The 52,953-nt window shown below is 62.1% G+C and carries 52 protein-coding genes and 1 pseudogene (1 of these 53 only partly in view); 30 read left to right on the top strand and 23 right to left on the bottom strand.

Going from position 1 to position 52,953, the window contains the following annotated elements; all coding sequences use genetic code 11:
• Positions 1–327: 327 nt before the first annotated feature.
• The 3 genes from HMI59_RS24995 (at position 328) to HMI59_RS24985 (ending at position 3,293) form a co-directional block, all read left to right on the top strand.
• Complete coding sequence (locus tag HMI59_RS24995; RefSeq protein WP_193594547.1) at positions 328–1,533, top strand: IS110 family transposase; 1,206 nt, start codon at positions 328–330, stop codon at positions 1,531–1,533.
• A 175-nt stretch (positions 1,534–1,708) separates the two neighbouring features.
• Positions 1,709–2,959, top strand: a complete 1,251-nt coding sequence (locus tag HMI59_RS24990) for a glycoside hydrolase family 26 protein (protein ID WP_227471747.1) — start codon at positions 1,709–1,711, stop codon at positions 2,957–2,959.
• A 151-nt stretch (positions 2,960–3,110) separates the two neighbouring features.
• Positions 3,111–3,293 carry a hypothetical protein gene (locus HMI59_RS24985; protein ID WP_071416931.1) on the top strand — a complete coding sequence of 61 codons (183 nt, stop codon included), beginning with the start codon at positions 3,111–3,113 and terminating at the stop codon, positions 3,291–3,293.
• A 55-nt stretch (positions 3,294–3,348) separates the two neighbouring features.
• On the opposite strand, the pseudogene HMI59_RS26175 reads toward HMI59_RS24985, so the two are convergent.
• Positions 3,349–3,528: pseudogene (locus tag HMI59_RS26175) on the bottom strand (hypothetical protein); the annotation flags it as partial.
• A 132-nt stretch (positions 3,529–3,660) separates the two neighbouring features.
• On the opposite strand from HMI59_RS26175, the gene HMI59_RS24980 reads away from it, so the two are divergent.
• The gene (locus tag HMI59_RS24980) at positions 3,661–4,107 is read left to right on the top strand and encodes an SRPBCC domain-containing protein (protein ID WP_071416932.1); all 447 of its coding nucleotides are present in this window, start codon (positions 3,661–3,663) and stop codon (positions 4,105–4,107) included.
• Between the two features lie 45 nt (positions 4,108–4,152).
• On the opposite strand, the gene HMI59_RS24975 is transcribed toward HMI59_RS24980, so the two are convergent.
• Complete coding sequence (locus HMI59_RS24975) at positions 4,153–4,770, bottom strand: recombinase family protein (RefSeq protein ID WP_071416933.1); 618 nt, start codon at positions 4,768–4,770, stop codon at positions 4,153–4,155.
• A 498-nt stretch (positions 4,771–5,268) separates the two neighbouring features.
• Between HMI59_RS24975 and dprA the strand changes: the two genes are divergently transcribed.
• From dprA to HMI59_RS24940, 7 genes are all read left to right on the top strand, one after another.
• Complete coding sequence (gene dprA / locus HMI59_RS24970; RefSeq protein ID WP_071416934.1) at positions 5,269–6,177, top strand: DNA-processing protein DprA; 909 nt, start codon at positions 5,269–5,271, stop codon at positions 6,175–6,177.
• 250 nt (positions 6,178–6,427) lie between these two features.
• Positions 6,428–6,550, top strand: coding sequence for a hypothetical protein (locus tag HMI59_RS26020; protein ID WP_255527696.1), 123 nt, complete (start codon positions 6,428–6,430; stop codon positions 6,548–6,550).
• 556 nt (positions 6,551–7,106) lie between these two features.
• A complete protein-coding gene (locus tag HMI59_RS24960; protein WP_071416935.1) occupies positions 7,107–8,123 on the top strand; it encodes a DUF4192 domain-containing protein in 1,017 nt (338 codons plus the stop codon).
• A 187-nt stretch (positions 8,124–8,310) separates the two neighbouring features.
• Entirely contained in the window at positions 8,311–8,457 is a 147-nt protein-coding gene (locus HMI59_RS24955; RefSeq protein WP_156784062.1) for a hypothetical protein, read from the top strand.
• Between the two features lie 1,020 nt (positions 8,458–9,477).
• The gene (locus tag HMI59_RS24950; RefSeq protein WP_193594546.1) at positions 9,478–10,758 is read left to right on the top strand and encodes a ParB/RepB/Spo0J family partition protein; all 1,281 of its coding nucleotides are present in this window, start codon (positions 9,478–9,480) and stop codon (positions 10,756–10,758) included.
• 153 nt (positions 10,759–10,911) lie between these two features.
• On the top strand, positions 10,912–12,009 hold the full coding sequence (locus tag HMI59_RS24945) for a site-specific integrase (protein ID WP_166842607.1): 1,098 nt from the start codon (positions 10,912–10,914) through the stop codon (positions 12,007–12,009).
• Positions 12,000–14,327: a site-specific integrase gene (locus HMI59_RS24940; RefSeq protein ID WP_069695253.1), complete on the top strand. Its 2,328-nt coding sequence runs from the start codon at positions 12,000–12,002 to the stop codon at positions 14,325–14,327. The genes HMI59_RS24945 and HMI59_RS24940 overlap by 10 nt, the downstream gene beginning before the upstream one ends.
• Positions 14,328–14,337: 10 nt before the next feature.
• On the opposite strand, the gene HMI59_RS24935 is transcribed toward HMI59_RS24940, so the two are convergent.
• The 7 genes from HMI59_RS24935 to HMI59_RS24905 form a co-directional block, all read right to left on the bottom strand.
• Entirely contained in the window at positions 14,338–14,844 is a 507-nt protein-coding gene (locus HMI59_RS24935) for a GNAT family N-acetyltransferase (RefSeq protein ID WP_139126783.1), read from the bottom strand.
• A 423-nt stretch (positions 14,845–15,267) separates the two neighbouring features.
• Positions 15,268–15,723 (bottom strand): hypothetical protein, encoded by a 456-nt coding sequence (locus HMI59_RS24930; RefSeq protein ID WP_139126782.1) that lies wholly within the window; start codon positions 15,721–15,723, stop codon positions 15,268–15,270.
• A 106-nt stretch (positions 15,724–15,829) separates the two neighbouring features.
• Positions 15,830–16,213, bottom strand: a complete 384-nt coding sequence (locus HMI59_RS24925) for a hypothetical protein (RefSeq protein WP_139128007.1) — start codon at positions 16,211–16,213, stop codon at positions 15,830–15,832.
• A 65-nt stretch (positions 16,214–16,278) separates the two neighbouring features.
• Entirely contained in the window at positions 16,279–16,767 is a 489-nt protein-coding gene (locus tag HMI59_RS24920; RefSeq protein WP_069695250.1) for a hypothetical protein, read from the bottom strand.
• Positions 16,768–17,083: 316 nt separating this feature from the next.
• On the bottom strand, positions 17,084–17,908 hold the full coding sequence (gene istB, locus HMI59_RS24915; protein ID WP_069695248.1) for an IS21-like element helper ATPase IstB: 825 nt from the start codon (positions 17,906–17,908) through the stop codon (positions 17,084–17,086).
• A complete protein-coding gene (istA, locus tag HMI59_RS24910; RefSeq protein ID WP_069695247.1) occupies positions 17,905–19,587 on the bottom strand; it encodes an IS21 family transposase in 1,683 nt (560 codons plus the stop codon). Before istA ends, istB begins: the two co-directional genes overlap by 4 nt.
• Before the next feature lie 167 nt (positions 19,588–19,754).
• Positions 19,755–20,063 (bottom strand): hypothetical protein, encoded by a 309-nt coding sequence (locus tag HMI59_RS24905; RefSeq protein ID WP_166842604.1) that lies wholly within the window; start codon positions 20,061–20,063, stop codon positions 19,755–19,757.
• Between the two features lie 181 nt (positions 20,064–20,244).
• Here HMI59_RS24905 and HMI59_RS26170 point away from each other — a divergent pair, with 181 nt between their 5' ends.
• From HMI59_RS26170 to HMI59_RS24870, 7 genes are all read left to right on the top strand, one after another.
• Positions 20,245–21,354, top strand: a complete 1,110-nt coding sequence (locus HMI59_RS26170) for a site-specific integrase (RefSeq protein ID WP_166842617.1) — start codon at positions 20,245–20,247, stop codon at positions 21,352–21,354.
• A complete protein-coding gene (locus HMI59_RS24895) occupies positions 21,275–21,466 on the top strand; it encodes a hypothetical protein (RefSeq protein WP_193594562.1) in 192 nt (63 codons plus the stop codon). Before HMI59_RS26170 ends, HMI59_RS24895 begins: the two co-directional genes overlap by 80 nt.
• A gap of 669 nt (positions 21,467–22,135) precedes the next feature.
• Entirely contained in the window at positions 22,136–22,402 is a 267-nt protein-coding gene (locus tag HMI59_RS24890; RefSeq protein WP_193594545.1) for a glutaredoxin family protein, read from the top strand.
• Positions 22,403–22,407: 5 nt separating this feature from the next.
• On the top strand, positions 22,408–23,289 hold the full coding sequence (locus tag HMI59_RS24885) for a single-stranded DNA-binding protein (protein WP_193594544.1): 882 nt from the start codon (positions 22,408–22,410) through the stop codon (positions 23,287–23,289).
• Between the two features lie 152 nt (positions 23,290–23,441).
• Positions 23,442–23,711 (top strand): hypothetical protein, encoded by a 270-nt coding sequence (locus tag HMI59_RS24880; protein WP_227471746.1) that lies wholly within the window; start codon positions 23,442–23,444, stop codon positions 23,709–23,711.
• Between the two features lie 373 nt (positions 23,712–24,084).
• Positions 24,085–24,279, top strand: coding sequence for an AsnC family protein (locus tag HMI59_RS25880; RefSeq protein WP_227471745.1), 195 nt, complete (start codon positions 24,085–24,087; stop codon positions 24,277–24,279).
• Positions 24,280–24,416: 137 nt separating this feature from the next.
• On the top strand, positions 24,417–25,100 hold the full coding sequence (locus HMI59_RS24870) for a nuclease-related domain-containing protein (protein WP_227471744.1): 684 nt from the start codon (positions 24,417–24,419) through the stop codon (positions 25,098–25,100).
• A gap of 279 nt (positions 25,101–25,379) precedes the next feature.
• On the opposite strand, the gene HMI59_RS24865 is transcribed toward HMI59_RS24870, so the two are convergent.
• A complete protein-coding gene (locus HMI59_RS24865) occupies positions 25,380–25,676 on the bottom strand; it encodes a hypothetical protein (RefSeq protein WP_193594543.1) in 297 nt (98 codons plus the stop codon).
• 10 nt (positions 25,677–25,686) lie between these two features.
• The gene (locus tag HMI59_RS24860; RefSeq protein ID WP_193594542.1) at positions 25,687–25,947 is read right to left on the bottom strand and encodes a hypothetical protein; all 261 of its coding nucleotides are present in this window, start codon (positions 25,945–25,947) and stop codon (positions 25,687–25,689) included.
• A gap of 420 nt (positions 25,948–26,367) precedes the next feature.
• On the opposite strand from HMI59_RS24860, the gene mobC reads away from it, so the two are divergent.
• The 4 genes from mobC to HMI59_RS24840 all read left to right on the top strand — a co-directional run bounded on the left by mobC (position 26,368) and on the right by HMI59_RS24840 (position 31,020).
• The gene (gene mobC / locus HMI59_RS24855; RefSeq protein WP_227471743.1) at positions 26,368–26,763 is read left to right on the top strand and encodes a plasmid mobilization relaxosome protein MobC; all 396 of its coding nucleotides are present in this window, start codon (positions 26,368–26,370) and stop codon (positions 26,761–26,763) included.
• Positions 26,760–28,319 carry a relaxase/mobilization nuclease domain-containing protein gene (locus HMI59_RS24850; protein ID WP_193594541.1) on the top strand — a complete coding sequence of 520 codons (1,560 nt, stop codon included), beginning with the start codon at positions 26,760–26,762 and terminating at the stop codon, positions 28,317–28,319. Before mobC ends, HMI59_RS24850 begins: the two co-directional genes overlap by 4 nt.
• Positions 28,320–28,341: 22 nt before the next feature.
• Positions 28,342–29,277 carry a hypothetical protein gene (locus tag HMI59_RS24845; RefSeq protein WP_193594540.1) on the top strand — a complete coding sequence of 312 codons (936 nt, stop codon included), beginning with the start codon at positions 28,342–28,344 and terminating at the stop codon, positions 29,275–29,277.
• A gap of 576 nt (positions 29,278–29,853) precedes the next feature.
• Positions 29,854–31,020: an ATP-binding protein gene (locus HMI59_RS24840; protein ID WP_193594539.1), complete on the top strand. Its 1,167-nt coding sequence runs from the start codon at positions 29,854–29,856 to the stop codon at positions 31,018–31,020.
• Positions 31,021–31,545: 525 nt separating this feature from the next.
• On the opposite strand, the gene HMI59_RS24835 is transcribed toward HMI59_RS24840, so the two are convergent.
• Positions 31,546–31,974: a RidA family protein gene (locus tag HMI59_RS24835; protein ID WP_193594538.1), complete on the bottom strand. Its 429-nt coding sequence runs from the start codon at positions 31,972–31,974 to the stop codon at positions 31,546–31,548.
• Positions 31,975–32,377: 403 nt separating this feature from the next.
• On the opposite strand from HMI59_RS24835, the gene HMI59_RS24830 reads away from it, so the two are divergent.
• The 6 genes from HMI59_RS24830 (at position 32,378) to HMI59_RS24805 (ending at position 38,046) form a co-directional block, all read left to right on the top strand.
• The gene (locus HMI59_RS24830) at positions 32,378–33,448 is read left to right on the top strand and encodes an IS110 family transposase (RefSeq protein WP_166184854.1); all 1,071 of its coding nucleotides are present in this window, start codon (positions 32,378–32,380) and stop codon (positions 33,446–33,448) included.
• A gap of 51 nt (positions 33,449–33,499) precedes the next feature.
• The gene (locus HMI59_RS24825; RefSeq protein ID WP_193594537.1) at positions 33,500–34,345 is read left to right on the top strand and encodes an ABC transporter substrate-binding protein; all 846 of its coding nucleotides are present in this window, start codon (positions 33,500–33,502) and stop codon (positions 34,343–34,345) included.
• The gene (locus HMI59_RS24820; RefSeq protein WP_227471742.1) at positions 34,342–35,292 is read left to right on the top strand and encodes an amino acid ABC transporter permease; all 951 of its coding nucleotides are present in this window, start codon (positions 34,342–34,344) and stop codon (positions 35,290–35,292) included. Before HMI59_RS24825 ends, HMI59_RS24820 begins: the two co-directional genes overlap by 4 nt.
• Before the next feature lie 29 nt (positions 35,293–35,321).
• Entirely contained in the window at positions 35,322–36,074 is a 753-nt protein-coding gene (locus HMI59_RS24815; protein WP_193594557.1) for an amino acid ABC transporter ATP-binding protein, read from the top strand.
• A gap of 21 nt (positions 36,075–36,095) precedes the next feature.
• Positions 36,096–37,253 carry an FAD-binding oxidoreductase gene (locus HMI59_RS24810; RefSeq protein WP_193594536.1) on the top strand — a complete coding sequence of 386 codons (1,158 nt, stop codon included), beginning with the start codon at positions 36,096–36,098 and terminating at the stop codon, positions 37,251–37,253.
• A 109-nt stretch (positions 37,254–37,362) separates the two neighbouring features.
• Positions 37,363–38,046: a GntR family transcriptional regulator gene (locus HMI59_RS24805; RefSeq protein ID WP_193594535.1), complete on the top strand. Its 684-nt coding sequence runs from the start codon at positions 37,363–37,365 to the stop codon at positions 38,044–38,046.
• 832 nt (positions 38,047–38,878) lie between these two features.
• On the opposite strand, the gene HMI59_RS24800 is transcribed toward HMI59_RS24805, so the two are convergent.
• The 4 genes from HMI59_RS24800 to HMI59_RS24785 are packed head-to-tail and all read right to left on the bottom strand — an operon-like array spanning position 38,879 to position 42,681.
• On the bottom strand, positions 38,879–39,799 hold the full coding sequence (locus HMI59_RS24800; RefSeq protein WP_255527695.1) for a LysR substrate-binding domain-containing protein: 921 nt from the start codon (positions 39,797–39,799) through the stop codon (positions 38,879–38,881).
• A gap of 51 nt (positions 39,800–39,850) precedes the next feature.
• Positions 39,851–40,348, bottom strand: coding sequence for a RidA family protein (locus tag HMI59_RS24795; protein WP_193594533.1), 498 nt, complete (start codon positions 40,346–40,348; stop codon positions 39,851–39,853).
• Between the two features lie 8 nt (positions 40,349–40,356).
• Positions 40,357–41,532 (bottom strand): ArgE/DapE family deacylase, encoded by a 1,176-nt coding sequence (locus tag HMI59_RS24790; RefSeq protein WP_193594532.1) that lies wholly within the window; start codon positions 41,530–41,532, stop codon positions 40,357–40,359.
• Between the two features lie 12 nt (positions 41,533–41,544).
• Positions 41,545–42,681, bottom strand: coding sequence for a diaminopropionate ammonia-lyase (locus HMI59_RS24785; protein ID WP_193594531.1), 1,137 nt, complete (start codon positions 42,679–42,681; stop codon positions 41,545–41,547).
• A gap of 264 nt (positions 42,682–42,945) precedes the next feature.
• Between HMI59_RS24785 and HMI59_RS24780 the strand changes: the two genes are divergently transcribed.
• Positions 42,946–44,439 (top strand): amino acid permease, encoded by a 1,494-nt coding sequence (locus HMI59_RS24780; RefSeq protein WP_193594530.1) that lies wholly within the window; start codon positions 42,946–42,948, stop codon positions 44,437–44,439.
• Between the two features lie 14 nt (positions 44,440–44,453).
• On the opposite strand, the gene HMI59_RS24775 is transcribed toward HMI59_RS24780, so the two are convergent.
• Positions 44,454–45,368 (bottom strand): LysR family transcriptional regulator, encoded by a 915-nt coding sequence (locus tag HMI59_RS24775; RefSeq protein ID WP_193594529.1) that lies wholly within the window; start codon positions 45,366–45,368, stop codon positions 44,454–44,456.
• Positions 45,369–45,485: 117 nt separating this feature from the next.
• Between HMI59_RS24775 and HMI59_RS24770 the strand changes: the two genes are divergently transcribed.
• Positions 45,486–46,757 (top strand): M20 family metallo-hydrolase, encoded by a 1,272-nt coding sequence (locus HMI59_RS24770; RefSeq protein ID WP_193594528.1) that lies wholly within the window; start codon positions 45,486–45,488, stop codon positions 46,755–46,757.
• Between the two features lie 508 nt (positions 46,758–47,265).
• Here HMI59_RS24770 and HMI59_RS24765 read toward each other — a convergent pair.
• From HMI59_RS24765 to gcvT, 6 genes are all read right to left on the bottom strand, one after another.
• On the bottom strand, positions 47,266–48,225 hold the full coding sequence (locus HMI59_RS24765; RefSeq protein ID WP_193594527.1) for a D-glycerate dehydrogenase: 960 nt from the start codon (positions 48,223–48,225) through the stop codon (positions 47,266–47,268).
• Positions 48,222–49,421, bottom strand: a complete 1,200-nt coding sequence (locus HMI59_RS24760; protein WP_193594526.1) for a pyridoxal phosphate-dependent aminotransferase — start codon at positions 49,419–49,421, stop codon at positions 48,222–48,224. Before HMI59_RS24760 ends, HMI59_RS24765 begins: the two co-directional genes overlap by 4 nt.
• A gap of 339 nt (positions 49,422–49,760) precedes the next feature.
• On the bottom strand, positions 49,761–50,666 hold the full coding sequence (gene pdxS / locus HMI59_RS24755; protein ID WP_193594525.1) for a pyridoxal 5'-phosphate synthase lyase subunit PdxS: 906 nt from the start codon (positions 50,664–50,666) through the stop codon (positions 49,761–49,763).
• Positions 50,667–51,156: 490 nt separating this feature from the next.
• Positions 51,157–52,488 carry a serine hydroxymethyltransferase gene (gene glyA / locus HMI59_RS24750; RefSeq protein WP_305082398.1) on the bottom strand — a complete coding sequence of 444 codons (1,332 nt, stop codon included), beginning with the start codon at positions 52,486–52,488 and terminating at the stop codon, positions 51,157–51,159.
• A complete protein-coding gene (gcvH, locus tag HMI59_RS24745; protein WP_193594524.1) occupies positions 52,485–52,868 on the bottom strand; it encodes a glycine cleavage system protein GcvH in 384 nt (127 codons plus the stop codon). The genes glyA and gcvH overlap by 4 nt, the downstream gene beginning before the upstream one ends.
• Before the next feature lie 21 nt (positions 52,869–52,889).
• On the bottom strand, positions 52,890–52,953 hold the 3' end of the coding sequence (gene gcvT, locus HMI59_RS24740) for a glycine cleavage system aminomethyltransferase GcvT (RefSeq protein WP_193594523.1). Its footprint extends 1,070 nt past the window's final position; only the last 64 of its 1,134 coding nucleotides appear in the window; the start codon falls outside the window, past its right edge; the stop codon is at positions 52,890–52,892.

Genomic DNA, 52,953 nt, shown 5'->3' with positions numbered 1-52,953 from the left:
TAAGACAGTGCCGGAAGGCACGTCAGTTTTTTGCTGAGTCACGCCGGCTCAAGACCTTTTCCAGTATTACCGTTTTTTGGCTGCTGTCCTTATGTTGTTACCGGGCTTAGTTCCGCGGTCATTGTAGGGTCGTGGCTACCCAGGGGAGGCGGGTATGGCTTTGTTGCTGTGGCTGGACGCTAAGCGTGACGGCTCCGTAGGATTGGCCGCCCGCCACCCCGCGATGACCCGACCGCTGATTGAGAGACGCGACATGATCGCCGGATAAGGACACGACGGCGCGGTTATCTGCTGGGCTCTTCCCATCCAACAGACTGGAGGCTGTTCTTGGCGAAACTATGGGCTGGCATCGATGCCGGCAAAGGGCACCACTATTGCGTCGTGATCGATGCCGAGGGGAACCGGCTGCTCTCACAGAAGGTTCGCAACGACGAAGCAGAGCTGCTCCAACTCTTGGGCGCCGTACTGGACCTGGCGGATAGCGGCCAGGTCGTGTGGGCAACAGATTTGAACCATGGCGGTCCGGCCCTGTTAATCGCCTTGCTCGTGGGCCACGGCCAGGAACTTCTCTATATTCCTGGGCGCACGGTGCATCACGCGTCGAAGATCTACCGGGGCGACGGCAAGACGGACGCGAAAGATGCCGCTGTCATAGCTGACCAAGCACGCATGCGGACCGACTTGCAGCCCCTGCGGGCAGGAGATGAGATCAGCGTCGGGCTGCGACTGTTGACGGCCCGACGGGCTGACAAGTCAGCGGACCGGGTGAGGGCTATCAACCGCATGAAGGCTCTGCTCCTCGAATACTTCCCTGCGCTGGAACGGGCCTTCGACTACACCCGTTCCAAGGGTGCCCTGTTGCTGTTGACCAAGTATCGGACGCCGGACGGGATCCGCCGCGCCGGGCAGGCGAGAATCCACGCCTGGCTGAAGAAACACGGCACCCGGTCCTCAGCAGCACTCGCCAAAGACGCGGTTGAAGCCGCAAAATCCCAGCACACGATCGTTCCTGCCCAACACGTGGCGGAGGGCATCGTTGCTGCCCTCGCCCGTGAGATAGCCGGTTTGAACCAAGAACTGGCAGAAATCGATGCGCTGATCGCCGAGAAGGTCGCGGAGCACCGTCACACGGAGGTGCTGCTGAGCATGCCCGGCTTCGGACCGGTCCTTGCTGCCGAGTTCCTCGGGGCCACGGGCGGGGATCTCACGGTTTTCCAGACGGCCGACCGGTTCGCGGGTGTTGTTGGGCTGGCCCCGGCACCGCGGGACTCCGGCCGGGTCAGCGGAAACAATCACAGACCCAAGCGATACGACCGAAGGCTGCTGCGCGTCTTCTATCTCTCCGGGCTCTCGGCGCTCAAGTCATGCCCGGCATCGCGGACGTACTATGACCGAAAACGGGTAGAGGGGAAAACTCACATCCAGGCAATGCTTTCTCTTGCCCGGCGACGACTCAACGTCATATGGGCCATGCTCCGGGACGGGACAACGTATACCCCGGCTCCGAAGATGCCACAGTTGTTGGCTGCTTAGACTCAACGGGCTTACCCTTTGCGCCGGTTGGGCACTTGCAGATTCGCGTGGTGTCGTCGGGGCTGAGACCCCTTGCGCAAGCTTGGGGTGGGTATCACACCAAGGTCGATATTCGGCTTGCCTAGGATTGGACCATAAGCGCAGGTCAGGTCAGGTGGGGAGGGGTTTGGTGTTTGTGGGGGAACAATCCGTGGATGAGCGTGAGGACCGGAGGCAGAACCGGGCGGAGCTGCGCAGGGCCTTTGTCCTTCCGGTGGTGATCGGGTTGGTGGTGCTGGGCATCGCCGGGGTGAATTTCGCCAACGGCCTTGCCCAAAAACAATCCCAGGAAACCGCCTTGACCCTGCCGGCGTGTCAGGTGACACCACGGCCCGGTTTGGTCCCCGCGGACGGGGCGTTGTTCGGGGTCAACCTGGACTGGCACGCCAAACCCGTGGCCGCGTTCGCGCAGGACCTCGGCCACAAGCCGGCTGTCAGTGTCTCGTTCACCGGGTTTCCGTTGACGGCCAAGGACGAGGACGATCTGGCCCGGGCGGTGGAGCAGATCCGCACGGACGGGCACATGATGCTCCTGACCCTTGAGCCGCATGAGGGCCTGGACACGATCACCGAGGACACCGCCGCCGCGTTGGCGGAGGACCTGAACGGGTTCAATGCAGACGGCGTCCCGGTGATTGTTCGGTTCGCCCACGAAATGAACGGCTCCTGGTACGCCTGGTCCCAGCAGCCACAAAAGTACATTGCCGCGTTCAGGACCATCGCCGAGGCCGTGCACACCCACGCGCCGGGGTCGGCGATGATGTGGGCGCCGAACTACGGCGGCGGGTACCCGTTCGCCGGCGGCCGGTACGAGGCCAAGCCCGGCACAGCCGAGTTCCTGGCCCTGGACACCAGCGGTGACAGCACCCTGACCATGGACGATGACGCCTACGCCCCCTACTACCCCGGAGACGACGCCGTGGACTGGGTGGGGATGTCCCTGTACCACTGGGGCGCGGCCTACCCGTGGGGTGAGAATGAACTGCCCGAGCCGAACAAATTCGCCGAACAACTCACCGGCACCTACAACGGGGCCAACGGCGACGACAGCCTCCTGGCGGACTTTTACACCGTCTACGGCGTCGACCACGGCAAACCCGTCGCCATCCCCGAAACCGCCGGCCTGTACGCGCCAGGGACCGGCGGCGAGCAGGAACCGGCCATCAAACAAGCCTGGTGGAAGCAGCTCTTCAGCCCGGAAACCCACGGGAAGTTTCCCCAACTGAAAATGATCAACTGGTTCGAATGGGACAAGACCGAACCCGAAGTCAAAGGCCGCGTGGACTGGACCATCACCAACACCCCCGCCATCCGCGAAGCATTCACCACAGCCCTTCCCGACTGGTTCCGGTACGGACCCGACCAGGCCTGCCAACCACGCCACTAAGGGGACGCGGCAAGCCCCTGCGTGGCCGAACCGCAGCTGCCCGGCCCACGATGTCGGGCCCAGCTGCGCGGAAGGCCTGCCATGAGCGCCGCTGGACTGTTGCCGGTACGGGCCGGCCCACCGGTAGCCTTAACCCGGAACGGAGGTCGGAGTGCAACTGACAGTAAGAATCAGGCTGGCGACCGATGGTTGGCTGGATCTCCACGTCCTGGAATTCCCGGACCTGAAGGTATACGTGAAGCGCGTGGGTGAAATACCCGCAGCCGTCAGCGAAGCAGCCGCGGCCCGGACCGGACGCCCGGCAGAAGACTTCGTCGTCAACGTCGGCTACTAGCACCCCGTTTGCGCAGCAGGTAACGCCGAGGCGCTCATGAAGGGGCGGACCTTCGTGGCCGATCCCAAGGGGTGCCCGTGAAACCAGTCCGCGACACCCCGTAGCCTACGGACAACAATGGGGCTTTACTGGTAACAGCGGCCGCACCAACGCCTGTCTGGCTGGGATGCCTCGGGCAGGCGTGTAGCAGGGGGATCCGCAGGAGAGGCCGGGAGCGAACAGCGCCCGGCCTCCTTCACGCCCCCTCACAACACAGAAACACGCCGCCCGCCACCTCCAAGGGCCCCACGGTCTTCCCAGCCCGCCGCAGCTGTGCCACTATTCAGCCAGCACGAAACCCGGCCCACCATGAACGGAGACACCAGTAATGGCACAGGATGGCAAGGCTGTTACCGACAAGCGAACCTTCAGCCGCACGACGTCCGTTGCCGTAACGATCGCCGCCCCGCCCGTGACCGTGTGGGGGTTGCTGACCGACGCGGGCAGCTACCCGGAATGGAACTCCACCGTCCTCTCCCTGAAAGGCGACATCCGCCCCGGCGGCAACCTCGAGCTGGTCTCCAAACTGGACCCGTCCCGGACCTTCAAACTCAAAGTCAAAGACTTTGACCCGCCCAGGCGGCTGGCGTGGGGCGATGCCCTCGGAACCCGGACCTACACCCTTACCAATACCAACGGGGGCACCAGGTTCGAGATGACCGAGAAGATCGGCGGCCCGGTCTTTCCGCTCTTCGCCTCGAAGATCCCGTCCTTTGACGCCAGCTTCGAACAGTTCGCCGCCGACCTGAAAACCGCCGCCGAAAAAACGGGCTAATCGGGTTCGGCCTGATCCAGCCACGGACTTCCAGGCCCACTATGGCTATTTCGAAGCCTTCAGGAGCTTCTCCCCGTGAGGTCGCAGTTCACCGGTGGGGGAGACGTGCCGGTACAGGGTTTGGCGGGTGATTCCGAGTTCTTTGCAGAGCTCGTTGACCTTGGTACCGGGCTGGCCCATGGACGCCACCGCCAGGCGAAGCTTGGCCGGAGTCATCTTGAACGGCCGGCCACCGATCCGGCCGCGCGCCCGGGCCGAAGCCAGGCCTGCAACCGTGCGTTCGGAAATCAGCTCGCGTTCGTATTCGGCGAGGGCAGCGAAGATACCGAACACAAGTTTCCCGGACGCTGTCGTGGTGTCGATCGCAGCACCCTGGCCGGTGAGGACTTTCAAGCCAATGCCCCGTCCAGTGAGGTCGTGGACAATGTTGACCAGATGGCGAAGGTCGCGACCGAGCCGGTCGAGTTTCCAGACCATAAGGGTGTCCCCGTGCCGCAAGGCTTTCAGGCAGGCTGCTAGTTCCGGGCGGTCGTCTTTCGTCCCCGAGGCTTTGTCCTCGTAGAGGGCTTCATCCTGAATCCCGGCCGCCAAGAGGGCGTCGCGTTGCAGGTCCGTGGTCTGGGAGCCGTCGGCCTTTGAAACGCGCATGTATCCGACCAGCATTGGAACCTCCAGTCATTTATACGACCGTTTAAGTGACAAGACCTCCGGACTCCTTCGGGGCCGCTAAGCCGGTCACTTTACCCGTTACTTAATCTAAGTCCTGCAAAGGCTCCGGCTCGTGGGTACGTGAAGCCACGGCCGCCACCGGAGCGACCGGCGCGGCGGACCGCACCGGGAAATGGTCCTCGCTTCGCTCGGGCTGGAGAAGCATTTTTCTTGTCTTTGGCTGCTGTCCCAAGGGATTGTACGTTCCCGCGCCAGCCCGTCTAGCCCCCTCCAAAGTCGGGGGCCTGCGTGCCGAAAATTCTTTAGCCAGGATCCTCGCCAGCTCGGATCCTTCCAAGATTTTCCGGCCCTTGCCACAAGGGTAGACAGGCTTCCGTCGGGAACAGCTCCGCAAGCTTCGCCAGCAGCCAAAAGCAACGGGGGGAGAGGGGAAGCTGGCCACTCACCACGAGTAACCCCACCCACCGAAATCCTCAGCAAAGGACGCACACTATGAATGACCGTATTGCACGCGCTGCCCTGACCCGCCTGTTCGACCCGCAGGACGCTACGGGACGCGCCCTCGTCGGCACCCTCGGTGCCTACGCCGCCCTGCGCATCGCCACGAGGGACCAGCCCGTCCACACGTTCAAGCGCATCACCGACGCCGACCTGGCCGAAGCGCTGCGGCGCTGGGCACCCCGCGTGCCCGATCTCGACCCCGAGAAGGACCTCGCCACCATCGAACGGCTCGGTGGCGGCTTCCTCATCCCCGGGGACGAGCACTGGCCCACCGGGCTGGACGATCTGCCGGATGCCCCGTACGGACTCTGGTACCGCGGAAACATCACCGGCGGCATCCCGGCTCCGGAACGGGCCGTCGCGTTGACCGGTTCCCGGGATTCAACCAGCTACGGCGCGGCCGTGACCGCAGACATCGCCCACGAACTGGGCCGACGCGGTATCTGCATCGTCTCCGGTCTCGGGTACGGGATTGATGCGCACGCCCACCGGGGCGCCCTCTCCGCCTTTACAGGTGAGGGACCGGCGACGATCGCCGTCGTCGCCGGTGGCCTTGACCGCGACTACCCGGCCGGGAACGCCGACCTCGCAGCGGCAATACGTGCGAACGGGTTGGTGGTGTCCGAGCAGCCGCCGAACACCGCCCCAACCCGCTACAGGTTCCTCCAGCGCGGCCGCCTGATTGCGGGATTGGCTGGGGTGACCTGTGTTGTGGAGGCACGGTGGCGTTCCGGTGCCCTGCACACTGCCCATCAGGCCGAGACGATCGCCCGTCATGTCGCAGCAATTCCCGGGTCCGTTCACAGTGCCAACTCCGCGGGCTGCCACAGACTGATCCGCGACGGCGGGGCGGTGCTGGTGACAGAGGCCCAGGAAGTGGCCGAGTTGCTCGCCAGCTAACCGCCGAACGGCGGCCGGGACCCGAAAGGTCCCGGCCGCCCCCAGCCACCTAAAGGAGGAACTCTGTGACGAACTTTTGGGACGACGACGGCAATTTCAACTACGAAGCCCATTTCGAAGCGGGCGAACGGGAGAAGGCCGCCGCGACGGCCGAGCGTATCGGCTACCCCGGCATGACAGATGCGTTCTACCGCTTCGGCTTGTACGGCGACATCGACGACGCGGTGTCACTCCACAATTGCTGGCAGCCATGGACAAATGGCAGGTCCTGCTCGAAAAGGCCGAACTCACCGACGACGACATGGACCACAAGACGCTGGAGCGCGAGCACGAAACCACCGACCGCACCATCCACCACATGATCGGCGACTAGAAACCCTGGCTGGGCCGTTCGCCTTTGGTGGGTGGGCGGTCCGCCGCGGGTGGTCGGCTGGCGTGGGTGGTTACCGGCGGCGGACCGCCATACCGCAGGAGCTGCTGTTTCGGTCATCTGGTGCGCGCGGCAAGCCCCAGTCAGTCCAGGCCGAGGGTGTCCCGTGGGAACCGGGGAGGGTGCTCGCCGGGCGAGCACAAACGGGCGTCCACTGCGTGGCCGGCTGTTTCGGTGCTGCCGGTCCGTCGCAGAGCTCCTGCCCGTCATCACCTGTTTTTCACGTGCATTTGGCTGCTGTCCCAAGGGATTGTACGTTCCCGCTCCAGCCCGTCTAGCCCCCTCCAAAGTCGGGGGCCTGCGTGCCGAAAATTCTTCAGCCCGGATCCTCGCCAGCTCGGATCCTTCCAAGATTTTCCGGCCCTTGCCCAAGGGTAGACAGGCTTCCGTCGGGAACAGCTCCGCAAGCTTCGCCAGCAGCCAAAACAACGGGGGAGAGGGGAGCTGGCCACTCACCACGAGTAACCCCACCCCCCGAATCCTCAGCAAAGGACAAAACATGACCAACGAACTGCGCATCACCAGCCCCGCCGACATTCTCAGCTTCATCCCGCACACCCTCGGTTTCGCACCCCGGGAATCCTTTGTGTTCATCACCATGCGCGGGAACGCGCTCGGCGCGACCCTGCGCGTTGACGCCCCGAGGGATACGAACACGGTTGGGTTCGCCCGTGCCATGGCCGACTACCTCGCACTGGACACCGTAGCCAACGGCGCCGTGCTGGCCGTCTACACCGACCAGCCCGCTGAGGGCACGGCCCGCCCGTTCCATCAGCACCTCGAGGCGATCATCGAAACCCTCGATGCCGCCGGGGTGCCGCTGAAAGATGCATGGCTGGTAACCTCCGAGTACTGGAAGAACCTGCTCTGCGATGACCCCCAGTGCTGCCCCGTCGAGTCGCTGCAGTCCATCAAGGACGGGCAGCTGAACGCCGAACTGATCTTCCGCGGCAGCAGCTACAAGAACGCCCCGGGCACCACCTACCCACCATTCAACGGCCCCGCCGACACGATCGAACGGATCGAACACGCCGGGCACGTGCTGCAGTACAGCGAAGAGATCAACGCCCGCGAACTCTGGTCCGAGGCCATCGCCTGCAGCGGACGGATCAGCCCGGAATCGGCTGTGCAGCTGCTGGCCTGCTTCCAGTTCCCAACCCTGCGGGACGTGCTCATGTGCACCGTCATCGAACCCGAACGCACCACCGCCGAGGGCAGCGGATACCTGCTGGTCGGTGAAGGAATCCGTCCGGACTGGACCCGGGTGGACGGCGCCCAGGACGCCGCCCGGGAACTGATCACCGCAGCCCCGGAGACTTACCGGGCACCGTTGCTGACCGTGATCGGCTGGCTCTCCTACCTCAAGGGCCAATCCTCGGTAGCGGCCGAGCACTTCACCGCCGCACTGGAGGATGTGCCCGGGTACAGGTTCGCTGAACTGATGGAAGAACTCATCAGCCACGGCAAGATCGCCCCCGTCGCCGCCGACGAAACCACGGGGTACAAGAAGGGCTAACCCAAGCAGGGGCCGGAACCGGCAACGGTTCCGGCCCCACCGGCGCGTCGGCGGCCTCCCCCGCTGGCGCTCCGCCGGCCGCCGATAACGCTGACGCGGGCGAAGCCCCACACCGAACACAGACATGACTGCCGTCGGGCTACAGTGGAAGAACCACCGGTTCCACGAACGCCAGGGAGCAGCACCCATGAGTCACGACTTCCTCCTCACCGAAGACGACGCACCCTCGGGTAACACCCACGCCGAAGACTTCCTCGAACTGAGCAAGCTCACCCAAGACCAGCGCGCAACCGTCGTGGACATCTCCTGGGAGAAAACCCCGCAAGACTTCTAAACCCCGGCAGCGACGACGCTGCACCCGAAGTTTCCTTTTGCTGAGGGAAAACAGGAAGAGCCGGCACCCCCCCACTGGGCGCCGGCTCTTCCGCCATATAGAAGGGCTGTTCGCCTTTTTGGTGGGCGGGCGGTCCGCCGCGGGTGGCCGGGGGCCGTGGGTGGTTGCTGGCGGCGGACCGCCGTTCCCGCGTCCAGGGCCGACTGGGTTATTTGGTGCGCGCGGCAGGCCAGGGCAGTCCAGGCCGTGGGTGATTTTCGTGGGTTCCGGGGGAGGGGTGCTCGCTGGGCGAGCACTATCGGGCGTCCACTGCGTGGCCGGCTGTTTCGGTGCTGCCGGTCCGTCGCAGAGCTCCTGCCCGTCATCACCTGTTTTTCACGTGCATTTGGCTGCTGTCCCAAGGGATTGTACGTTCCCGCTCCAGCCCGTCTAGCCCCCTCCAAAGTCGGGGGCCTGCGTGCCGAAAATTCTTCAGCCCGGATCCTCGCCAGCTCGGATCCTTCCAAGATTTTCCGGCCCTTGCCCAAGGGTAGACAGGCTTCCGTCGGGAACAGCTCCGCAAGCTTCGCCAGCAGCCAAAACAACGGGGGAGAGGGGAGCTGGCCACTCACCACGAGTAACCCCACCCACCAAGAGCGGGAGTAACCATGAACGACAAAGCGCCCACAGAACCATGGCTTAGCATCCCCACGGGGAGAGGACCCCCACACGAGTAACCCGCTGGAATCGCGTTGACAACATCATTGAGATTCCTTCGGATTCTATGTGTCCGCTCCACCCCGTCTAGCCCCTCCGCGAGCTCCGGGGCCTGCGGTGCAGGAAATGTCCCTCCGGCGCTCCTGCGTCGCTTATTTCCTTTCGGGAATTTCCCACCCCTTGCCCAAGGGTAGACGGGCCTCCGTCGGCCACAGCTCCGCAAGCTTCGCCAGCAGCCAAAAAACAACGGGGGAGGAAAGACAGTAGCTGGCTCAGGTCACACACCTCCCTCACCAACCATTCCTCTGCAAAGGACACAAAACCATGAACGCAACACCTACGCTCGAAATGCTCGACCCCAACACCCTGACCGTGGACACCAACGTCCGCAAGGAAACCGGACTCACCAAGGAGTTCGTGGCCAGCATCAAAGAACACGGCGTGCTGGTGCCCGTCGTCGCGCACCGGACCGAGGACGGAACCGTGCACGTGCTGATGGGTCAGCGCCGCACCTTTGGAGCCATAGAAGCAGGAGCCGCGACCATTCCCGTGCTCGTCGGAGCCACCCCCGAGGAAGCGGAACGACTCGCCACGCAGGTTGTCGAAAACGACCATCGCAGCGGACTCACCGACGGCGACCGTGCCGAAGCGTTTCACCAAATGGCACTGCTGGGAGTCAGTGCCAGTGTCATCGCCCGGAAGATGGGAGCGAAGAAAGCAGTTGTGGAAACCGCGTTGAAGGTCAAGGCGAACGCCACCGCTGCCCAGGCGTTGGACCAAGGCCTGACGCTGGAACAGTCCGCCGTGATCGAGGAATTCGCAGACGATGCCGAGGCCGTGGCAGTCCTCGAACGTCTCGCCACCGAGAACCCCGGCAACTTCGCCCACCGGGCGCAGCGGCTCCGCGACGAGCGTAAGAACAACGCCATGCTCGCCGAGGCCTGCGCCGAGGCCGCCGCTAAAGGTCTGATCGTGCTGGAAGAAGACCCCGGCTACTACGACTACAAGGGAGCCGCCGCCACGATCTCCGCACTGACAACCGCCGAGGGCGAACGTCTCAGCGAGGCGGACGCCGACGCGGTTTACATCGGCGTCGGATACAGCGGCGTGGTGACGAGGTTCGCTGTCGCAGACTGGAAGGCCCGTGGACTTCGGAAGGACGGCAAGGCCCCGGCAGGAGGGATGACCGATGAGGAAAAGGCCGCACGCCGGGAGGTCATTGAAAACAACAAAGCGATGGATTCGGCCGAGGTGGTACGCAGGGACTTCGTCAAAACCCTGCTGGCCCGCAAGGCCCTGCCGAAGAACGCCCAGAAGTTCATCGCACACACGATTGCCCATTCCAGCTACATCCTGACCAAGGCCTTGAATAAGACCGAACTCACGGCCGACCTGTTGGGCACCGGCACCGGGTACGGCGAGTTCACGTCATACGTCGATAAGCCCACCACCAAGCCCGAAACGGTCACCCTCGCCACGATGATCACCGCCTACGAGGCAAACATCGATCGCACGAGCTGGCGGAATCGCTCCAGCGACACCCGCTACTACCTCACGCAGCTCACGGCATGGGGGTATGTTGACCGGACTAAGCGGGTTGGTTAATCTCGGACCACCAACGGACACTTGGAGTCGCCCGGTATGGCCACTAAGACGCAAGACGGATCCGACGAGGCACGTCCTAAAGGGGCTGTAAAAGCGATCCCTGCCGCGCCGTACTGGCAAGTCGTGGGGCCCGACGGTGCCCCAATACGGAGCGTGGAACATTACCTGAAGGACTTCTGGGCCAGGGGAATGAGTTCTGCCAGTGTTGAGTCCTATGCGCGGGATCTTCTGCGGTGGTTCCGTTTTCTTTGGGCTACGGGCAAGGTCTGGAATCCTGTTAGCCGTGATGATGTCCGTGATTTCGTGGCTTCCTTACGTGAAGCATCGAAGGACGTGGGCAGGCGGCGGCCAGTGCCGGCCTTCAACGAAGTCTCCGGCAAGCCGTATTTAACAGACCGGTATTCGCCGCGGACTATCAATCACAATCTGTCCGTGCTCAGCGCGTTCTATGACTTCCACTTGCGAGCCCTAACGGGCCCTCTGGTGAATCCGGTGCCAGAACGAATGGGACCGCATGGGCGTTTCGGAGCTCACCACAATCCTGAAAATGCCTTCCAACAAGGGCCGCGGGCTCATTACCGGCAAAAGGTCCCCGTGCAGGCACCTCGGTCTATTCCCGATGAAGCTTTTGAAAACCTTTTTCACGCGTTGGGATCCGACAGAGACAGGGCCTTGGTTGCTTTCTATGTCTCCAGTGCCGCCCGGCCATCCGAACTGGTCGGTCTAACGAACGGAATGGTCGATGTTGGACAACAATGCATTTCGGTAGTACGTAAAGGAAGCGGAGCAATCCAACGCATCCCCGCTTCGCAGGAAGCTTTCACATGGTTCCGGCTATACCAAGAGTCCCTGCCCCCCGATCTCACCAAATCTGCAGCTTCTGCGTGGTGGACCCTTCGAAAGCCCTTCCGGCCACTGAACTATGAAGCAGCGCGGGGCATCATTCGCAGAATAAATACGATGCTGGGCGCCAACTGGACTCTCCACGACTTTCGACATACCGCTGCCATCCGCATGGCACGCGATCCCAATCTTTCACTCACGGACGTCCAGTCCGTCTTGGGGCACGTCCACATCACTTCCACCGAAACGTATCTGCGGCTCCGGGACGATGAAGTGATCGAACGAGTCAACAAGCACTTAGTCGCAAGAACCACAGCAGACGATAGCCCTGACGTCGGGGTGGAACAGCACTCCTCGTATTCAGCAGAGGACATGACTGAACTCTTCGGAGGAACCACATGGCAATAGTCCGAGACTACGTCCGCCCGCTGCCTGCACCGCCGACAACGGAACCAGCCCACGAACCACACGACCCTGTTCCGCGCCGGTCGCTACTCTCGCAGGCAGAGCTGCTGCAACAGGCTGAGAGGCTGGCTGGCGCCGACGAAGTATCGCTCCGCGGAGTCCGCACTATCTTGACCGCCTTGACCGAATTCGAAGGACAGACGTGGCAGCAACGGTGGGAAAACGCTGACTGCCAGGACCCAGGAAATGACTGGAAGGACCAGCTTGGGAGCCCTTGGAAGGGCATCCGTCTGAACAGGGCCAGGTTTGAATCGGCCAACGGAATCGCGGATCTCATCGCGTTGGACGTGATCCGGCCGAGCTACACATGGCTTCGGAACGCCAGACCCAGGTTCCACCGCATCCGAGAAAACAGGAACCCGGAATTCTTCGCTCGAATGAAAGAGCACGGGTCCGGATTGGATGTCCGACAGTCCAACGTCGGTAACGGCCTCACCGTTATGACAAAGGTCTTGGCGCACACCGGGCTCTCTGTGAATGATCTCCGGCCCGAACACTTGCTTGACTACAGGGAATACCAGCTCGAACGTAAGCAAAAGCCCGATGGTCTGACGTATGTCTGGTCGATGCTCAAGGACCTTGGAGTCTTTGATTCCTCGATCCCTGGACTGTTGCAACTGGTCGCAGTGAAGCGTCCAGGTGTTGAGGAGATGGTTGACTCCTACGGGATCCAAAGCCAGCCGGTTCGAGACATGCTGGTGCGATACCTCAAGACCAGAGAGATTTCGGTGGACTACTCCACCCTTCGCTGGATGGTCTACGAGCTGGTGAAGAATTTCTGGCTCGATGTCGAAGCCCACAACCCGGGAGCGAACAGCCTCCGGTTGAGTTTCGAAGAGGGACGCGCCTGGCTTAGCCGCTTTATGCAGGGCTCGATCACGACCAAACACCGCACCCTTTTCATGGTCAGGGGTCTTTACCTGGATATTGCGGCCTGGGCCACGGACGATGCCTACTGGGCTGAATGGGCGGCGCCTCCTTTCCTGACCCGGGAGGATACGGCCGGTGCCAACAAGAACAAGCGACGAACCCAGGCCCGTATCCACCAACGGATCCGCGATCTGAGCCCGATACTGCCAAGACTCCTCGAGAGCACTGACAAGGAGCTCAAAGATGCTCAGGCAATCCTGGCCGCCGCCATGGCGGTGGAGCAAGGGCAGGAGTTCGAGCACCAAGGGGTGACCTATCGCCGCCGGGAGATGAGTCGAAGCAGAAAAAGCTGGCCTCGCGGCTCCGGGCGGGTATGGGTAACAGGTGGAGAGTTCGAACGTCGGGTCGACCTCACCCAGCGGGAAGAGAGCTGTTTCTGGAGTTGGGCCCTGACCAACACGCTCAATGAGACCGGCGTGCGAATCGAAGAGCTCGTGGAGATCACTACGCATGCTTTTTCCATTTATAGGCTCCCGGACACCGGCGAGGCACTGCCTCTGCTGCAGATCGTTCCCTCGAAGACGGACAGGGAACGAATACTGCTGATCTCTCCGGAACTCGCTCACGTCTTTGCCCAGGTTAAGAGGCGCGTCTCGACACCTGACGGACGCGTCCCTCTTGCGGTGCGCTACGACTCAGCCGAGCGCACGTACAGCCAGCCTCTCCCACACCTGTTTCAGCTCAGGTGCGGCAGTGAACGCCGAACCATGTCACCGGAGTGGGCCAGAATCGCCATCAAGGACGCAATCAACAGATCCGGTCTCAGGGACGAGAACGGTGATGAGTACAAGTTCACACCCCACGATTTCCGCAGACTTTTCGCCACATCAGCCCTCGCCGCCGGCCTTCCGATCCATATCCTGGCCAAGCTCATGGGGCATCAAAACATCTCCACAACGCAGGGTTATGCCGCCGTTCACGACGAGGACACCCACCGGCATTTCAGAGGCTTCCTCGATAGGCGGCGCGCCCTCCGTCCTGCCGAGGATTACCTCGAACCCACCGAGGCCGAAATCAACGAATTCCACGAGCATTTCAAGAAGCGAAAGGTCGAGCTCGGTAGCTGCGGACGTGCCTACAACACACCCTGCATCCACGAACACGCCTGCATCCGATGCCCGGTACTCCGACCCGACCCCGCACAACGCCCACGACTCAAGGAACTCATCGAAGCCCTAGAAGACCGGAAGATGGAAGCCGAACAACGAGGGTGGCTAGGCGAACTCGAAGGTATCGACATCAGCCTAAACGCTGCACGGGAGAAGCTGGCCCGCATGGCCAGGCAGGTCTCCCTGGGTGTTCCGTCATTTCCATCGGGCCCCAAGGACTAGAACGGCCTGCTCAGAACACCATGCTGAACCAGGACCCTTTGCCCGCCAGCGGAATATTCACCTGCGCCCGGCCAATCATCAGCTGAATCTCTGCGCCAGGCGGAAGCACGCTGAAGCCGCACGCCCGGTAAAACGAGGCCGACTCCGGCTCGGTCACGCCATAGAGACGCTTGAATCCCTGAAGTTGGGTGAGCAGCTCCTTGACCAGAGTACGGGCGACCCCCTTCCGTCGACAGTCTTCGCGGACCGCCAGGCTATAGATCATGGCGTGATCCCTGATGCCTTGGCTGACTTCCGAAGCTGGAAGTCCATGACTGACATAGGCCCATATTTGCTCCGCTGCCGCGCCCGCATGAAGGGCCCCGATTAAGCCGACAGCGTCCCGAACGGTGAGGATGTATGACGGAAACCCCTTAAGGGGATCAATCGCCCGGGCCATCAAGGGGAACCGGTTGACATCGTGGATGTGAGAGGTGAAGAACGCCTCGATTTCCGATCGCTCGGCATCTGAGTTCACGCGGTCAATTTGAACATGGAGCACTGAGGGATCCTTTCAGTTGTTTCGAGTGAAGGGATACTGCTGGTGTGATGCGAAACGGGCCGTGATGAATATGTCAACTAAAAATGGCCCCGGTAGGACGGCTATTTCTGGCCCCAGCTTGAGGATTGGGCAATCTTAGATTCGAAGTGCCGCCCCAGTGTCCTGGGTTTCTTTGGCTGCATGCGGGTCGGAGACGGAAGGATGGCTGATTGACGGAAACGGAGACCGGCCATTGCCCGGCCGTGTAACGGCCGTGGATTGATCCGGCATCCTTTGTCGGCCCCTGCCGACCCCACGAGTGTAGAACCGGTTGGGGGAAGCGATCGGTCTGATGGTTTGGGCGTGGCATCGAGGGCGGCCGTGTATGAGAAGGCCCAGCTTGTGGGGACGGGGCGCGGACTAGCAGTGGTTGCCTTTACCCATCCACCCAGCGCTACGGGCAGCAAAGAACGTCCCTATAGTGCTTGCGACGGGGACGAAGAGAAAGACCATGATGGCCTGGATGTCGCCACCGCTGACAACGAACGCAACTATGGCGATCCACCAAGATAGCAGGGCCGTAAACCCGCAAAGGATTGCGATCATGGCCCGGGCGCGGGGCAAAGCGAAGCGATGCCTGCGGATTGGCGGGGTCTTGAAGTATCTGCCCCGAGCGTTCCGTTCTCGGCGCACAACTACAAACGCTAATGCAGTGACCAGGGCAGGGACTACGAGGTATGGGGTGCCGCCGGAGTTGTTCGCCGTCCCGGCGATACCAATCCACCAGCATAGGGCGGCCGTGAAGCCCAGGAGAATGCCCTTCACCGGTCTCGGCGCGGGATCCGCCCGAAACAACGGTTCAAGATTCCCGTTCATGTCTGCTCCCTTGTGCGAACCCGTCATCACTACTCATCAGAGCACGGCGAGGATTCCTTGGCGAGGGCCGGGTTTCCGAATCGGTCGCCCGGCCCTAATCCAGGACTTAGGTCAGGCGACCGCCGGAGTCTCCCCAGGCGTGGATGCCACCCCATGACCCTCCATAAGATGTGGGAAAGTAGGTCTGGGTGAAGTTCGCTGCCGAGCTCCACCCGTAGCCGTTGCCCCAATTGTCACGGACTGCACTGGTGACTTTGACGTTTCCAAACCAGCAGTAATTACCGCTTTCGGAAGTTTGAGCTTTAGCTAAGCCATTCGGGAAGTCGTACCAGCTGGTTCCGTAGAACGTTCCTGGGTTGCAGTTTGTTGGTTGAACGTACCAGCTGTTGCTGCCCCAGGCATTCGCGGCCTGGCTGGAGCCAAGCACCAGTGCTGTTACGGCGAGAAGGGTTAGTGAGGCGCGTTTTACGACGTGCATGTCGGGTCCCATCCAATTCTGACGTGAGTGTTCGAAGGGTCGAATTCGGCCGGCCTGTGTTCAGGCACGCCCTCGGGTTAGCGGGTGCTTCCCTTCACGAGAAAATTCGGAGCGGTAGCGTCCCATTTTTCGGGGTCGCTGGCTGCAGCAGCTTGAGTGCTGCCCGGGACTACAAGCCACGCTTCTTCGCTTTTGTCGGGGTTGGCCACGCGGAGGCCATATCCTTCGAATCCCTTGACGAAGGTGCAGCCCATCATTTGACCGGAGCCGTCCTGTCCGACCGTGACGATGCAGATCTGATCGCTTCCCATGGCGGCCGCAAAGTATTGAAGATTGGTGGTTTTGCCCACCAACCGTACGGATGCCGGATCGATGCCGGTTGACGAAAACGTCTTGGCAGCGGACTCGGGTAAACGGTCTGACAATTGCTGTTGGGATGCCATCGCGGGAACGATGTCCGCTGCTTTTCCGACAGCGTGTTCAGACGGTGATGACGCAGCAACAGCGGCTACACCGACGCCAGCAACGGCTACGGCTGTTAGCGCAATTTTCCATTTGCCATGCATTACTTCTGCCCCCCCAGAGAGAGTAAATCCATTGGATGGAGCAAGGCTAATGCCTTGATGGCCTTTGGGCAATGGCCCCTGACAGGGGCAATGAGGCGGAAATGAAACAGTCTTATGAAGGCGGAAGACGGCACAACTGTCATCGGTCAACGCACTGTCGGCAAAGCCGCCCCGAACGACGCACCCAAAAAGAACGAAGCTCTTGACGTGAGTATCCACCCCTGGACACCGGGCCGGCTACCCCGTTTCCTCTACATCTGGGCCGAGGCGGCGCTCCTTTGCGGCAGCTGTCCCTAACCGTCCAGGTTGGCTCCAATCAGACTGACGAAGGCACTTGTTGGGCGATGGTATGGGCTAGCCGATAAGAGTCGGTGCCAGTTTCGATGATGGTTCCGTTGAAGGTCAGCCGGTCCACGATTGCGGCGCAGAGCCGAGGGTCCGTAAAGGTCTTCGTCCAACCCGAGAACGACTCGTTGGAGGCAATGGCGATTGAGTTTTTCTCTTCGCGTTCGGTCAGGACCTGGAAGAGTAGTTCGGCGCCCCGGCGGTCCAGTTCCATGTATCCCAGCTCGTCGATGCAGAGCAGATCGACCCTGCCGTAACGGGCGATGGTCTTGGCAAGCATCTTCTCGTCCGCAGCTTCGACGAGTTCATTTACGAGCCTTGTTGCAAGGGTGTATCGGACGCGGTAGCCCTGTTCAGCGGCCGCCGTGCCGAGCCCGATCAGCAGGTGAGATTTTCCGGTTCCCGAATCCCCGATCAGACATAGGGGTGCGCCTTTGCGGATCCAGTCCCCGGTTGCGAGCGTGTGAATTGTCGCGGGGTTGATGTTCGAGTTGGCATCGAAATCGAAGTCACCGAGCCACTTGTTCCGCGGGAAGTTCGCGGCCTTCACCCTTCGGATGGACGAGCGCCGGTCACGGTCATCGCATTCTGCCAGTAGCAGCTCGGCCAGGAAGCCCTGATAGGTGAGTTGTTCTTTCCCGGCCACGGCAAGAGCCTCGTTCAGGACCGCGCGGACGGTGGGTAGCCGGAGCCTGCGGCAAGCCTGATCCACGGCGGCGATGGCGGCTTGTTCGGTCAGGCCACGCCGTCGGCGCAGCGTTGGTGTGATCGTGGCCGCCGGGGCTGTTGGGCTCATGAGATGTTCTCCTTCGATGCCGTTTCCTTATCGGTGGTGTGTTGACTGCGCTTGGCCAGCAACTCGTCATAGGCATTGACCGAGGGCAAAGGCCGGGTATCCCGTGGCAATCCTGCGATAACGGCTGCCGGATCGGTCAGCCGGCGCTGAGTCAGGCTGACAACTCGTTGCATTTTCACGTCAGCGTGTTCACCGGGATGGCGATCCGAGCTGGCCCCACCCGATGGGGCTGCGGCGGCGTGGCGCCGGGCCTCTACCGCGACGACGTCGGCGCTGACGGCCCCAACGCCAAGGGCGGCGACGATCCCAGCTTTAACATCATTGGGATCCATGCAGCGGTGCAGCAACAGGACATCGATCAGTTCCCTGGTCCCGTCGGCATCGCCGTTGACCTTGCGCGAGGCAGCCCAGAACGCTTCATGGGCGCTAGTGAACGCACCTGATTCCCTCGCTTTGGCCAGGGCGGTAGACCCGGGAAGCGCGCCGGGCTTGGTCTTCAAGACCTCCAGATAGTGGTCCAGCTGGACCGAGCACCCCGTCCGGGCCGCGAGCCGTTGGTGCCTGGCCACCACCACGCGTCCGTCAAAAACCACGACGTCGGATGCCCGCAACGAGACCCGGACCTGCCGTCCGATGAACCGCGCCGGAACGGAGTACTTCACCATACGAACGGTGACCATTGATGAACGATCAACGCGTGGGTTCAATGCCAGCCCGGGATCAAACTCTTCCACGGGCAACGGCCCCAAGCAGGGCCGTTCTGCCGCATAGTCTTGGCCGATGGTACGGATCCTGTCGTTGATCCTCCGGTCCTCATCTTTGGACTCCCAACCTCTGATCCGGTCGTTTAGCTCCTCCAGGGACGCAGCCACAGGCATCGGCGTGAGCCGGTTCCGACGGAACCATCCCACCTCGCCCTCGACCCCGCCCTTCTCATGAGCGCCGGCGATCCCTGGTTGGCAGTAAAAAGCGTCAAACCCGTAGTGGGAGCGGAATAGCACCCAGCGGTCGTTTTCATGCCGGTTCCTGCCCTGCCCGAACAACACCGAGGTTACGGCGCTGGTGAGGTTGTCGTAGCGGATGTGTTTGACCGGAATACCGCCGATCTCCTTGAACGCCTCGATATGGCCTTCCAAGAAAGCTTCTTGGGCTTGGGTAGGGTAGACCCGGTGGATGGCTTTGCCGGAATGGGAGAGCCGGAACACAAACATGTGGCACTTGGTCTTCACACCATTGAGCACGACAAAGACCTCACCGAAATCGACCTCCGCTTCGGCGCCCGGTGCGTGTTCCTGAGGGACAAAGACTTCGACCCTGCGGCCGGCTTCCAGATCGATCTGGGCCCGGCGCACCCTCACGTAATCCCTCACCGTCGAATACGACAGCTCTGTCGCTCCGCGCTCCTCAATCAGCCGCGCCAGTATCCTTCGGGCTGTATGCCGCTGTTTCCGTGGAGCAGCCGTGTCATCGACAAGCATCTGGTCAATGGCGGTCTTGAACGGTTCCAGCCGCCAAGCAACACCGCGCCGCGGTTTCCGATCCGGAGGAATCGCAGCCTCTAACGCCTGCCGCACGGTTCTGCGATGGACCTTATGCCTTGCCGCCAATGCGCGCACCGACAAACCCTCAACCCGGGCATCCCGTCGGATCCGCGCAAACAACTCCACCCTCGACTCCATCCGGACCAACCCTCCGTCGCATCCATCCACTGATGGAACCAACGTTGAAGGTGGGGCCACATATAACCGTCACAAACGCCCGGCGAGTCTAGAATTGGGGCCAGAAATAACCGTCCTACCGGGGCCATCTAAACCTGTCACAACCACCGTGAAGATGACGAGCCGGGTCAGTGCACGTCCACGTAGCCCGCCGGCAGCCCGATCGAGTGTTTGGAGAAGGGCGTGAACGGGGTAAACGGAGTGAAGGGCGTAAACGGAGTGAAAGGCGTGAAATGGGAGGGCGGATGCACCTTCTTTAGGAGGCGATCGCCGACGAGCGTGCCAAGGTACATCTTTGTTGCGACGCCGCACACGTCGTTGTCATTCCACGCAAGCCAGCCGATCCACTTCGCCGTCGGGCTGAACAGGTTCTTGTTGATTTCGCTGGTGCGGAAGGCAACCCAGTGTCCAAGCGAATCGAAGTAGTGAATTGTCATTTGGTCTCCTGAAGTAGTCCTTTGCGCTCAACCTACTTCATGGCACCGACAATTTAGGACTCAAAGCCATGCGCCCTGACGGGCTCAGGACGACGACTCGTACGGCATACAAGCCAAGGTGGGCCGCTGCGAAACATAGGCGTAGCCTGATCTCGTGGCCAGTATTCTCCGACGGCCCCGCATGGGTAGTCAGCCGTCATTTATGGTTCGGTGGCGGGACCCCGAAACCAGGCGTCAGCAGGGTCTGACGTTCCGGTCTGAGGAGGAGGCCCTCGCTCTGATGCGGAGCCTCAATGATCATGGACAGTCACTGATCAGGGCTCTGCGAGCTAAACAACGCAGGACAATAACTGGACCCTGGGTCAGCGAAGTCGTTCAAGAGCACATCGATCTGCTGGTTCGTCCTTCCAGCGGAACCATACGAACGTATCAACGGATGCTGGATCTACATATCCAGGGAACGATCGGCCGGATACCCGTGAAGGAACTCGGCTATAGGGATGTCATGCTTTGGCTACGCACCCTAAGCAACAAAGGAATGGCCCCGAAAACCATCCACAACATCCACGGATTGTTGTCTGCTGCACTTCAGACGGCGGAGAAGCTCCAATACATACCCCGCAACCCTTGTCGGGGGGTCCGACTACCTCCGCTTGAGCGCTCTGATGACACCAAGAAATTCCTTACCCATGCCGAATATCAGCTGGTTTTGAGCTCCATGGACGAAGACTATAAGCCATTCATTAGCTTCTTGGTGATGACGGGAACCAGGTTCGGGGAGGCTACCGCTCTCACCGTTGGCGACATAGACCTAATTGCCCGACCCCCAACAGCACGAGTCAACAAAGCCTGGAAGCGGGATGATCAATCCCGGTACTACTTGGGACCAACAAAGACGGGCGCAGGGAAGCGGACAATTGCGTTGAATCGGGCCCTCACGGACCTGCTCACCCCACTCGTTGCCAACCGTCCCGGCAGCGACCTGTTATTCACTACACGTACCGGTGACCGAATAGCGCACAAACCCTTCTGGGATCATCATTGGCGCCCCGCGGTCCGTTCCGCACAGGCGGACGGACTAACGCAGACGCCCCGTATCCACGACCTTAGGCACACGCATGCCTCATGGCTTCTCCAGGAAGGAAGCATCCCCATTTTCACGCTCTCCCGACGGCTTGGTCACTCCTCAACGAGAACAACTGAAGAGATCTATGGCCACCTCATGCCTCAGGCTCTCCTCGACGCAGCGGAAGCGACGGAACGCTCCATCAGGCAACTTCACGCCTCTTGACCCGTTAGTCCGGAGAAGGTACGAGGCCAGCGACGTCGAAAAAATCATCCTCACCGACCCCAGGGACGAAGCGGAGGAAACCACAGAGGCGGACGAACCCGAAGCCGCCTAGCCGCTTACACCCCTTGCCGGGCGGAACCCCCACCGCCCGGCAAGGCCCCCGGCCACTCACCACGAACAGGCCTGGAACCTCCCAAACGTCGGGCGGTCCGCCGCCCAGGGCGAACCACAGCAGCCAATCACCAGCGACGGACCGCCATTGAACGCCACCAGGTACGCCCCCACTAAAAGCCGCGCTCCGCCGACCGCCAAGGCAGTCACGATCAGGACCCGCTAGACTGATCACAGATTTCCTTTTGCAGAGGGAAAACCAGGAAGGGCCGGCACACTAGTGCCGGCCTTCCTTTCTTAAACTTCATGCCCTCAGCCGGGCCCCTCACCCATGGTCCAAGACCCACGTTGCCGACTCACCACCCGCCGGCGAACGGTCATTTTCAGCCGGGACGACAACACTGGGGAGTCTTGGCGGACCGGAGGCGGAACAGGAACCTTTACGCCCAGGGCGGTTATCAAAGCGGCAGGGGAGTTCCAATGGGCTTCTACCCGCGAGCTTCCAAAATTACCCACCGCCTAAATCACCAAGAAAAATTACCAAACAGAGACAATAAAGCCTTAGAAATAGGGGCAAAACCTTGTTTATTCGAGTGGATAAATAGTAGAATTGAAGTAGCAAGTCAGCCAGACGAACCTCACCGAACTGATACGAAACGCAGGACTGAAAATGACTACTCAAGCACCCGATTACACCCTCTACACCAAACCCGCTTGCCCGAACTGCGACCGCACCAAGGAGTACTTCGACTCCAAAGGCATCACCTACCGGGTCGTGGACATCACCGAAGTGCCGGCAGCGCTGGAGTACATCAGCACCGAACTTGGCTACTCCCAGGCCCCGGTCGTGGTGAACAACTCCGATGAGCAAGACCACTGGTCCGGTCTGCGCCGTGACAAACTCGTCCACGCGGCCATGACCCACAAGGCAGCGTGAGCGCCATGAGCGCCCCGCACCCCGTGGACGGCTTCACGATCAGCCCCCGGCAGTACGTGGACCTCGAAGAGTTCGGCCGGATCGCCAACCCTTCCGGCATCATCAACGTCGACGCCCCGGACCCGTACGAACCGTACTTCATTGACCGTCCCTCCGTGGAGGATGACCGGTACCTTGCCGTGATCAGCAAAGCACCGCTGGGCAAAGGTGGCCTCTGGGACGAGCACACCGAGAACCAGCACCAACCCACCGACCCCACCTACGACGGGCAGCGTGGGACCGAACCTCAGAACGAAACCAGCACTGATACCGACAACACCACCGCCAGCACACGAGGAACAGGAACCATCATGGCCGGCGAAACCACCATCACTGTCATCGGAAACCTGACCAACGACCCGGAGCTGCGGTTCACCCCGGTTTCCCGTGGGTTCGGGAAAGCTGACGGTACACCGGTCGTGAACTTCACCATTGCCTCGACGCCGAGGATCTTCGATCCTGCCTCGAACGAGTGGAAGGACGGGGAGACGTTGTTCCTTCGCGTGAGTGCGTGGCGGGAGATGGCCGAGAATGTCGCTGCTTCGTTGACGAAGGGCTCCAGGGTCATCGTCTCGGGTCGGCTGAAGTCCAGGTCCTACGAAACGAAGGAAGGGGAGAAGCGCACCGTGATCGAGCTTGAGTGTGACGAGGTCGCCCCCAGCCTGCGCTACGCGGTGGCGAAGGTCAGCCGGTCCCGGCGCGGCGACAACCACACCGAGGGCCGCAGTGGTTTTGGGAACCAGTCCGCTGCGGGGCAAGCGAACCAGCAGGACGACCTCGGGGCGGCAAACCCGGCTGCGGCCGCCGGTTCGTGGGGTAACGAATCCGACAACCAATCTCCGTTCTGACCCGTACGGCGCCGGGCGGTCCTGGACGTGTGGGCAGCATCGGGGAGCTCAATGTCCGCCGTGTTTGCCGTGTACGGGATGGCGGCCGATGTGGCGGTCGTCGATGTTTTCGGCTTATTTTTCCAAGCAACGACCAAAGGGATTGTGATCGCGTGCCTGCTGCTAAACGGGACGATAACTCCATCAGTGCAAAGTTCACCAGGGACGATGCGGAACAGATCCGCGCCGTGTTGAAGTTCGTGGGTTTGGAGGAGGGATACGCGTCGGCGAATGACTTCGTGGAGGCCGCTGTCCGACGGGAGCTAAGGCGCGTTCAGCGCAAGTACAACAGCGGCCGGAAGTGGCCAGGCGTCGAAGCCGGCGGGCTGCGACCAGGGCGGCGTACCCGCGCCGAAACAGCTGCACACGAGGACCATCACTGAGCACACTAATGACACCGAACCGTGGCCCCCGGTTTGTAGCGGGGGCTATGGAACCAGCGGCCGTTTGGGGGCCAGCACCGTGCACGTCCCCGGGCAGCGTAACGGAGTTCGGCCGCAACGGGCACCAGTCGGAAACGACCCTGACGAGGGTCCTGGTGAGGGGCCGTTGCCAAGGTGTCTTGACAAGGTGTTCGTGTGTGGGGACGCTGTCGTCATGGCACGGTACAGCGGCGGTCCGACGGTTCATAGGGCTTTGAAGGGGCCTCGGGCAACGGGTGCGTCCAGGTCGAGTCCTCAGGGGTGGAAGGCGGAGCTGGCGACTACGTTGAGGGCGATCCAGGAGGTCCGCCAGAGTTGCGATAATACTGAGCTCGTGACGGTGAAGCATGCGCGGAAGGCCGGCCTGTCCTGGGCGGAGATCGCCACGGCTTTAGGGGTTTCGCGTCAGGCGGTGTGGGAGCGGTGGCACGATATCGATGCGACGCTGCCGGCCAATGACCTGTGGGGGCCTTCCGCCCTGCATGACCCGCCGCCCGAGAGCAATTCAGGCACCGGCGGAACGCCTTGATGAAGCGGATGCGGCTCCGGTACACCGGAACCTGCCGACAGTGTCGAACCACCGTCGCGGCCGGGGCGGAGGCGTTCTACGAGCGGGAGTCGAAGACCATCCGCTGCCTGGTGTGCGCCAACGATGCGGCTTCAACCGTGCGAGCTGAGACGGCGCCGGATCATTCTGAACTGTGGTCCCGGGAGGTGGGAGTCGCGGGGGCGTCTGCCCGGCGTGAGTATGAGCGACGCAAGGCCAAGGACGAGGACGCGGTGCGTGAGCGGTGGGGCCGCTTGGGCGGCGTGGCCGTAGCCTTGTCCGGGGAGCGGCCGCAGACCAGGTCGTGGGCGCTGGGTGCGGTCGGTGAGGAGCGCCTGGGGGCCCGGCTGGATGGAATGGTTTCGACGGGTGTAAGTGTCCTGCACGACCGGCGAATCCCTGGCTCGAAGGCCAACATCGATCACCTCGTCATTACCCCGGGCGGGGTCTGGGTGGTCGACGCGAAACGCTACAGGGGCCGGCCCGGGCTGAAGACCGCGGGAGGGTTCCTCCGCCCACGCATCGAGACGCTCGTCGTTGGTGGGCGTGACCGGACACAACTGGTCGACAGCGTGCTCAAACAGGTTGACCTCGTGCGCGCGGTGACCGGCGATGTCCCGGTCACCGGCGCGCTGTGCTTTGTCGAAGCGGACTGGCCGTTGGTCGGGGGAGCGTTTACGACCCGGGGCGTGCACGTACTCTGGCCCAAACGACTCACCAGCATCCTCCTCAACCAGAGGGACGAAGGCGTCGATGTCGCCGGGATCAGTGGGTTGTTGGGGTCCCGGTTCAGGCCGGCCTGACCACCACGCCTGAAGGTCCCGTCCCTGGTTGCTGCTGGATCATCACCGTGCGCATGTTGCGGCCTGCGCGGTGCAGCCAAAACGGCAGCTACTGCATAAGCCGGACACCGCCGAGCACGCCTCCGTGACGCGTCTCCAGAACCCCCGCGGCTGCCGAGGGGCTGCCGGGGGATGTGCCCCGGCGGGGCAAGACGGCTGACCGTGATGCGCCGACAGTTCAGTCGATGACCCTGCCTGAGGCACGGCTCCGGGCCGTGGGGTTGGTGGTGTCTTTCCGGGTTATTGCTGCGCTTCCGGGGTGGCTGTTTCGTGGGCGGCCTCGGGGGAGCGGGTCGTGCTCCGGCGGCGTTTGGCTGCTGCCGGTTCGAGGCCGAGCTTTTTGAGTTCGTCGGTGCTCCAGCCGTCGCGGGTGGCTTTGACGTAGGCGCGTTTGTCGTCGCGTTCGGCGGCGGCGAGTTGTTCTTTGAGGTCGGTGATCCGTTGACGGGTTCTGACCAGTTCGGTGACGGATTCAATGCGCGAGTCCAGCAGGGCGCGGGCTTGGTTTCGTGTCTGTTCAATGTCGAGGTTCGCCATAACAAACAGCCTATCGACCGTCACGTGCGCAGTGCTGCCCGACGCGCCCCTGGGTGCCGCCGCGGCTGGGGCCGGTTCGTACGGTGTCGGGGATGAGGTGGGCGTTGTCGGGGTCGTTGAACCAGTCGGCGAGGTAGTCGTCGGCGTAGCTGACGGTACGGGCGGTGAACTGGAAGTATTCGGGGCCGATGCCCTGTTTGCGCCACTGTCGCAGCTGAGCTGCGGTGATGCCGTAGTTCTTGGCCACTTTGGACGGTGAGATGAGAGCCACAACTGTACCTTTCGCTATCCCTATGCCGCGTTCCTTTCGGCACGCCCGAAAGCACTTGACCGGGCAGGGAATTGGCCAGTTGGGGAGGTCGGAGCGTGGAATACCGGAACGAAGTGAGGATATGCCGCGAAAGCCGGCAGCCCCGGCTTGCCAAGGAAAGGCCGGGCAGTAGCATCAACCAGCCGAAACGGAACGACGCAGTCGTTGTTCAAAGGACAGACGCGAAGCGTCCTGCAGGGCAGTACCGTACCGATCACCGGCCAGCACAGCATGGTCTGAGCTGCTTGAGCAGAGCAAGCTATACACTTATGTGCCATAAGTGGGCTTGTTCCTCGACACCGGGGTCGAGGGTTTGTCACACTGGTGGTGTGATCCCGGAGGTTCCGGGGTGCTGCGCTGGGCATGGAAGGGCGGTGGGTGATGGCGGAGGAGAGGGGTCCGGGTCGTCGTGTGGGTCGTCGTCGCCGCGCGAACATTGCCGGGCGCACGGAGTATGTGCGGGTGTCGATGTCGGAGGAGGAGCGGGCGAGGCTGCTCATCCTGGAAGGCAGGACGGGGCGCAGCGCTTCGGAGATCCTGGTCAGTGCCGCTTTGTACTCGGAGAACTCTGATTCGTTGGCGGAGCGTCGTGCGGTGGCGGCTGAGTTGATGGCCGTGCGCCGGTACCTTGCGGCGTTGTCGAACAACGTGAACCAGCTGGCGAAGCACGCCAATGCCAAGGATGAATTCCCGGCCGAGGCGAAGGTTGTGTTGGGCCGGGTTCGTGCCATTGCCGAGCGGGTCAACGAGACGATCTACGGTTTGGTGCGCCGGTGATCCCGAACATCACCAAGGGTGAACGGATGGCCGGTCTGCTGGTGTACCTGGCCGGTCCTGGGCGTGCGAACGAGCACACCGACCCGCATCTGGTGGCGGGCTCGGCGCCGATCATGGCCTGGCACAACGATGACCAGCTCAACCGTGACGCGGCATTGTCGATCGCGCACCAGCTCGACCAGGCCAGGAACGTCCTGGGGGTCGAGGTGAAGGGCGGGCATGTGTGGCATTGCTCGTTGAGCCTGCGCGCCGACGAGGGCGATTTGACCGATGAGAAGTGGGCCCAGATCGCCACGGACTTCATGGACGAGATGGGCTTCACCGAAGCCAGCGGCAAGGCGCCGGTGGCGTGGGTGGCGATCCGTCACGGACACAGCAAAGCAGGCAACGACCACATCCACATCGCGGCGTCCATGGCCCGGGAAGACGGCACCAAGTGGTCCAGCCACCTGGACTACAAACGGGCCCAGGACACTGCCCGTGCCTTGGAGAAAAAGCACGGCCTGGAGGAACTCTCGCCCGTGTATGCGATGCGGGGACTGCGCCCGGGCGAACGAGAAGCAGCCGAGCGCCGCGGCCGGGACGAACCCGAACGCCGGTCCCTTGCCCGGAAGATCCGGGCCTGCGCGACCGCCGCCGCCGACGAGGCAGAATTCGTGCGCCGTGTCCGCCGCGCCGGTGCGATGATCAAGCCACGCTACGCCGCCGGACGCGACGACGTCGTTGTCGGCTACTCCGTGGCCGAGCGGCCACCGAAGGGCATCCGCCCGGTGTGGTTCGGTGGGGGACACCTGGCCAAGGACCTGACCCTCCCACGGCTGCGTGGAGCATGGAACGACACCCCCGACACGGCAGCCACTGCCGTGGCTGAATGGGGTGCCGCCGCGCGCGGCCGAAGGCCCGTCAGCATGGGCCGGGAAGCGCACGAACCTGACCCGCAACTGTGGGAGCGCTACAGCGAGGAAGTGGCCCGGCTTCGGGAGCAGTTGCGTGCCGTGCCGGTCGATGACCACGCCACCTGGGCGCAGGTCGCCCGCGAAACCTCCGGCGCGTTCGCGGCCTGGTCAACAGCCACCGAACCCACACCGGGTCCCCTCGCCGCGGCGGCTGATGAACTGTCCAAAACCGCGCAGCTGCGCCGCTACCCGGCACGTCCTGTCCGTACAGTGGGACCCTCCGCCAAGGGTGCTTCCCTGATGCTCATGGCAGCCACCATGGGCGGCCGGGGAACCGCCGCGGAGGCGATCATGCTGCGCCAACTGCTGAACGTCGCCAAAGCCGTCCACGACATGCACAAAGCCTCCAACGACCTGCGCCGTGCACGGCAACTCAGTCACGTCGTCAAGCACCAGCTGGCCCAGGTCGCCGCTGCCCTGCCCGGCATCCCAACAACAACTCCGGCAGTGGACAACGAAGCAGCCGAAGCCGTTCGCACCGGCACGGCAGGACAAGGCCCGGCACGGCCCGTGGGGTCGGTGCTGCCGCCCAGCTACGAGCAGGCAAGACCGCACACGAGCACCCGCGGCGGGCACACCCGCCCGGACCACGGAAGATGACACCAACAGGGGGTAGGAAACCATGAGCGAATCCGACGGCATTGACGAAGCCATCGAAGGACTGACCCGGGTCGGACTGACCGTCGCCGGCAGGCTCGGCGAACAACTCTCCCGGGCACGGGAGCAGGCCATGCGCCAGGCACAGGCAGCCGAGGAACAACAAGCCAGAGAACTGCAATCCCGGTTCGACGCCGAACGCGCCGCAGCCCGCGCCCAGCTCGCCCCCGTCAAGGACGAGCGCTGGTGGGACACCGCCAGTGACGGCTCCATCGTCAAAGTCCACGCCACAGCCAAAGCATGGAAGGACCACGACCCGATAGCCCAGGACGCCGCCGCGATCATCCGCGAGCAAGTGCAACGGCGTTTCGGGGTCGACGCGGACAACCCAGGCGCCGATGAAGCCATGGTCGCAGCAGTCCTGAACGACGTCGAACGCAAACGCGGGCAGGCAGCGGGTGAACGAAACCGGGGCCAGGGTGAAACCCTCGAGGCAACGCTGCTGATGGCAGAAGCTGCCCGGGAAGACCGCCAACGGGAACGCGATCATGCTGCACCACCGGCCGAAGACCTGGAGAAAGCCAAAGCATGGCTCCTGGAAACCAACCCCGCCGCAGCACAGGACTGGAGACAGCGTCACGGCTTCTCGGACACCGTCGCCGAGGAAAAGCGGCTGGAAAGGGACCTCGTCGCGGACTGGACGAAGGCACAGGACGCTGCGCCCGCCGGCGACGAAGCCGAGATCAACTACGACTCAGCCGAGCGCCGACAGGCGCTGGCCGCCAGCCTCGAAGGCGTGGCCGACCGCGAGGCCGTCCAGGCACGGCTTAGCGCCGACCAGGACCAAGGGACACCACCCAGCGCAGCCCTCGCGCACGCCTCGGGCCGCAGCCCCAAAGCCCGCAAGGCACGCGGCGCGGGCGGACTGTCGAGGCTGCTGCAACGCGGCATGACCCGCTAGGAACCCTCGGAGACGGACGGAACCAGCAACGCAGCGGGTGCTGGTTCGTTCGTTCCGTTGCTGCCAGGAGTTCGTGCCCACTGGCACGACAACCACGGCCCCGAAGGACCCCTCAAAAGCGGCGAATCCTCAGAGATGCCCAGCCGGTTATCCCCCGGGACAGCATTTCAACGGTCTTCGCGGCCCGACAAGAAAAAAATTCTTGGATTTTCGCGACACGATCGGACCATTCTTCGCACTTATGGTGGAGGAGTCTGTCCCGGTTTCCGACAGAGGCATATCCAAAATGAAGTTTGTGACTGTTTCCCGTGATGTTGACCTGCCCAGTCGCTACTCCCATTTTGCTTGAGGAGCTCAAGAAGACCGTTCACTGGGCCAGGACCAAGGCGCTTCGAACAGTCACAACATCCAGCTGATCGAGTTGTACTGGACCATCGGCCGCGACATGCAGAAAGACCCACAGGACCAAGGCTGGGGCGAGACCGCCGTGTCAACGCCTATAACAAAATCTACTAGATTCTATCTTTTAGCTATACTTTGATAGATATCAGTAGATCTCCGTAAAGGCTGGTGCTCATGGATCCGGTAACCAACCCGTACTCCCCAGGCGCGGGAAGAAAACCCGCTGCTCTGGTCGGCCGTGACCAGCCACGACGGGACTGGCAGATTGCCATCGAGCGGGTTGAAGCGGGCAGATCGGCACAGCCGTTCGTTCTCTACGGCCTTAGAGGCGTCGGAAAGACGGTGCTCCTGTCCGACTTCCGGCGCTCGGCCGCTCAAAGGGACTGGCTTGTCGCCCAGGTCGAAGCGGGCGCCGGAAAGTCACTGCGTGAAGCCTTAGGTGAGGCCCTGCACGGTCCCTTGGCCGATCTGGCCCGTCCGTCGGCCGGCAGAAGGATGCTCAAAGCCTTGAAAACGGCCGTCAGTTTCAAAGCATCCTATGACCAAAGCGGGGCCTGGAACTTCGGCCTGGACTTGGACGGGGCCTCGGGCGGGGGAGCGGACACGGGCGTCCTGGAGACCGACCTCAAGAAACTCATCCAGGACCTGGCCCTCGCCGCCGAAGAAGAGAATGTCGGGCTGGCGATCCTGGTGGACGAGGCCCAGGACCTCGAGCCGGCGGAGGTCGTGGCTCTATGCGCAATAGCCCACGCGGCCGCGCAGGACGATTGGCGCGTGCTGTTCGCCTTCGCCGGTCTGCCCAGTCTCCCACGGGTTCTCGCGGAAGCGAAGTCCTACGCGGAACGGTTCAACTACGAGAAGATCGAAGAGCTCCGGGGAAAGGTGGCCTCCGAAGCCCTCACTAAGCCGGCGTCCGACGACGGCGTCGAGTGGGACACATCTGCGGTCTCGCTCATCGTTGATGAAAGTGCCGGCTATCCCTACTTCTTGCAGCAGTTCGGGCAGGACACCTGGAACGCTGCCACGGGGGATACGATCACGTATGACGATGCCCGGGTGGGTGCTGCCAATGGCCGGGCTGCGCTGGACAACGGCTTCTTCCGGGCACGCTGGGACCGTGCAACCCGGGCCGAGCAAAACTACCTCAGGGCCATGGCCGAAGACGGCGACAACGGCAGCTCATCCGGTGAAATAGCAACGCGGCTGGGACGAGGACCGGCCAGCTTCGGCCCGATCCGTGCAAACCTCATCGCCAAGGGACTCGTCTATGCCCCGGAACACGGCGTCATCGCCTTCACCGTGCCCGGCATGGCCGCGTTCATCAACCGCCAACCGAAATAAGAGGTACACCCAAATTTGGGGCGGCCATGGATCGCTGCCGCAGCCGTTGTTCGACTGTCAGGCTGAAGTCTAAGACCTGCCCCACCCACCGTCATAAATGATGCCTTCGGGATCCTATCCTGACGCATTTAGAAGCCCCTTCTGACGTCAGGTTGGGGTGTGCCCGAAGGTGACAGCCATCCGCAACTCGCGGCGTTCACTCACAACCGGTCTGAAGTGAATTTAGATAGGGTGAGGCGGTCGGGAGTTATCGGTGCTACCTGATCGAGCATGTAGCGTTTAGGGCACCTTCACCGAGCAACTTTTCGGGCTGGTTATACGGGACACCGCGGGAATGTGAGCTTGTGGCGCTCTTTGGCAGCACTTTGAGGTCGGTAATGGGATGAACACCCGCCTTGAGTTGTCGTTGGCGTTGCTCCTCCGTTTCGTATCGTTGCTTCTCGTCACGCAGCAGACTTCGTTTGTGGTCGGCTGGCTGCGTGTCGTTTCCCGCCCCTATTTTTTGGGGGGGGTGAAACCGGATGATCAGCTGAGTACGGCTATCCCGTCGATTTCAACGAGAATTCCGGCACCAAGCGCTGCGGGGATGGTTGTGCGTGCCGGATATGGGTGTTGAAAGAACTCCCCATAGGCCTGGTTCACTTCTGCCCAGTCGTCGTCGCTGCTGATATAGACCCGGACAGTTACCAGATTGGTCATGTCAGCACCGGCGGCTTCGAGCACGCAACGAAGGTTTAGGAGTGCTTGGCGGGCCTGCTCGCCAGCTTTTTCGCTCACGAGTTCCCTGGATTCGGGTTCAAAACCGCACTGACCCGAAAGGTACAGATGGCTACCGACGCGCACGCCCTGTGAGTAGCTGCCCAAGGGCAAAGGTGCGTTGGGGGTCCTGATTTCTTCTTTGAGCATTTGCCAGTTCCTTCGGCTTGTCGTCGTTTTTGGGTTGTTTGCAGTCATGCCTTGACTCGAGGACATGTGATGTTCAACACTTAGACTGTCAGACAGTCTGAATACTAAGAATAGGGACCGACATATGAAAGCCAAAATGCTGTGAGGATTGGGGTGGCTGGTCTGGGATTGGCTGGCAGAGTAGGTGCAGGTCGTTCCACCCCGCGGTCGTGACTCACAAAACGCTTGGCCCCCTGTCTTGGGTGTGCCTTTAGTGCGACTTGTCCGTCTGCGGGGTGGGCGGCCGGTACCTGCCCGGCCCACCTCGGTGACTTGATCAGAAGATTGTCCGCCCCCGGCGCGGGGGCGTGACTCGTCACAGTGCTGTTCCGAAGTGACCTCTACCCGGACTGGTACCGGCCCGTAACGGCCCTGACCATGTCCGCGAAATGAGGAAAGTGCCAGAACCGCTATGACTATCGTTGCGTATTCCCACCCGTTTGTCGTCGGCGTCGACACCCACGCCAGGAAACATGTGTATTCCATCCTTGCCGCGCCAAGCGGCGAACGGATCGACACCCGGGATTTCCCGGCCACCGGGGCCGGGATCGACCGTGCCATTGCCTGGGTAGCGCGCTTGACCGGGGCCGATCCGGCCACTTTGTGGGTGATCGAGGGCGCGGCTTCTTATGGTGCGGTGCTGGCCGGGGCTGTCGCAGCTGCCGGCTACCAGGTCGCCGAAGCCGCCCGCATGGATGCCAAGACACGTCGCGGGATCGGTAAGTCCGATCCGTTGGACGCGCACCGGATCGCTTCAACAGTCCTTTCCCTGGAAGAGGACAAGCTGCGCCGGCCACGGTTGAACGAAGGGGTCCGCGCAGCCCTGCGGGTCCTGGTCAGTGCACGTCAGTCAATGACCACCGACCGGACCAGGACCGTGAACGCGTTGACCGCGCTGCTGCGGGTCAACGATTTGGGTGCCGATGCCCGTAAGCCCTTGACCGGGACCCAGATCCTGGAGATCTCCAGATGGCGTGCCCGTGAAGAACCCCTTGCCCTGTCGGTGGCCCGCTCCGAAGCCGTCAGGCTCGCCAAGCGCATCAACGACCTTGACGCGGACATCAAAACCAACGGCAACCGGATCACCGAACTCGTCGAGATCAGCGAAGCCGCGCCCCTGCTACAAGAACCCGGCTTCGGACCAGTCACCGCAGCCATTTGTCTCACCGCATGGTCCCATCGCGGACGGGTACGTTCCGAGGCTGCATTCGCCTCCCTGGCCGGGGCCAACCCCATTCCCGCTTCATCCGGAAATACCGTCCGCCACAGGCTCAACCGCGGAGGCGACCGGACCCTGAACAAAGCCCTCCACATGGCTGCCCTGAGCAGGATGGCGTTCGATCCGGAAACCATCAACTACACAGCAAAACGTGAAGCAGAAGGCCGTACCAAAAAGGAGATCCGCCGGTGCGTCAAACGCTACCTCGCCCGACGGATCTACCGCACACTCAACGCCAACAGCCCCATGCCATCGTTCCGTTGACAACCATAGAAGAGTCGTACTGCTGCTCTTGCGGTCGTAGCCGTGGGCATCATGTCCATCACTGCCTGTGGCGGTGGCGCGTCATCGTCGACGCAATCGTCCTCTGCAACAGCGGCAAAGCCGGAATTTGTGGCAATGGTGCCCAATGCCGTGCGTCAAGCCGGGAAGCTCCGCGTCGGTACTGACCCGACGTACCCGCCTTTTGAATCCATCGATACCGACGGTAAAACCATCGTTGGGCTGGACGCGGATTTGGCTAAGGCTATCGGCGGGCTGCTAGATCTGGACGTTGAATTCGTCCCAACCGGCTTTGATGCACTGATCCCGTCACTTGCAGCGAACAAGGTGGACATGGCCATGTCGTCAATCGGCGACACGAAGGCCCGGGAAGAGACCGTGGATTTCGCCACATACTACTGGAACGGCTCCCTGCTGCTCGTTGCCAAGGGAAATCCCAAGGCTCTGACGGCCGAGCAGACCTGCGGTGGACGGATCGGGGTCATCAGGGGTTCGCTGCAGCAGACCACGTTCCTACCGGCCCAGGAAGAATCCTGCAAGGCTGCCGGTAAACCGGCGCCCACTGCCGACGTGTACCAGACGGCGCCCCAGGCGCAGCTGGCTTTGCAAAGTAACCGGATCGATGGGGTCCTGACGGATGCCCCTCCTGTGGCCGATGCTGCGAAGAAGAACCCGGCAAAATTCGAATCTGTCGGGCCTCTGCTGAAAAACCCCAACCCCGGTGGTGTCGCGTTGCCCAAGGAGAGCAAACTCACTTCGGCCGTGAACGCAGCGATCAATGAACTGATTAGCAATGGGACCTACCAGTCCATTCTGGACAAGTGGAACCTGGGGGACATCAAGATCGATAAGTCTGAGATCAACGGAGCACGTTCGTGAGTACCCACGCGCACGGTCTTGCCAGCCCCGACGTAGCCGCGGGGCCGGCAAGACCGGAAAAGATCAAGAAGCTTAAGCGGCCAGGCCGCTGGGCCTCCTACCTTCTGATGGGTGTCCTGGCGGTTTTGGCCATCGAGTCCGTCGCGACGAACCCCAACTTCGGCTGGCCCGTCGTCGCCCAGTACTTCACCTCCCCTCGCGTCCTTGAGGGCCTGGTCAACACCCTCCAGCTGACCGTTGTTGCCATGGTTCTGGGCGTGGTGCTCGGAGTGATCCTCGCGGTCATGCGGCTGAGCACCAACCCAGCCCTATACGCGGCCTCCGGTCTATACATTTGGTTCTTCCGGGGAACACCGATCTTCGTTCAGTTGCTGTTCTGGGGCTTCATCTCGGCCCTGTACCCCACGCTGGCCTTGGGCATACCGGGAACCAAACCATGGTTCGAAACGGACACCAACTCGGTGATCACCCCGATCGTGGCGGCCATCCTCGGCCTGGCGCTGAACGAGGCAGCGTACATGGCCGAAATCGTCCGCGCCGGCATCGTCTCGGTCAGCAAAGGCCAGACCGAAGCAGCCCACGCCCTAGGCATGTCCCACATGCGCACCCTGCGCCGGGTCATCCTGCCCCAGGCAATGCGTGTCATCGTCCCGCCCACGGCCAACAACGCCATCTCCATGCTGAAAACCACGTCTTTGGTCAGCGTGCTGTCCTTCCCCGAGTTGCTGTACGCGACCCAGCTGATCTACGCCGAAAACTTCCAGACCATCCCCCTGCTGATCACGGCCTCCATCTGGTACCTCATCGTCACAACGCTGATGACCATCGGGCAGTACTACACAGAGCGGCACTACAACAAGAGCACCCGGGTGCAAGGCATCAGTGTCCTGCGCCGGGTGTTGGAACTGCAGAAAAGACGCGGCGCCAACGATGCCGCATCGCGTTAGGAAACCCGATGAACTCCACACCAAAAGTCATGGTCTCGGCAGAAAACGTCTGGAAGTCCTTCGGCCACCACGAAGTCCTGCGGGGCATCAACCTCGAAGTCAAAGCCGGAGAAGTCACCACACTCCTCGGACCCTCAGGGTCAGGGAAATCAACGTTCCTCCGCCTCATCAACCACTTGGATACCGCCACAGCCGGGCGCATCACCGTCGACGGGGACCTAGTCGGATACCGCGAACACAACGGCGCCCTCCACGAGCTGCGCCCGCAAGCCATCGCGAAGATGCGCTCCGAAGTCGGCATGGTCTTCCAGCAGTTCAACCTCTTCCCGCACATGTCGGTCCTCCAAAACATCATGGAAGCCCCGGTCGGGGTGAAAAAGGAGAACCGAGCCTCGGTCAAGGCCCGCGCCGAACGCTTGCTCGAACGCGTCGGCCTGGCGGACAAACGCAACGCCTACCCAGGGTCCCTTTCCGGGGGACAGCAGCAACGCATCGCCATTGCCCGCGCGCTGGCCATGGAACCCAAACTCATGCTGTTCGACGAGCCCACCTCAGCCCTGGACCCCGAGCTCGTCGGTGAAGTGCTCGACGTAATGCAGAACCTCGCATCCACCGGCATGACCATGATCGTCGTCACCCACGAAATGGGTTTCGCCCGCGAAGTCGCCGACTCCGTTGTCTTCATGGACGGCGGCGTCGTCGTCGAGGCCGGCCCGCCCCGCGAGGTCCTCAACAACCCCCGGGAAGAACGCACCCAAGCCTTCCTCAGCAAAGTCCTCTAACCCATGACCAAGGAACCACCCATGAAAATAGCCGTTATCGGAGCAGGAATGATCGGCGTGTCCATCGCCGTGGAGACCGCTGCCCGGGGCGCAGAAGTAACCCTGATCGACAAATCCGCCCCTGGCTCCGGGACGTCAGCTGTCTCTTATGCCTGGGTCAACTCCAACGGCAAAGAACCCACCGGCTACTACGAACTCAACCGCGCAGGTCTTGAAGCGCACTACCGCCTCGCCGATGGCGGCGCTGACTGGTTCCGACCCACCGGCCACATTGAAATCGCAACCGCGCCCGAGCACACCACCGAACTACGTCACCGCCTGAAACGGCTTGAAGAACTCGGCTACGAGGCGACCAGCATCAGCGGCACGACCGCCAGCGCACTGATCCCGGACCTCATCGTTCCAGAGAACCTGGAAGCGGCCGCCTACTTCCCACGCGAAGCGCACGTCTACCCCAGCCTCTACATCCGTCACCAACTCCGACGGGCAGAACAACTCGGAGTAACCCTGCGCACAGGAGCCACCGTTGCTGCATTCCATGAAGCAGACGACGGCGTAAAGATCACCCTCAGTGACGGCAGCAGCCTATCAGCGGACAGAGTGATCAGCGCCGCCGGCCGTTGGACCAATGACATCACCGCAGCTGCCGGACTGGGACCCGTCGTCGCGGAGTACCAGGAACCGGGGGACGTGACCGTCGGGTACCTCGCAGTCACCAATCCTCTGCCGGCAGCCATCGACCGGATGCTCACCTCCCCGAGACTGAACATCCGGCCAGCAGGGGGCGGACGGTTGCTGCTCCAAGCCCTGGACCTCGACGTCACCGCAGCAGCCGAAACCACACCCGGCACCAACTCTGACCTGGCCAAGGAATTCGTGGGCCGGCTTCAAAGCATTCTGAAGAACACCACAAATGCGCACATCACCGAGCTGGACGTTGGGGTCAGAGCCATGCCCGCCGACGGGCAAAGCGTCATCGGCGGCGTGCCCTCCCGGCCTTGGCTCTACCTCGTTGCGACACACAGCGGCGTGACTCTGGCACCATTCCTTGGCACCGCTGTCGCCGCCGAAGTCCTAGGAGAAATCGAGCCACTCTTGAACGACTTTCGGCCGACTCGGCTCCTGGACAGCTACCCGCAGCACGCCCTGACCGCACCACGCCAGCCCGGACAGCAGTAACCAACCAAACCAACCGTCCACGAGCCACCTAGGATCGTGACATAGGAAATGGTGGCGGGTTCACACGACAACGGAACCCGCCACCAGGAAAAGCCACTAGGAGCACTCTGTGAACAAGATCCGACGCATGACCGCCGCCGAACTGAGCACGGCAGCGCTTCGGCAACAGATCCTCTCCCGGGAAATCCTCCCCGGCTCCCGCGTGACAGAGGATGCCGTGGCCAGCGAGCTCGGGGTTTCCCGCGCCACCGTCCGTCAGGCCCTGAATTCCCTGGAACTGGAAGGACTGCTCGTGCGGAACCCCACATCCCGGGTCCTGGAAGTGCTCAGCCTTGACGCCGACGATGTCAAGGAGATCTACCAAGCGCGCCGCGTACTTGAATTAGCGGGGGTGGAAGCCTCTGCAAACGCGCCAGAAGAGGCGCTCGAAGAACTCAAACAGGCCGTCACCCAAATGAAGGAAGCGGCCGAGAATACGGACTTCGTTGGTTTCGTCGAAGCCGACGCACGCTCCCACGCTGTAACCGTCGGATTCCTGAACTCCCGGGTGCTCTCCGACACCCATGCCTCCCTGATGCGACGGATCCGACTGGCCATCACCCACCTTGAGGAAGACGAAAACGTCCTCGTTGACGAGCTGCTTCAACATGAAAAGTTCTGCGATCTGGTCTTGGAGGGAAAAATCGAAGAAGCAAAGCGAAACCTCGCCACCAGGCTTGACGCCTCTGAACAAGCAATGCTTAGGAGCCTCATAACCCCGCAGAAACCCCGCTCGACCGCCGGAGCACAGTAAACGCACGCATGGCATGTTGGAGCGGTTTCTCCAACAACGAGCCAAGCAATTATCACAAATAATCCTCTAACGGGCGCCGCGAGTCCGATGACCGGCCGGATTCCCGGCAATTTATGCGCGATCTGATTGCCGACCATCCCCAATCCGTCTGAGCCATGAAGAGCACCTGAAGGATAACGACGTGGATCTACTGCCTCATTTGCTGATCGCTGACATTTGCAGATGGGTAGTCGCGGCTCAAGACTCTGGACCCCTTTAGGTTCTGCAGCTCCTGTCTCGGCTGGAGTTCCAATTCGCGGGCACGGGCGATTTGGTGGATTGCGTTTATGACGCCATCGCAGTCTGCTTCATCCAGAACCTCCCTTTGCCCTCGAAGCCAGGAGCAGACGTTGTCCTTCTCCTTGGACCAAAGATGAAAAGCGCAGTGCCAACGGTTCTGCTCCTAGACCACGGTTGGGACCCGCCGGGACTGCATGCGCTATGGCTGCGACACCTAATCCATGGTCCGCAGGAGTATCCCTTGGGGCTTCCTGTACCACTCAAGCCGCCTATGTCTGGCTCTTCCGCCAGCGTCAAAGTAGACCCATGAGCGCTTTCTTTGGCAGTCGGCTCATGACGGTCTTAGACCCCATCCTGGTAGTCGGAGGAAACTATATCCGCGCGGGAAGACCCTTGAGAATGGTCGAAAAGCCCGAGAATCTGAACATGGTGGAGTCAGCTCGACCCATTTCCTCTATTGAGAGGCTGGGCAGGGTTAGTAGGACGTTGTTGGACTGCCAACTCAGGCCGCGTGTTCCCTTGTCAGGGGGGTATGACGTCAGGTTGGGTGTGCTCAACCCCGCCTAACTTCGTAGGGGTCGCTGTGAACCGGCCCTTGCGATGTTTTGGCGGCTCTCTTCAGGGCTTGCAGAGTGGCTTTGACTGCGGGCCGATCTTGGGCTGCGGCACGGTAGGCGGCCAGAATGCTGCGTTTCTGCATTCCCTCTGACAGCGGGAACCTTCGGACGGATGATGACGCTTTTTCGAGCGCGAGACTTGGTAGCACGGCAACCGCCAGCCCGGCTTCGACAAACTGCAGTTGGACTGCGAGGTCTTCGGAGGAGCAGGTGATGCGTGGTTCGAAGCCGGCTTTGCGGCATTCGTTGATGACCCATGTTCGAGGTACGGAGTCTTGTGCTTCGACGGCCCATCCCGCTTCTGCGAGTTGGCCGATGATGTGGCTGTCCGGGTCGATGGTGGCAGCGGTCGAAGCCGACATGGTGATCCAGAGGGGGTCTTCGAACAACTCCCGATAGTCGATTCCCGGGAGAGTTGGTGGTGGCATGCCTGGGTATGCCTCGGCTATGACCAGGTCGTATTCGCCGGATTGCAATGCCGGGAGTGTTTCCTCGGGTTCGCCTTGATGGAACTCGATGGTTAGTTCGGGGTGGTGTTCGCGCAGTTCAAGGATCACTCGTGGCAGGCATGTCAGTGCTGCGGTTTGGAATGCGGCGACTTTCAGTGTTCCGCGGATTTGTTCCATGGAGACGGAGACGTCGGCTTCGGCTCTTTCGAGCATGTCCAGGATTTTTTCAGCGTGTGCTACCAGGGTGAGGCCTTGGGGCGTGAGCTGGAGCCGGCGGCCGGCGGGTTCCACTAATGCCACGCCGATCTCCTTTTCCAGGAGCCGGACTTGTTGGGAGACGGCGGAGGTGCTGTAGGAGAGGGCTTCGGCCACGGCGGAAAGGGTCTTGCGGTGGTGCAGTTCCCGCAAGACCCTTAGCCTGCCGACATTTAGCATGTGCGGCGTTCCGAGGAGTTGTGTTCAGATGTCATGGTTAGGAAACTCTACGATGAGTTCCACTTCCACTGGAGCGTTCACTGGCAGTTCGGCCACGCCGACGGCGGAGCGGGCGTGATTGCCCCGCTCGCCAAAGATGTCCAGCAGCAGGTCGCTGGCACCGTTGATGACGGCGGGTTGTCCGTTGAAGCCCGGGGCGGAGGCGACGTAGCCGACGACTTTGACGATTCGGGCGTGGTCGAGGTTGCCAAAGCCTGATGCGGCAGCGAGTGCGTTCAGGACGCAGGTAGCCGCCAGCACTGAGGCGGTTTCGGTGCTGACGTCGCTTCCGACTTTGCCTGTGGCAGCAAGGACGCCGTTTTCGTGGGGTAGTTGTCCGGAAGTATAGACGACATCTCCCACGCGGGTGGCCGGCACATAACTTGCGACGGGGGTCGCGAGCGTGGGCAGGTCCAAACCGAGTTCCTGTAGGCGGAGCCTGGTTTTTTGGTGGAGGGCAGGGGTGTGGGTTGTCTGGGTCATTGGGTTCCTTAGTTGCAGTAGTCAACGGTCGTTTGGGTCAGCACGGTGGTGACGCGGTGCAGGGAGTCGAGCTCGATCCATTCGGTGGCTGCGTGGGCGCCGCCGCCGTCGACTCCGAAGAGCAGTCCGGGGATCCCGGCTTCGAGCAGGAGTGCGGCGTCGGTCCAGAACGGTTCGCCGCGTAAGGCCGGTTTCCGGCCGGTGGTGTTGCGGGCGGCGTTGAGCAGCGTCTGAACGATGGGTTCCTCGGGGCTGACTTCGAAGGGTTTGCGTTCGAGTCCACGGGTGATGGTGTAACTGAAGTCCGGGTCAGAGGCGGCAATGGAATCCAAAATTTCACGAAGTTCGGCTTCAACGGTGTCGGCATTTTCGCCGGGGATGGTGCGGCGTTCGAGGGAGATGGTGCATTCGGCCGGGTAGCTGGAGATTTCCTCGCCGCCGCGGATGAGGGATGCGTGGATGTTTCCGGTCTTCAGTGTTGGGTGCTGCGGTCCTGCGGCCAACTTGCGGGTTAGTTCGTCGAGTCCTGTAAGGAATCGGCCTGCCTTGGCGATGGCGTCGATGCCCAGGTCGGGGCGTGACCCGTGGGCCGCTGTGCCGTGAATGGTGATGTCGAACCAGGCAAAGCCGCGGTGGGTGATGACGACGTCTTCGTGGGTTGGTTCGGCAATGATGGCGGCGTCTGCGGTGAAGTGCTGCAGGACTTCTTCGGTGCCAGCGCTGGCGAATTCTTCGTCGGCGACCAGGGCGACGATGATGTCGCCGCGGTGGGGTTGGGTGGCGGCGGTGGCGGCGGCGACCATGATGGCTGCGATGCCGGCCTTCATGTCGAAGGTGCCCCGGCCGAACATCTTGCCGTCCTCAACCCGCGGGTGGAGTGGGTCGCCGTCGTACCCTGCGAGGGTGACGGTGTCGAGGTGTCCGTTGAACATGAGGCTTTTGCCCCCGCCGGTTCCTGGGGCGACACCAACGATGGAGGGCCGGCCGGGCACGGACTCAAGTCGCGTGACCCTAAAGTCGTGGTCTTCAAGCCATGCTGTCGTGTAGTCCGCGATCGCGGTTTCACCGGAGGCGCCGGTGACGACGCCCGGGTTGACCGAGTCGATGCGGACCAGTTCTTTGAGCAGTTGAGCTGGATCAGAGACAAGCTGCGCAGCGAGGGTGGTTGCAGATGGTGTCGACATAGTGGTGGTTCCTTAGCGCAGGGGATTGGCGGCGAGGCCTTCGGTGCTGACCAGGACGATGACTGACTCCGGCCCGATATTTAGGGCACGACGGCGGTCCTCACCCTTGAGCGCGTTGCGGACTCCCGCGAGGGTGGCGGCTCCGCACGGGCCGGCATCCTGGCCGAGGACGGTCAGGTCGACGACGGCCTGACGGCATTCGTCCTCAGAGACGCTGACAGCACCGTCGAGGCCGGCGAGCAGGGATGGCCAGCCGAGGTCGGACGGCGTGCCGCAGTTGAGGCCGGACATGATGGACGGGAAGCTGGTGTCAACCGTGACAGGTTCGCCGTCAAGCAGGGACTGGGCAATGCAGGCCGCTGTTTCCGGCTCCACGCTCAACAAGGAGGGGTGGGGATGGCCCTCGCTGCGGTAATGGTCCACGAGCGAATGCGCCAGCGATCCGACGCCCACAGGGCAGGCCACCAGGTCAGGAGCAGCGAAGCCGAAGTCGGCCAGTTGGTGGTCGATTTCGGTGAACAGTGTGGTGTATCCGTCCACGATCCAGCGGGGGATATCTTCATAGCCGGGCCAGGAGGTGTCTTGGATCAGGAGGTCCCGTGGGTTGTCAGCTGCCGATGCAGCGGCGGCTTCGACGACATCGTCGTAGGTCATTTCGAGCGGAACCAGTTCGGCCCCTTCGCTCTTGATTCCGTCGACAGCGGCATCGCTCAGTCCGCTGGGAATGTAGATACGTGCTGTGAGGCCCAGAAGTTTGGCCATCCGGGACACTGCCCGGCCGTGGTTTCCGTCCGTTGCCGTGACGAGGACCGGAGCCTGATCTGCCGCAACGTCCCTGTTCAGGTAATCCCGCAATTCGGGCACCGTGATACCGCTGGCGTCCAGGCCGAACCGTTCACAGACGGCCCGGCAGACAGCCCAGGACGCGCCGAGGATCTTGAACGCCGGCAACCCGAGACGATCGGATTCGTTCTTGATGAAGACCTGCCTTACACCGAGCTCAGCCGCCAGCAAGGGGAGGGGAGTCAAAGGCGTCGGAGCGTACCCTTCCAGTGTCTGGTGGTAGACGAGCGCGGACGATGGTGCTGCGGTCCGCCAGTCGCGGGCGGCGGAGTTGGCGTACCAGAAAGCTGTGTCAGTGGAAGGCATGCATCCAGCGTGCACCGATCAACGTTCAAATAAAAGCGGCAGTTTCAGGACTAATTATTGAAGTATTTCTTCATCGTTGAATGAATCGGGGCGTGGACCCGCGACTGACAACTGGCCGCTTCCTCTTCACTTTCGTGTCCGGTTTTTCGCGCTTTTCCTCAGGGTTTTTGTGGCCGAGGATTGACCGGACAGTGAGCGGCGGCACAGTGAAGCGCTGCGATCCAGCCACACGTAGTGGCACCCCCTTCCACGAAAGTGATCTCGATGACCGTTCAACGCAGCGCCCAAGACACCCTTGACGCACGGAAGCCACCACCCGGTGGCCCGGGTACCGAACCCGGATTCCGCGAGGAAGAGCAGGGGTATCACAAAGGTCTCTCCGCTCGGCAGATCCAGATGATCGGCATTGGTGGGGCGATCGGAACCGGCCTGTTCATGGGGGCCGGTGGGCGGCTGGCAGCTGCGGGTCCTGGTTTGGTGGTGGTCTACGCTGTGTGCGGATTCTTTGCGTTCCTGATCCTGCGCGCCCTGGGTGAATTGGTTCTTCACCGGCCCACGTCCGGCTCGTTCGTCTCCTACGCCCGGGAATTCTTCGGTGAGAAGGCGGCCTTTGCCGTTGGCTGGCTGTACTGGCTCAACTGGTCCATGATCGCGATCGTCGACGTCACCGCCGTCGCCCTGTACATCAACTTCTTCAAAAAATATGTGCCCGCGATCGCCGACGTTCCGCAATGGGTCTTTGCACTTGCGGCCCTGGCATTGGTGCTGGGCCTGAACCTGCTCTCGGTGAAAGTCTTCGGCGAACTGGAGTTCTGGTTCTCCCTCATCAAGGTCATCGCCTTGGTGACCTTCCTCATCGTCGGCATCTGCTTCGTAGCCTTCGGCACCCCCGTCGCGGGACATACTGCCGGCTTCACCATCATCTCCGACAACGGAGGCATGTTCCCCAACGGTGTACTGCCGGCGCTGATCGTTATCCAAGGCGTTATCTTCGCCTACGGTGCCATCGAACTCGTAGGGACGGCAGCGGGTGAGACCGAGCATCCCGAACGCATCATGCCCAAGGCGATCAACGCCGTCGTCTTCCGGATCGGTGTCTTCTACGTTGGTTCCGTCCTGCTGCTGTCCTGCCTGCTGCCCTTTACCGCCTATAAAGCGGGCGAGAGTCCCTTCGTGACATTCTTCGGCTCCATCGGCATCGCCGGCGGTGACACAGTGATGAACCTCATCGTCCTCACCGCTGCCCTGTCTTCGCTCAACGCCGGACTCTACTCAACGGGCCGGATCATGCGTTCCCTCTCGGCCGCAGGATCCGCACCGAAGTTCGCCGGCCGCATGAGCCGCAACGGAGTGCCCTACGGCGGAATCCTGATGACCGGCGCCGTTGCCTTGCTCGGCGTTGGACTGAATGCTGTTGTTCCAGAAGCCGCGTTCGAAATAGTTCTGAACGTCTCCTCACTGTGCCTGATCGTTGCATGGGCAACCATCGTCCTCTGCCAGCTGCGGCTATGGTCCTGGGCCCGTCAGGGCAAGCTCAACCGGCCGGCGTTCCGGATGTTCGGCGCACCGTGGACCGGCATCATCACCCTGCTGTTTCTTATAGCAGTCCTGGTACTCATGGCCATGGACTACCCGGTCGGGACCTACACCATCGCCTCGATCGCGTTGATCGTGCCACTGCTCATCATTGGTTGGTTCCTGGCGCGCGGCAATATCCGTGCGATCGCCACTTCCAGGGGCGCCAGCACCAGCAGTTGAGCCCGTGAACCAGATCAGCTCGCTGCCGGGTGACCGGCGGCGAGTTTTTCTGCTATCTGCCCAGCAATAGCTTGCCGGACTGCCGTAATGGTGGGGGAGCGGCCGCTGCCACTGCGGACGGCCAAGGCGATCCGCCGCTCCGGGCGCCCTGGCAACTCACTGACGGCCAGGCCCTCCATGGTCGATGCTTCAAGTGCCAAACCGGGCACCAACGCGGCCCCCAGCCCCTCGGCTACCAGGCGAAGGTGCAGCATGACATCCGAGGACTCGAACCGGACACGGGGTTCGAACCCTGCGTGGCGGCAGGCCGCCGTCGCCCATCTCCTGGCCAGAGTCCCCTCCGGCTCCAACACCCACACCGCCTCGGACATGTCACCCAGATGCTGTTGGTTCGAGGAGGTGCCTGTAACGAGCCACAAAGGATCCCGTCCCGCCGTCGTAATCTCAGCGCCGTCAACAGTGATCTGCGGATGACCCGGATAGTCCTCCTGGAGAACCAGATCGAAGTCCCGGGCAAGAAGGCCAGGAAGAGCGTCCTCCACCGGGATATGGGACACCGTCACCTCCAGTTCGGGGTGTTGGCGCTGCAGCACCCGCAGCGCTGCCGGAATCACCGCGTGCCCGGCAGTCTGAAAACTGGCCACCCTGACGGTGCCGCTGACCGTTTCCCGGGACAGGGCGATATCCGCCTCCGCTGCCTCCAGATGCCGGAAGATCGCCTCGGCATGCTCCACCAGGATTCGGGCCTCGTGGGTGAGGCGTACTTTCCTGCCCACCGGTTCCAACAAGGGCGCCCCCACCTCCTGTTCCAAGAGCTTCAACTGGTGGGACACCGACGAGGCGTTGTAGTCCAGTGCCTCCGCCGCAGCAGCCAGTGTCCCCCGCAGGCTGACCTCCCGGAGCAACCTCAACCGCTTCACGCTGTACATAAAGGAGCCCTCCTAATCATGTAAAAAATTCATGAATACTAGTTGCAATCATCTTATCGACGCACCGTATTCCGGTCTCATAGCTTTGGTGTATCCCTTCCCCAAGCAGGAGAATCAATGAGCATCGAAGCAACCATCCCCGCCCTGGCCATCAACGGCGAACGACTCTGGCAGTCACTCACTGAACTGGCGGCTATCGGCGCCTACAACGACGCCGCAACAGGCCTGGTCGGCATCAACCGGCAGTCCCTGACTGACGAGGACGGCGAAGGCCGCCGGTTGGTAATTGGCTGGATGGAAGAAGCCGGCCTGACGGTCACCGTCGACCAGATGGGCAACATCTTTGGGCGCCGCGAAGGTATCGAACCGGAAGCGGCCCCCGTCATGGCCGGTTCCCACATCGACACCGTCGCGACCGCCGGCGCGTTTGACGGCTGCCTCGGTGTCCTCGGCGCCCTTGAAGTGATCCGCTCCCTCAACGACGCCGGACTCACTACCCGGCGCCCCATTGTGATCACCGCTTGGACCGAAGAAGAAGGCGTCCGCTTCGGCACCGACATGCTCGGCTCAGCCGTCGCCGCAGGACGACTCACCCTCGACTACGCCTACAACCTGGCGGACGAAGCCGGTCTCCGGTTCGGCGATGAACTCGACCGCATCGGATTTAGGGGCGACCGCCCCGTTCTTCTGGAAGCACCCCACGCCTACGTCGAAGCCCACATCGAGCAAGGACCGGTCCTGCAACAGCGAGGCCTTGCCGTCGGCGTTGTTACTGGGGTTCAGGCGATCTCCTGGCAGAAAGTCACCCTCCTAGGCCGTGCGGCCCACGCCGGCACCACTCCCACCGAACTCCGTGTGGACGCGGGCCTGGCTGCCGCGCAGATCATCGTTCACGCCCGCGCCATGGTCAACTCCGGAAAGTATGGCCAACTCCGCGCCACCGTCGGGCACATCCGCACCGCACCTGGCCTTCCAAGTGTTGTTCCGGATCTTGCGGAGATCACTGTTGACCTCCGCAATCCGGACGATTCACTCATGGCGCAAGCGGAGGCCGACCTGGCTGAATTCCTGGCCGAGCTGCCCACTTCCCAGCCAGGTCTCCGCGTCGAAACCAAGCGCATGGCCAAAACCACGGCCGTTCCCTTCGATAACAACATCCAGGACACCATCGCCGGTGTGGCCACAAACCTGGGATTCGAGACCATTCGCCTCATGTCCGGTGCAGGCCACGATGCCCAGGAAATGGCCGCCATCACTCCCACGGCCATGATCTTCATCCGCGGACAATACGACGGCATCAGCCACAACCCCCGCGAATACTCCACCCCCGAAGACTGCACGGCGGGCATCACCGTCCTCGGAAACACAATCCTCGAACTCGCAGCCTGACGGGGAAGGGATGTGTAGCCGTCAGCGCCCTAAAAAGTCACATCAGGCGGGTTGGAGCTTGCCACGGATTATTAAAGAACGGTTCTCATCGAACTGCCAGGCGATCATTGGTCTGGGTCTGAAACGCTTTAGGGTGCGAGGTTACATTGGCTTGGTCGATGACGCTCTAAACAGCCCGGAGGTCCGTCTCAAGAATGGTTCCAGGGGAAACATCAGAACTAAGTTCAACCGTGAAGGACTTATCGTCGTGACGGGTTACGAGAATCCCATGCCCCGGTGAAGTAAGGGCTGATTCAATAGCGAACTTCACTACTCGGTTTAGTTCCACATCCATCTCGGAGCGGCATGTCACGGTGAAGGTCGCTGGAAGCCTGTGGTTATTATGCATCGTTCCAGAGCTGTTCTTTCTGGGATGAAGCCGGGCGTTGAACGGAACTCCGGCCATGGAGCATGGAGTTTGGGGAGCGGCGGGTGGGCTTTGCCCTCCCGCCGCTCCCCTGTATGACGGTCAGTTGATGGGTGTTGGTGGTAGTTCGCCGTTCAGGACGGCGAGGGTGTTGTTTGCTGCGAGAACGGCCATGGCGGTGCGTGTCTCTACGGTGGCGGAGCCAAGGTGGGGGACGAGGGCGACGTTTTCGAGCTCAAGCAGCCAGGGGTGGACTTTGGGTTCCTGCTCGAAGACGTCCAGCCCGGCTCCTGCGATCTGCCCCTCGCGGAGGGCCAGGGCGAGGGCGGCTTCGTCAACGATCGGTCCGCGCGCGGTGTTGACCAGGTACGCGGTGTCCTTCATGGCTGCGAGCTGCTCGGCGCCGATCAGGTGGTGAGTGTTCGGCCCGTAGGGGCAGTGGAGTGATACGACGTCGGAGACGGCCAGCAGTTCGTCGAGTTCCAGCCGCTTGGCGCCGAGTTCAGCGGCGATCGCGGGGTCGATTTCGCTGCGTGACTGGTAGACGATTTCCATGCCGAAGGCCTTGGCCCGGCGTGCGGTGGCCTGGCCGATGCCGCCCATGCCCACGACGCCCAGCGTCTTGCCCTGCAGGCTGGAGCCGAGCAGGAAGAACATGCCCCACTTCCACGGCTGGCCGGCGCGGATGAGCCGTTCACCTTCGCCGAGGCGGCGGGTGGCCATGAGGATCAGTCCGAAGGCGATGTCCGCGGTGGCCTCGGTGAGCACACCGGGGGTGTTGGTGGCGGTGATGCCGCGCTCGGTGCAGGCCGGGACGTCGATGTTGTCGTAGCCGACGGCAACGTTGGAGACGACCTTCAGCTGCGGGCCGGCAGCGTCGAGCAGCTCGGCGTCGACGCGTTCGGTGAGCAGGCTGACGATCGCGTCAGCCCCGGCGACGCGGCGCAGGAGTTCCTCGCGGCTGATGGACCCCTCACCTTCCCAAGCAAGGACGTCGTGGTTGGCGCGGAGGTTTTCGAGGGCGGCTTCGGGGATGCGCCCCGTGACGACTACGCGGCTCATGCGGTTTCGATCCATTCACGCAGGCGGCCCAGGCCCTCTTGGATGGCCGGTGTTTCGATGCCGGAGTAGGCCAGCCGGATGTACTGGCGGTCTTCGCCGGGCAGGCGCCGACCGAAGTGCTCGCGGGTGCAGAAGGACACACCGGTCTTGTACAGGGCGTCGGATGCGAAGTCGCCGACGGCGGTGTAACCCATGCGGGCCATGGCTTCGGTGACGTCGGGGAAAAGGTAGAAGGTGGACTGCGGGACGGCCACGCTCATGCCCGGGATCGTGTTGACGAGCTCGCAGGTGGCGTCGCGGCGGTCCTTGAGGATGTCCAGCATTTGCTGGACCGGTTCCTGGGGTCCGCGGAGGGCTTCGATGCCGGCCCACTGGACGTAGTGCGTGGTGCAGGATTCATCGTTGGTGTTCAGGGTGGACAGCACCTGGGCGATCTCGCGGGGGGCGACGGCGCAGCCAAGACGTGAGCCGGTCATGGCGAACTTCTTGGAGAACGTGTACAGGATCACGGTGCGCTCGGCCATGCCCGGGAGGGAAGCGATGGAGGAGGAGACGCCCTCGTAGCGGGTCTCGAAGTACGCCTCGTCGGAGAGGACCCAGAGGTCGTGCTCGATCGCGATCTGGGCGATCGCCTCACGCTCGGCCGCAGTGGACTCGGCCGAGATGGGGTTCTGCAGGTCGTTGTAGATGATCGCTGCAGTGTTCGGGGTGATGGACGCCCGGACCTGGTCCAGGTCAATCGCGAAACCCTGGGACGTGGGCACGTAGCGGTAGGGAACGGCCGTACCGCCAAGGTATTCGATCTGGGATTCGTAGATCGGGAATCCCGGGTTGGGGTAGAGCACTTCCTGGCCGGGGTTCATGACCGCCTGCAGGAACTTGGTGATCACGGGCTTGCCGCCGGTCATCACCACCACGTTCTCGGGAGAGAACTCCATGCCACGGCGGGAACCCAGGTCCTCTGCCAGGGCTTCGCGCAGCTGCGGGATGCCGGGGCCCGGGCAGTAGCCCGTGTAGCCGTCGGCGATGGCCTTGTTCATTGCCTCAACGATGTGCGGGGCCGTGGGGATGTTGATGTCACCCAGATGGAAGGGGTACACCAGGTTCCCCTTGGCCTTCCAAGCGGCAGCGGCCTGCGCGACGCTGAAAGCAGTTTCCGTTCCCAAGCGTTCAAGCCGGTGTGCGAGTTTCTGCATGTGCTGTTTAACTCCTATGGTGATTTATGCGTAATTAGTATTAGGACTGATGGGAGATAAGTCGCCCAACGCAAACCAGTTTTTCAAGGGTAATTTCGTATAAAACTGATATCAATTAGATTTTGCCGAGTAAACCAAGCGATGCCACATCCAAACCTCGTAGGCTAAAGAAGCTTCTACAAGCATTCTTGCTTCTACGCCATCGGCTGCGATCCATAATAGGGAGCTGTCTCGTGCAACATCTTCGACAGTTCCCTCCCGTATGATTCTTCCACCCCGTCGAATTTGGACCTTAGTGCCAATTAGTTGCGTCCAGTTTTCTATTCGGTGCATAAAATGTCACCATCCTCTTTCTGCGAGGCGGTGGGGTTGGGGGATTTCGTCGACGTTGATGCCGACCATTGCTTCGCCGAGGCCGCGGGAGACTTTCGCGATGACATCCGGGTCATCGTAGAGCGTGGTGGCTTTGACGACGGCGGCGGCGCGCTGGGCGGGGTTGCCGGACTTGAAGATCCCGGAACCGACGAACACGCCGTCGGCGCCGAGCTGCATCATCATGGCAGCATCGGCCGGGGTGGCGATGCCACCGGCGGTGAACAGCACTACCGGGAGCTTGCCGGTCGCGGCGACTTCCTTGACCAGCTCGTACGGGGCCTGCAGCTCCTTCGCCGCGACGTACAGCTCGTCCTCGGGCAGGGAGGAGAGCTTGGCGATCTCGGCACGGATCTTGCGCATGTGACCGGTGGCATTGGAGACGTCGCCGGTGCCGGCCTCGCCCTTGGAACGGATCATCGCCGCACCTTCGTTGATGCGGCGCAGAGCCTCACCGAGGTTGGTGGCACCGCACACGAACGGGATGGTGAAGTTCCACTTGTCGATGTGGTTGATGTAGTCCGCCGGGGTCAGGACCTCGGACTCGTCGATGTAATCCACGCCCAACGATTGCAGGACCTGGGCTTCGACGAAGTGGCCGATACGGGCCTTGGCCATCACCGGGATGGAGACCGCGGCGATGATCTGGTCGATCATGTCAGGATCGGACATGCGGGACACGCCGCCCTGGGCGCGGATGTCGGCCGGCACACGCTCGAGCGCCATGACGGCGACGGCACCGGCGTCCTCGGCGATGCGGGCCTGTTCGACGTTGACGACGTCCATGATGACGCCGCCCTTAAGCATCTCAGCCATACCACGCTTCACGCGGCCGGTGCCCGTGAAACTCTGCGATTCAGTAAGCTTGGTCATATCTGTTCCTTCTTAAATATTTCGTAGTGTCGACCCCCTGATTACATCAAGATGGATCACAGCCTCGTACGGACGGGGGAATCAGCCTCGAATCTGACTCTCCTGCTAGTCGACGTATAAAAATAACGCACAAGATATAACCGCCAGCACAATACGCTTATTACGGCTAGGACCCATGCTTTTAAGCCTACTTATCAACGGAGGTCTTCTTGACCCAAGACGACTGAACGATCCTCCTGGGTGGTTCGTATTTCATTTACGCCACACGAAGCAGGCAATGGAATGACCCCGAATGCATATGCTCTCCAAGAAAATCGGCTGCAACCCGCATGAATCCCGATTCTCGGCCTTTTGGCCAGAGAAAACAGATCGATAATGTGAGTAGCCATGGAAGAAGTCCTCGCTGTATACGGTCTTTAAGGCGGGTTGGGGCCGCCACCCCGTGACGGCACCAACCCTGTATGGAGGCCTGCGGAAGCCTCCTCCCCGGCTATCTGGCGGCAGTGCCAACCGCTGTCAGTGCCGGGTACAGTGGGTGCGCTTCGGCCAGGAGTTCAACGCGGTGACGGAGTCCCGAGAGGTCCGCGTCGGCGTCGGCGGTCAACGCTTCGGCGATGATGTCCGCAACCTCACGGAAGGCCGCTTCACCGAAACCGCGGGTCGTCAGGGCCGGGGTTCCGATGCGCAGGCCGGAGGTGACCATGGGCGGGCGCGGGTCGAAGGGGACGGCGTTGCGGTTGACCGTGATGTCGATCGCCGCGAGGCGGTCTTCGGCTTGTTGGCCGTCGAGTTCGCAGTTACGGAGGTCAACCAGGACCAGGTGCACATCCGTTCCGCCGGAGACCACGCTGATGCCCTTGCCAACCACGTCCGGCTGCACCAGGCGCTCGGCGAGGATTCGGGCACCTGCGAGGACGCGTTCCTGGCGCTCACGGAACTCGTCGGAGGCGGCGATCTTGAACGCGACGGCCTTGCCCGCGATCACGTGCTCCAGCGGTCCGCCCTGCTGGCCCGGGAAGACGGCCGAGTTGATTTTCTTGGCGATGTCGGCGTCGTTGGAGAGGATGATGCCGCCACGTGGACCGGCGAGGGTCTTGTGCGTGGTGGATGTGGTGACGTGGGCGTGCGGGACCGGGGAGGGGTGCAGGCCAGCGGCGACAAGACCGGCGAAGTGGGCCATGTCCACCATCAGGTACGCGCCCACGGAGTCGGCGATCCGGCGGAACTCGGCGAAGTCCAGCTGCCGCGCGTATGCGGACCAGCCGGCCACGATGAGTGCGGGCTTGTGTTCCTGGGCGAGGGCCTCCACTTCGGCCATGTCCACGGTGTGGGTGTCTTCGCGGACACCGTAGGGGACCACGTTGTAGAGCTTGCCGGAAAAGTTGATCCGCATGCCGTGGGTCAGGTGCCCGCCGTGCGCGAGGTTAAGGCCCATGATGGTGTCACCCGGCTTGATGAGCGCGTGCATCACCGAAGCGTTGGCCTGCGCGCCGGAGTGCGGCTGCACGTTGGCGTACTCGGCACCGAACAGGGACTTGATGCGGTCGATCGCGAGCTGCTCGATCACGTCAACGTGCTCGCAGCCTCCGTAGTAGCGCTTACCCGGGTAGCCTTCGGCGTACTTGTTCGTCAGCACCGAACCCTGTGCCTGCATCACGGCTACGGCGGTGTGGTTCTCGGACGCGATCATCTCCAGGCCACCGCGCTGGCGGCCGAGTTCGTCGTCGATCTTTGCCGCGATCTCAGGATCCAGCGCACCCAGGTCAGCGTCCAGCGACGGCGACACTACCTGCTCGAATTCAGTCACTGCTGCGGGGTTCACAGTTCGCCTCCGTTGGCTGCGGCGTATTCCTCGGCCGTCATCAGGGGGCCTTCGGAGGTGGCGGCTACCTTGAACAGCCAGCCGGCGCCGTAGGGGTCATTGTTGATGAGGGCGGGATCGTCGACGACGGCGTCGTTGATCTCGGTCACTTCACCGGTCACGGGCGAGTACAGATCCGACACGGACTTGGTGGACTCCACCTCCCCGCACGTCTCCCCCGCGGTCACGGTGGAACCGACCTCGGGAAGGTCAACATAAACGATGTCACCCAGGGCGTCGGCGGCCACAGCGGAGATCCCAATCCCCACAGTTCCGCCTCCGTCGACGGCAACCCATTCATGCTCAGCCGAGTACTTCAGTTCGGCAACAACTTTGCTCATTTCAGAATCCTTTTCTCGTGACTACTTGGAACGCTTGTAGAACGGGAGTTGAACCACCTCGAAGGGTTCGGCTTTGCCGCGGAGG

The organism is Paenarthrobacter sp. YJN-5 (assembly GCF_015040095.1).
GTDB classification, from domain to species: Bacteria; Actinomycetota; Actinomycetes; order Actinomycetales; family Micrococcaceae; genus Arthrobacter; species Arthrobacter ureafaciens.
The sequence above is the reverse complement of the archived record's forward strand: the minus strand, read 5'-3'. Positions and strand labels throughout refer to the sequence as shown.

Bases quoted from the DNA above. Each gene is read 5' to 3' on its own strand.
- HMI59_RS24955 (WP_156784062.1), top strand. From the start codon at position 8,311: ATGAGTCACGACTTCCTCCTCACCGAAGACGACGCACCCTCGGGTAAC.
- dprA (WP_071416934.1), top strand. From the start codon at position 5,269: ATGAATGACCGTATTGCACGCGCTGCCCTGACCCGCCTGTTCGACCCG.
- HMI59_RS24835 (WP_193594538.1), bottom strand. From the start codon at position 31,974: ATGACTGCAAACAACCCAAAAACGACGACAAGCCGAAGGAACTGGCAA.
- HMI59_RS24940 (WP_069695253.1), top strand. From the start codon at position 12,000: ATGGCAATAGTCCGAGACTACGTCCGCCCGCTGCCTGCACCGCCGACA.
- HMI59_RS24770 (WP_193594528.1), top strand. From the start codon at position 45,486: ATGAGCATCGAAGCAACCATCCCCGCCCTGGCCATCAACGGCGAACGA.
- HMI59_RS24925 (WP_139128007.1), bottom strand. From the start codon at position 16,213: ATGGGACCCGACATGCACGTCGTAAAACGCGCCTCACTAACCCTTCTC.
- HMI59_RS26170 (WP_166842617.1), top strand. From the start codon at position 20,245: ATGGGTAGTCAGCCGTCATTTATGGTTCGGTGGCGGGACCCCGAAACC.
- HMI59_RS24960 (WP_071416935.1), top strand. From the start codon at position 7,107: ATGACCAACGAACTGCGCATCACCAGCCCCGCCGACATTCTCAGCTTC.
- HMI59_RS24980 (WP_071416932.1), top strand. From the start codon at position 3,661: ATGGCACAGGATGGCAAGGCTGTTACCGACAAGCGAACCTTCAGCCGC.
- HMI59_RS24975 (WP_071416933.1), bottom strand. From the start codon at position 4,770: ATGCTGGTCGGATACATGCGCGTTTCAAAGGCCGACGGCTCCCAGACC.
- HMI59_RS24830 (WP_166184854.1), top strand. From the start codon at position 32,378: ATGACTATCGTTGCGTATTCCCACCCGTTTGTCGTCGGCGTCGACACC.
- HMI59_RS24815 (WP_193594557.1), top strand. From the start codon at position 35,322: ATGGTCTCGGCAGAAAACGTCTGGAAGTCCTTCGGCCACCACGAAGTC.
- HMI59_RS24885 (WP_193594544.1), top strand. From the start codon at position 22,408: ATGAGCGCCCCGCACCCCGTGGACGGCTTCACGATCAGCCCCCGGCAG.
- HMI59_RS24765 (WP_193594527.1), bottom strand. From the start codon at position 48,225: ATGAGCCGCGTAGTCGTCACGGGGCGCATCCCCGAAGCCGCCCTCGAA.
- mobC (WP_227471743.1), top strand. From the start codon at position 26,368: ATGGCGGAGGAGAGGGGTCCGGGTCGTCGTGTGGGTCGTCGTCGCCGC.
- istB (WP_069695248.1), bottom strand. From the start codon at position 17,908: ATGAGCCCAACAGCCCCGGCGGCCACGATCACACCAACGCTGCGCCGA.
- gcvH (WP_193594524.1), bottom strand. From the start codon at position 52,868: ATGAGCAAAGTTGTTGCCGAACTGAAGTACTCGGCTGAGCATGAATGG.
- HMI59_RS24790 (WP_193594532.1), bottom strand. From the start codon at position 41,532: ATGTCGACACCATCTGCAACCACCCTCGCTGCGCAGCTTGTCTCTGAT.
- HMI59_RS24895 (WP_193594562.1), top strand. From the start codon at position 21,275: ATGGCCACCTCATGCCTCAGGCTCTCCTCGACGCAGCGGAAGCGACGG.
- HMI59_RS24825 (WP_193594537.1), top strand. From the start codon at position 33,500: ATGTCCATCACTGCCTGTGGCGGTGGCGCGTCATCGTCGACGCAATCG.
- HMI59_RS24795 (WP_193594533.1), bottom strand. From the start codon at position 40,348: ATGACCCAGACAACCCACACCCCTGCCCTCCACCAAAAAACCAGGCTC.
- HMI59_RS24760 (WP_193594526.1), bottom strand. From the start codon at position 49,421: ATGCAGAAACTCGCACACCGGCTTGAACGCTTGGGAACGGAAACTGCT.
- HMI59_RS24775 (WP_193594529.1), bottom strand. From the start codon at position 45,368: ATGTACAGCGTGAAGCGGTTGAGGTTGCTCCGGGAGGTCAGCCTGCGG.
- HMI59_RS24905 (WP_166842604.1), bottom strand. From the start codon at position 20,063: ATGACAATTCACTACTTCGATTCGCTTGGACACTGGGTTGCCTTCCGC.
- pdxS (WP_193594525.1), bottom strand. From the start codon at position 50,666: ATGACCAAGCTTACTGAATCGCAGAGTTTCACGGGCACCGGCCGCGTG.
- HMI59_RS24920 (WP_069695250.1), bottom strand. From the start codon at position 16,767: ATGCATGGCAAATGGAAAATTGCGCTAACAGCCGTAGCCGTTGCTGGC.
- HMI59_RS24845 (WP_193594540.1), top strand. From the start codon at position 28,342: ATGAGCGAATCCGACGGCATTGACGAAGCCATCGAAGGACTGACCCGG.
- HMI59_RS24785 (WP_193594531.1), bottom strand. From the start codon at position 42,681: ATGCCTTCCACTGACACAGCTTTCTGGTACGCCAACTCCGCCGCCCGC.
- HMI59_RS24950 (WP_193594546.1), top strand. From the start codon at position 9,478: ATGAACGCAACACCTACGCTCGAAATGCTCGACCCCAACACCCTGACC.
- HMI59_RS24780 (WP_193594530.1), top strand. From the start codon at position 42,946: ATGACCGTTCAACGCAGCGCCCAAGACACCCTTGACGCACGGAAGCCA.
- HMI59_RS24930 (WP_139126782.1), bottom strand. From the start codon at position 15,723: ATGAACGGGAATCTTGAACCGTTGTTTCGGGCGGATCCCGCGCCGAGA.
- HMI59_RS24890 (WP_193594545.1), top strand. From the start codon at position 22,136: ATGACTACTCAAGCACCCGATTACACCCTCTACACCAAACCCGCTTGC.
- HMI59_RS24865 (WP_193594543.1), bottom strand. From the start codon at position 25,676: ATGGCGAACCTCGACATTGAACAGACACGAAACCAAGCCCGCGCCCTG.
- HMI59_RS24840 (WP_193594539.1), top strand. From the start codon at position 29,854: ATGGATCCGGTAACCAACCCGTACTCCCCAGGCGCGGGAAGAAAACCC.
- HMI59_RS26020 (WP_255527696.1), top strand. From the start codon at position 6,428: ATGGACAAATGGCAGGTCCTGCTCGAAAAGGCCGAACTCACCGACGAC.
- istA (WP_069695247.1), bottom strand. From the start codon at position 19,587: ATGGAGTCGAGGGTGGAGTTGTTTGCGCGGATCCGACGGGATGCCCGG.
- HMI59_RS24810 (WP_193594536.1), top strand. From the start codon at position 36,096: ATGAAAATAGCCGTTATCGGAGCAGGAATGATCGGCGTGTCCATCGCC.